General features: G+C 68.8%; 33 protein-coding genes and 4 pseudogenes (2 of these 37 cut by a window edge). 16 read left to right on the top strand and 21 right to left on the bottom strand.

The genetic code is table 11. The annotated features are described in order from the left end of the window. Together PGN37_RS19665 and PGN37_RS19670 are read right to left on the bottom strand one after the other, a co-directional pair. A protein-coding gene (locus tag PGN37_RS19665) for an ABC transporter permease (protein ID WP_335332685.1) crosses the window boundary here: on the bottom strand, window positions 1-922 show its 5' portion. Its footprint begins 611 nt before the window's first position; 922 of the gene's 1,533 nt are visible here — the first part of the coding sequence; its start codon is at window positions 920-922; the stop codon falls past the left edge of the window. Then, window positions 919-1,974, bottom strand: a complete 1,056-nt coding sequence (locus tag PGN37_RS19670) for an iron ABC transporter substrate-binding protein (RefSeq protein WP_335332686.1) — start codon at window positions 1,972-1,974, stop codon at window positions 919-921. Before PGN37_RS19670 ends, PGN37_RS19665 begins: the two co-directional genes overlap by 4 nt. A 292-nt stretch (window positions 1,975-2,266) precedes the next feature. Between PGN37_RS19670 and PGN37_RS19675 the strand changes: the two genes are divergently transcribed. From PGN37_RS19675 to PGN37_RS19705, 7 genes and pseudogenes are all read left to right on the top strand, one after another. Then, the gene (locus PGN37_RS19675; protein WP_335332687.1) at window positions 2,267-3,646 is read left to right on the top strand and encodes a hemolysin family protein; all 1,380 of its coding nucleotides are present in this window, start codon (window positions 2,267-2,269) and stop codon (window positions 3,644-3,646) included. Next, window positions 3,646-4,707: a hemolysin family protein gene (locus PGN37_RS19680; protein WP_335332688.1), complete on the top strand. Its 1,062-nt coding sequence runs from the start codon at window positions 3,646-3,648 to the stop codon at window positions 4,705-4,707. Before PGN37_RS19675 ends, PGN37_RS19680 begins: the two co-directional genes overlap by 1 nt. 5 nt (window positions 4,708-4,712) lie before the next feature. Continuing rightward, window positions 4,713-5,603 (top strand): 3-methyladenine DNA glycosylase, encoded by an 891-nt coding sequence (locus PGN37_RS19685; RefSeq protein ID WP_335332689.1) that lies wholly within the window; start codon window positions 4,713-4,715, stop codon window positions 5,601-5,603. A gap of 68 nt (window positions 5,604-5,671) precedes the next feature. After that, window positions 5,672-7,899, top strand: a pseudogene (locus PGN37_RS19690) (malate synthase G); the annotation flags it as partial. Between the two features lie 8 nt (window positions 7,900-7,907). Beyond that, on the top strand, window positions 7,908-9,830 hold the full coding sequence (locus tag PGN37_RS19695) for a hypothetical protein (RefSeq protein WP_335332691.1): 1,923 nt from the start codon (window positions 7,908-7,910) through the stop codon (window positions 9,828-9,830). A gap of 40 nt (window positions 9,831-9,870) precedes the next feature. Then, a complete protein-coding gene (locus PGN37_RS19700; RefSeq protein ID WP_335332692.1) occupies window positions 9,871-11,466 on the top strand; it encodes a peroxidase family protein in 1,596 nt (531 codons plus the stop codon). Window positions 11,467-11,638: 172 nt separating this feature from the next. Next, entirely contained in the window at window positions 11,639-12,817 is a 1,179-nt protein-coding gene (locus PGN37_RS19705; RefSeq protein ID WP_335332693.1) for an alkane 1-monooxygenase, read from the top strand. On the opposite strand, the gene PGN37_RS19710 is transcribed toward PGN37_RS19705, so the two are convergent. Beyond that, window positions 12,800-13,645, bottom strand: coding sequence for an SDR family NAD(P)-dependent oxidoreductase (locus tag PGN37_RS19710; protein ID WP_335332694.1), 846 nt, complete (start codon window positions 13,643-13,645; stop codon window positions 12,800-12,802). The two genes, PGN37_RS19705 and PGN37_RS19710, sit on opposite strands and share 18 nt — an antisense overlap. A gap of 29 nt (window positions 13,646-13,674) precedes the next feature. Continuing rightward, window positions 13,675-15,063: a PE-PPE domain-containing protein gene (locus PGN37_RS19715; protein ID WP_335332695.1), complete on the bottom strand. Its 1,389-nt coding sequence runs from the start codon at window positions 15,061-15,063 to the stop codon at window positions 13,675-13,677. Window positions 15,064-16,065: 1,002 nt separating this feature from the next. Here PGN37_RS19715 and PGN37_RS19720 point away from each other — a divergent pair. The 5 genes from PGN37_RS19720 to PGN37_RS19740 all read left to right on the top strand — a co-directional run bounded on the left by PGN37_RS19720 (window position 16,066) and on the right by PGN37_RS19740 (window position 21,923). Continuing rightward, on the top strand, window positions 16,066-17,265 hold the full coding sequence (locus tag PGN37_RS19720; RefSeq protein ID WP_335332696.1) for a PE-PPE domain-containing protein: 1,200 nt from the start codon (window positions 16,066-16,068) through the stop codon (window positions 17,263-17,265). 192 nt (window positions 17,266-17,457) lie between these two features. Next, complete coding sequence (locus PGN37_RS19725) at window positions 17,458-18,939, top strand: flavin-containing monooxygenase (protein ID WP_335332697.1); 1,482 nt, start codon at window positions 17,458-17,460, stop codon at window positions 18,937-18,939. A gap of 59 nt (window positions 18,940-18,998) precedes the next feature. Beyond that, on the top strand, window positions 18,999-19,661 hold the full coding sequence (locus PGN37_RS19730; protein WP_335332698.1) for a cutinase family protein: 663 nt from the start codon (window positions 18,999-19,001) through the stop codon (window positions 19,659-19,661). Window positions 19,662-19,922: 261 nt separating this feature from the next. After that, the gene (locus PGN37_RS19735) at window positions 19,923-21,071 is read left to right on the top strand and encodes a PE-PPE domain-containing protein (protein WP_335332699.1); all 1,149 of its coding nucleotides are present in this window, start codon (window positions 19,923-19,925) and stop codon (window positions 21,069-21,071) included. 27 nt (window positions 21,072-21,098) lie between these two features. After that, window positions 21,099-21,923, top strand: coding sequence for a class I SAM-dependent methyltransferase (locus tag PGN37_RS19740; protein ID WP_335332700.1), 825 nt, complete (start codon window positions 21,099-21,101; stop codon window positions 21,921-21,923). Here PGN37_RS19740 and PGN37_RS19745 read toward each other — a convergent pair. The 5 genes from PGN37_RS19745 to PGN37_RS19765 all read right to left on the bottom strand — a co-directional run bounded on the left by PGN37_RS19745 (window position 21,920) and on the right by PGN37_RS19765 (window position 27,553). Then, window positions 21,920-23,290, bottom strand: coding sequence for a cytochrome P450 (locus tag PGN37_RS19745; protein WP_335332701.1), 1,371 nt, complete (start codon window positions 23,288-23,290; stop codon window positions 21,920-21,922). The genes PGN37_RS19740 and PGN37_RS19745 overlap by 4 nt on opposite strands. Window positions 23,291-23,347: 57 nt before the next feature. Continuing rightward, window positions 23,348-24,832: a flavin-containing monooxygenase gene (locus PGN37_RS19750; RefSeq protein ID WP_335332702.1), complete on the bottom strand. Its 1,485-nt coding sequence runs from the start codon at window positions 24,830-24,832 to the stop codon at window positions 23,348-23,350. 33 nt (window positions 24,833-24,865) lie between these two features. Next, window positions 24,866-26,395, bottom strand: coding sequence for a hypothetical protein (locus tag PGN37_RS19755; RefSeq protein WP_335332703.1), 1,530 nt, complete (start codon window positions 26,393-26,395; stop codon window positions 24,866-24,868). A gap of 347 nt (window positions 26,396-26,742) precedes the next feature. Then, entirely contained in the window at window positions 26,743-27,105 is a 363-nt protein-coding gene (locus PGN37_RS19760; protein WP_335332704.1) for a hypothetical protein, read from the bottom strand. Continuing rightward, on the bottom strand, window positions 26,993-27,553 hold the full coding sequence (locus PGN37_RS19765) for an alpha/beta hydrolase (RefSeq protein ID WP_335332705.1): 561 nt from the start codon (window positions 27,551-27,553) through the stop codon (window positions 26,993-26,995). The genes PGN37_RS19760 and PGN37_RS19765 overlap by 113 nt, the downstream gene beginning before the upstream one ends. Before the next feature lie 45 nt (window positions 27,554-27,598). Between PGN37_RS19765 and PGN37_RS19770 the strand changes: the two are divergent. The 3 genes and pseudogenes from PGN37_RS19770 (at window position 27,599) to PGN37_RS19780 (ending at window position 31,104) form a co-directional block, all read left to right on the top strand. After that, window positions 27,599-28,783: pseudogene (locus tag PGN37_RS19770) on the top strand (LLM class flavin-dependent oxidoreductase). Window positions 28,784-29,214: 431 nt separating this feature from the next. Then, the gene (locus PGN37_RS19775) at window positions 29,215-30,414 is read left to right on the top strand and encodes a hypothetical protein (protein WP_335332706.1); all 1,200 of its coding nucleotides are present in this window, start codon (window positions 29,215-29,217) and stop codon (window positions 30,412-30,414) included. 48 nt (window positions 30,415-30,462) lie between these two features. Further along, a complete protein-coding gene (locus PGN37_RS19780; protein WP_335332707.1) occupies window positions 30,463-31,104 on the top strand; it encodes a LysE family translocator in 642 nt (213 codons plus the stop codon). Between the two features lie 20 nt (window positions 31,105-31,124). On the opposite strand, the gene PGN37_RS19785 is transcribed toward PGN37_RS19780, so the two are convergent. The 4 genes and pseudogenes from PGN37_RS19785 to PGN37_RS19800 form a co-directional block, all read right to left on the bottom strand. Beyond that, on the bottom strand, window positions 31,125-31,427 hold the full coding sequence (locus tag PGN37_RS19785) for a hypothetical protein (protein WP_335332708.1): 303 nt from the start codon (window positions 31,425-31,427) through the stop codon (window positions 31,125-31,127). A gap of 2 nt (window positions 31,428-31,429) precedes the next feature. Further along, window positions 31,430-32,141 (bottom strand): annotated as a pseudogene (locus PGN37_RS19790) (nitroreductase family protein). Window positions 32,142-32,143: 2 nt separating this feature from the next. After that, window positions 32,144-32,653, bottom strand: a complete 510-nt coding sequence (locus PGN37_RS19795) for a DUF2505 domain-containing protein (protein WP_335332709.1) — start codon at window positions 32,651-32,653, stop codon at window positions 32,144-32,146. Window positions 32,654-32,655: 2 nt separating this feature from the next. After that, window positions 32,656-33,330, bottom strand: coding sequence for a flavodoxin family protein (locus PGN37_RS19800; RefSeq protein WP_335332710.1), 675 nt, complete (start codon window positions 33,328-33,330; stop codon window positions 32,656-32,658). Between the two features lie 73 nt (window positions 33,331-33,403). Between PGN37_RS19800 and PGN37_RS19805 the strand changes: the two genes are divergently transcribed. Next, the gene (locus PGN37_RS19805) at window positions 33,404-34,228 is read left to right on the top strand and encodes a class I SAM-dependent methyltransferase (protein ID WP_335332711.1); all 825 of its coding nucleotides are present in this window, start codon (window positions 33,404-33,406) and stop codon (window positions 34,226-34,228) included. Here PGN37_RS19805 and PGN37_RS19810 read toward each other — a convergent pair. From PGN37_RS19810 to PGN37_RS19845, 8 genes and pseudogenes are all read right to left on the bottom strand, one after another. Continuing rightward, window positions 34,225-35,481 (bottom strand): phthiocerol/phthiodiolone dimycocerosyl transferase, encoded by a 1,257-nt coding sequence (locus PGN37_RS19810; protein WP_335332712.1) that lies wholly within the window; start codon window positions 35,479-35,481, stop codon window positions 34,225-34,227. The two genes, PGN37_RS19805 and PGN37_RS19810, sit on opposite strands and share 4 nt — an antisense overlap. 29 nt (window positions 35,482-35,510) lie before the next feature. Then, window positions 35,511-36,371, bottom strand: coding sequence for an ABC transporter permease (locus tag PGN37_RS19815; protein ID WP_335332713.1), 861 nt, complete (start codon window positions 36,369-36,371; stop codon window positions 35,511-35,513). Further along, a complete protein-coding gene (locus PGN37_RS19820) occupies window positions 36,371-37,216 on the bottom strand; it encodes an ABC transporter permease (RefSeq protein WP_335332714.1) in 846 nt (281 codons plus the stop codon). Before PGN37_RS19820 ends, PGN37_RS19815 begins: the two co-directional genes overlap by 1 nt. After that, on the bottom strand, window positions 37,213-38,214 hold the full coding sequence (locus PGN37_RS19825; protein ID WP_335332715.1) for an ATP-binding cassette domain-containing protein: 1,002 nt from the start codon (window positions 38,212-38,214) through the stop codon (window positions 37,213-37,215). Before PGN37_RS19825 ends, PGN37_RS19820 begins: the two co-directional genes overlap by 4 nt. Before the next feature lie 27 nt (window positions 38,215-38,241). Beyond that, window positions 38,242-42,675 (bottom strand): type I polyketide synthase, encoded by a 4,434-nt coding sequence (locus tag PGN37_RS19830; protein ID WP_335332716.1) that lies wholly within the window; start codon window positions 42,673-42,675, stop codon window positions 38,242-38,244. After that, window positions 42,672-48,077, bottom strand: a complete 5,406-nt coding sequence (locus PGN37_RS19835; protein WP_335332717.1) for a type I polyketide synthase — start codon at window positions 48,075-48,077, stop codon at window positions 42,672-42,674. Before PGN37_RS19835 ends, PGN37_RS19830 begins: the two co-directional genes overlap by 4 nt. Beyond that, the gene (locus tag PGN37_RS19840) at window positions 48,077-53,494 is read right to left on the bottom strand and encodes a type I polyketide synthase (RefSeq protein ID WP_335332718.1); all 5,418 of its coding nucleotides are present in this window, start codon (window positions 53,492-53,494) and stop codon (window positions 48,077-48,079) included. Before PGN37_RS19840 ends, PGN37_RS19835 begins: the two co-directional genes overlap by 1 nt. Window positions 53,495-53,499: 5 nt before the next feature. Beyond that, window positions 53,500-57,671: pseudogene (locus PGN37_RS19845) on the bottom strand (SDR family NAD(P)-dependent oxidoreductase) (it continues 599 nt past the right edge of the window).

The raw sequence follows: 57,671 nt of genomic DNA on the forward strand, positions 1-57,671 counted from the left end.
ACAGCTCGCCGTCCCAGCGGGCACCCGCGGTCCTGAGCCAGTCCACGAGCTCGGCGCCGGGCACGAGCGCCGCGGCGGCCAGCACCGCGACGGGCATCAGCAGCGCCGGCCCCTGCCACCCCCCGAGCCGGCTGACGGGCGCGGGCCGGGGTGCGCCCGAGCCGACGCGCGAGGCTGCCGCACGCCCGCGGGCGGCGTGCTCGGCGATCACCAGGGCCACCGCGAAGACCAGCAGAACCAGCGACAGCACCGCCGCGCGGGACGGATTGAAGCCCGAGCGGTAGGCGCCGTAGATCACCCAGGTGAACGCTTCGAAGCGCATCGCGGCCACCGCCCCGAAGTCGCTGAGTACATACAGCGCCACCAGCAGTGCCCCCGCGGCGATCGCCGCCCGCGCTTGCCGCAGCGTCACACCGAACAACACCGACCAGCCGCCCCGGCCCAGCGACCGGGCCACCTCTTCCTGTGCCGGATCCACCCGGGCCAGCGCCGCCGTCGTCGTCAGTAGCACCAGCGGGTAGCTCACCAGGGTCAGCACCAGCACCGCACCCCAGAACCCGGCGATCGACGGAAAGACCGACACCCACAGGTACGCCAGCAGATAGCTCGGCATCGCCAGCGGCAGCGTCAACGCGACACTCCAGATCCGCCGGCCAGCGAGGTCGGTGCGGGTGAGCAGGACCGCCAGCGTCACCCCCAGCAGCACGCACGCCGCGGTCACGGTGACGACCAGCAGCACCGATCGGCCGATCAGCGCCGCGGTGCGCGGCTGCACCACCTCGTCGACGACCGCGGCCCAACCCCGCGACAGCGCGCGATCACCTAGGTAGACCAGCGGGATCAGCGTCGCCGCGGCCACCACCGCAGCCGCGGCGAGCAGGAGCGCCGGCGGGCGGGCCGCCCGGACCGATCCTGCCGTCAATTGGTGAGCAGGCCGGTCTTGACCAGGAGTTCCTGCGTGGTCTCGATGTCGTCGAGCTGCGACAGGTTGACCGCGGGCGGCTGCAGCTCGCTCAGCGGCGGCATCTGTGACGACGGCGCGACGCCGGCTGCCAACGGGTACTCCTCGGTCTCCTGGGCGAAGTACTTCTGGGCGGCCTCCCCGACCAGATATGACGCAAACCGTTGTGCGCCTTCCGGATTCGGGGCGGCCTTCAGCACGCCGACACCCGCGACGTTGACCAGGCCGCCGGGATCGCCTGCCGCCATGAACTTGTTCTGCGCCGTCACCGAATCGGCGCCCTTCGCGTCGATCAGCTCATAGAGGTAGTAGTGGTTCACCAGGCCCAGCGGCACCTGACCGGCGTCCACCGCGTCGCGCACGGCGACGTTGTTCTCGTAGGGCTTGGGGTCCTGGGCCTTGAAGGCGCGCAGCCACTGCTCGGCGCCGTCGTCGCCACGCACCACCCGCAGTCCGGTGACGAATGCCTGCCATGACGCGTTGCTCGGCGCGAACGCGATCTTGCCCTTCCACTCGGGGGCCAGGAGTCCGTCGATGGTGTCCGGCGGGGTGGGCACCAGCGTCGGGTTGTAGACCACGACGCGAGCGCGTCCCGAGACGCCGACCCAGGTGCCGTCGGCGGCGGCGTATTGCGCGGGCACCGCCTTCAGGGTCTCGGCATCGACTGGGGCCAGCAGCTCGGCCTTCGACACAGCGCCGAGCGCGCCGGCGTCCTGGGAGAGGAACACGTCGGCCGGGGACTTGTCGCCCTCGGTGATCAGCTGGGCGGCCATCTCCCCCGAACCGGCGTATCGCGCTTCCACCTCGATGCCGGTGTCGTCGGTGAACTGCGCGAGCAGCGGGGCGACAAGCTCCTCGCTACGGCCCGAGTAGACGACCACCTTGTCCGCGTCGTCGGTGGTGGTGGACGACCCGCAGGCGGTCAGCGCCACCAGGGCGGCGACGGTGGCGATCGCGCCCGCCCAGCGGGAGGGTTTCGTGACCGAGTGGGTGAGCGACTGCGTGAGCGACAAAAGGGGGTCCGCCTTTCCTGATCGTTCGCTGTGAACCTACCACTACCTAAGGCGAGCCTAACCAGACCGATCGCCCGGCTCGGGAGGTGCGCACGAGTCGGTTAGCATGGATGGCAATTCGATATCACTGCGCCGAAAGGGATCAGGTGCCGCAGGCACTGGATGGACGTCCATCCGAGCCGGCCATTTTCGCCGAGCGGCCCGACCGGGAGCCGGCAGAGGTCGAACCTTCCCCTAGTCGGCCGGGCCCCGGGCCCGGCTCCACACTCCACGCCGCACCGGGCGGTCGTCGGTGACCGTCGCAACCTCTCTGCTCTCGCTGCTGGCCATCGTGGTGCTCACCGCGGGCACCGCCGTCTTCGTCGCGGCCGAGTTCTCACTGACCGCGCTCGAACGCAGCACCGTCGACGCCAACGCCCGCTCCGGAAACCGTCGCGACCAGTTGGTGCAGCGCGCGCACCGCACGCTCTCGACCCAGCTCTCCGGCGCCCAGGTCGGCATCTCGATCACCACACTGGCCACCGGCTTCCTCGCCGAACCCGTCGTGGCCCGCCTGCTCGAACCCGGCTTGGCGGCCCTGTCGCTGCCCAAGAGCGCCGCCACCACGCTGGCGCTGGTCCTCGCGATCCTGATCGCGACCTCGGTGTCCATGGTGTTCGGCGAGCTAGTTCCCAAGAACCTCGCCGTGGCCCGCGCCGTGGGCACCGCGCGGTGGTCGGCGCCTATGCAGCTGATGTTCTCGTTCCTGTTCACGCCGCTGATCCGGCTGACGAACGGCACCGCGAACTGGATCCTGCGCCGCCTCGGCATCGAGCCCGCCGAGGAATTGCGCTCGGCTCGTTCCCCGCAGGAGCTGGTGTCGCTCGTCCGGTCCTCGGCCGAGAGCGGATCGCTGGACCCGGTGACGGCGGTGCTCGTCGACCGGTCCCTGCAGTTCGGCGATCGGACCGCCGAAGAGCTTATGACGCCCCGGTCCAAGATCGACACCCTCGACGCCGACGACACCGTGGTCGATCTGAGCCAGGCCGCGGTCCGCACCGGGCACTCCCGCTTCCCGGTGATCCGCGGTGACCTCGACGAAACCATCGGCGTCGTCCACGTCAAACAGGTGTTCGCCGTGCCGCACGGCCAGCGGGCCACCACGAAGCTGTCCGACATCGTGCAGTCGGTGGCGCGGGTGCCGTCCACCCTCGACGGTGACGCGGTGATGTCGGAAGTGCGGGCCAACGGGTTGGCCACCGCGCTCGTCGTCGACGAATACGGCGGCACAGCGGGCATGGTGACCGTCGAGGACCTGATCGAGGAGATCGTCGGCGACGTCCGTGACGAACACGACGTCGAGCCGCCCGACGTCGTCCACGCCGGCGGCAACTGGCAGGTCTCCGGGCTGCTGCGCATCGACGAAGTCGCCGAGAACACCGAATTCCGCGCTCCCGAAGGCGATTACGAAACGATCGGCGGCCTCGTCCTCGAGCAGCTCGGCCACATTCCCGCCGAGGGAGAAGCGGTGGAGCTCATCGCCTTCGACCCCGACGGCCCGATCGACGACCCGATCAAGTGGCTGGCCACCGTCGTCAAGATGGACGGCCGGCGCATCGACCAACTGGAGCTCACCAAGCTCGGCCGCACCGGCGACACGGACGACACGACCGACACCGACGAGGACGCCTGATGGGTGACATCTTCGGCGTACTGCTGACCTTCGTGCTGCTGGCTGCCAACGCCTTCTTCGTGGCCTCGGAATTCGCGCTGATCTCGGCGCGCCGGGACAGGCTCGAGGCGCTCGCCGAGCAGGGCAAGAACAGTGCGGTCACCGTGATCCGGGCCGGCGAGAACCTGTCGCTGATGCTGGCAGGCGCACAACTCGGCATCACGGTGTGTTCGATCCTGTTGGGCCGCGTCGCCGAACCGGCAGTGGCGCACCTGCTGGAGAAACCGTTCGATCTGCTGGGCATCCCCACCGCGCTGCTGCACACCGTCTCGTTCCTGGTGGCGCTGTCGATCGTGGTGACATTGCACGTCCTTCTCGGGGAGATGGTGCCCAAGAACATCGCGATCGCCGGCCCGGAATCCACAGCCATGCTGTTGATCCCCATCTACCTGGTGTGGATCCGCGCCGCCCGGCCGTTCATCGCGTTCTACAACTGGTGTGCCAACACGACGCTGAGGGCGTTCGGTGTGGAACCGAAGGACGAGCTGGACGTCACGGTGTCGACCGTCGAGCTCTCGGACATGATTGCCGAATCCCTGTCCGAGGGCCTGCTCGACCCCGAGGAGCACACCCGGCTGACCCGTGCCCTGCAGATCCGCAACCGCGTGGTCGACGACGTCGCGCTGCCGCTGAACCAGATCCGCGCGGTCCCTGCGGCACGCTCCGGGGCGGGGCCGACGATCGGCGCGCTGGAGCAGGCCCTCACGGAGACCGGGTACTCCCGCTTCCCCGTCGCCGACCCCTCCGGCGCATACGCGGGCTACCTGCACATCAAGGACGTGCTGCCGCTGCTCGACGGCCCGAACGACGAATCGATGGTGCTGGAGTCGTCGATGGTGCGCCCGCTGCCCCAGGTGCCGGCCTCGATGCCGCTCCCCGATGCGCTGACGCGGCTGCGCCGCACCAACAGCCACCTCGCCCTGGTCACCGCCGCCGACGGCACGATCACCGCGATGGTCGCCCTGGAAGACCTCGTCGAAGACCTGGTCGGGACGGTCCGCGACGGCACCCACCGTGTGTGACGGGCATGTCTGAACCGCACGACTGGCAGGACCGGGCCGACGCCCACCGGCGGCGGGCCGACGCGTTGCTCGCACCACACGTCGAGCGCAGGCACACCGGGCGGCCGCACCCGGTGTTCGACTTCCTGTTCACCTACTACCGGCTTCGCCCGCGACATCTGCGTATCTGGCATCCCGGCTACGGCGTCGTGCTGACCGGAGCCGGAGCCGAGGCCTATCTGACCCGGTCGGGTTACCGGCGCGACGGTGACGGTGTGACAGTCGGTCATGACCATCTGGTGACGCGTTCTGACACGGTGAGATTCGTCGCGGATCTGCTGACGGCGACGGCGTCGCGGGCCCCGCGGTTCGGCTGTTTCGGTATGCACGAGTGGGCGATGGTCTACCGCACACAGCAGGTGCGCCACGACGCGGTGCCGCTGCGGCTCGGGGCTGCCGGCACGGACGCCGTGGTCGAGTCGATGCCGTTGCGCTGCAGTCACTTCGACGCCTACCGCTTCTTCACCCCTGCGGCCGCACCGCGCAACGTCCGGCCGTTGTCTCGGGGCACGCAGATCGCCGAGGAGCAGCCGGGGTGCGTACACGCCGGCATGGACCTGTACAAGTGGGCGGCCAAACTCGGGCCCTTGATCGAATCCTCCGTGCTGCTGGATTGTTTCGCTTTGGCCGTCGATGCCCGGATCCTGGACATGAGGGCCAGCCCGTACGACCTGCGCGACTACGGTTTCACCCCCATCCCGGTCGAAACACCCGCCGGCCGAGCGCAATACGCCGCGGCGCAGGAGGCGATCAGTGACCGAGCCGCGCCGCTGCGGACCCGCCTCGTCGACGCCTGCATCGCGCTCGCCGACGAGGCCACGCTCACCGGCACGGGTGAGGCGATTACCGGCGGGTAAGCTGGATCGACGGATTTCACGACAGGCAGTGCGCGTTTCGGCGCGCGCATGCCGCCGAGGGAGGAATCATGACCGAACGTGTGACGGTGGGTAACCTGCGCGTCGCCCCGGTGTTGTACGACTTCATCACCAACGAGGCGCTCGCGGGTACCGGGATCGATCCCGACACGTTCTGGTCCGGCGTCGACAAGGTGGTCGCCGACCTCACCCCCAAGAACCAGGAACTGCTGGCCCGCCGCGACGAGCTGCAGGCCCAGATCGACCGGTGGCATCGCGCCCGCATCATCGGCGGGTTCGAACCCGAGGAGTACAAGCAGTTCCTCACCGACATCGGCTATCTGGAGCCCGAGCCCGGTGACTTCACGATCACCACGGCCGGCGTCGACGACGAGATCACCACCACGGCCGGTCCTCAGCTGGTGGTGCCCGTGCTCAACGCACGCTTTGCGCTCAACGCGGCCAACGCCCGGTGGGGCTCGCTGTACGACGCGCTGTACGGCACCGACGTGATCTCCAGCGAGGACGGCGCCGAGCCCGGCGACTCCTACAACAAGATCCGTGGCGACAAGGTCATCGCGTACGCGCGTAAGTTCCTCGACGGCGCCGCGCCGCTGGCGGAGGGCTCGTGGGCCGACATCACCGGACTGGTGGTCGCCGACGGTGCGGTGACCGCCACGCTCGACGACGGCGGATCGGTTGAGCTGGAGGATCCGGCCCAGTTCACCGGCTACCTCGGGGAGCCGGACGCTCCGACCGCGGTGCTGCTGATCAACAACGGCCTGCACATCGAGATCCTCGTCGACGCCGACTCCCCCATCGGGTCGACCGACAAGGCGGGGATCAAGGACGTCGTGCTCGAGTCGGCGATCACCACGATCATGGATTTCGAGGACTCGGTGGCGGCCGTCGACGCCGTCGACAAGGTGCAGGGCTACCGCAACTGGCTCGGCCTGAACCGTGGCGATCTGTCCGAAGAGGTCAGCAAGGGCGGCAAGTCGTTCACCCGCGTGCTCAACGACGACCGCACCTTCACCGGTCCGGACGGCGAGGAGATCACGCTGCCGGGCCGCAGCCTGCTGTTCGTCCGCAACGTTGGCCACCTGATGACCAATGACGCCATCACCGACGCTGACGGTGCCGAGGTGCCCGAGGGTATCCAGGACGCGCTGTTCACCAGCCTCATCGGCATCCACGGTCTGCGCGACGACGACGGGAACGGGCCGCTGCTCAACAGCCGCACCGGCTCGATCTACATCGTGAAGCCCAAGATGCACGGCCCCGACGAGGTCGCCTTCACCTGCGAGCTGTTCAGCCGGGTCGAAGACGTGCTGGGCCTGCCGCAGAACACCATCAAGGTCGGCATCATGGACGAGGAGCGGCGCACCACGCTGAACCTCAAGGCCTGCATCAAGGCCGCCGCCGATCGGGTGGTGTTCATCAACACCGGCTTCCTGGACCGCACCGGCGACGAGATCCACACGTCGATGGAGGCGGGCCCGATGATCCGCAAGGGCGCGATGAAATCGACCGCCTGGATCTCGGCGTACGAGAACCAGAACGTCGACATCGGTCTGGAGACCGGCTTGTCGGGCAAGGCGCAGATCGGCAAGGGCATGTGGGCCATGACCGAGTTGATGGCCGACATGGTCGAGCAGAAGATCGGCCAGCCGAAGGCCGGCGCCACCACCGCCTGGGTGCCGTCCCCGACGGCAGCGACGCTGCACGCCATGCACTACCACGCGGTCGACGTGTTCGCGGTGCAGAAGGAGCTGGAGGGCACGAGGCGCGCGACCGTGGATGAACTGCTCACGATCCCGCTGGCCAAGGAGCTGGCGTGGGCATCCGACGAGATCCGCGAAGAGGTCGACAACAACTGTCAGTCGATCCTCGGGTACGTGGTGCGCTGGATCGATGCCGGCGTCGGTTGCTCCAAGGTGCCCGACATCCACGACGTCGCGCTGATGGAAGACCGTGCGACGCTGCGGATCTCCAGCCAGCTGCTGGCGAACTGGTTGCGCCACGGCGTGATCACCGCCGAGGACGTCAAGGCCAGCCTGCGGCGGATGGCCGCCGTGGTCGACGAGCAGAACGCCAAGGACCCCGACTTCCGGCCGATGGCGCCCGACCCGGAGGGCAGCATCGCGTTCCAGGCGGCCCAGGAGCTGATCCTCGACGGCGGGGCGCAGCCCAACGGCTACACCGAGCCGATCCTGCACCGCCGCCGGCGCGAGTTCAAAGCCGCCGACAGCACACACTGAACGCCACGACCGACCAGGGCAACGACGAGGCAGGTACAGGACCACCTTGGGTAGACACAGCCTTCCCGATCCCGACGACTCCGACTCCACCCGGCGGCAGGGACCCGCGCCCGACGAGTCGCAGACCGAACGCTTCTACGCTGCACAACGCGACACTGCAGAGCGCGACACTGCAGAGCGCGACACTGCACAGCGTCCTGACGGACAGCGCAGCGGCGGATGGGACAACGGCGAGTGGACCGGCAGCCACCGGGCCATCACCCCGGGTCGCAGGAAGATCTCCGTCAGCGTCATCGTCGCTCTGATCAGCGTCGTCGTCATCGTCGGCGCCGTGATCCTGTGGCGGTTCTTCGGCGACGCCCTGTCGAGCCGCTCTGATGCGGCCGCGGCGCGCTGCGTCGAGGGCGAGGTCGCCGTCGCGGTGGTGGCCGATCCCGCGATCGCCGAGCCCGTCACCGCGCTGGCTCAGCGCTACAACGACACCGCCGAGCCCGTCGGCGACAAATGCGTGAAGGTCAACGTCACCTCCGCCGACTCCGAGCAGGTGTTCAACGGCCTGTCCGGCGACTGGCCGGCTGACCTGGGGCAGCGCCCCGCCCTGTGGATCCCCGCCAGCTCCGCGTCGGAGGCCAGGCTGGAGGCCAAGACCGGGCCGCGCACCGTCAGCGACAGCCGCTCCCTGGTCACCTCGCCGGTGGTGGTGGCCATGTCGCCGCAACTGCAGGGCGCCATGAAGGACCAGAACTGGGGCACGGTCCCCCGGCTGCAGAGCGACCCGGCCGGCCTGGACGGGCTGGGGTTGCAGGGCTGGGGCGGCCTGCGGCTGTCGCTGCCCCTGGGCCAGGACAGCGACGCGTCCTACCTGGCCGCCGAGGCGGTCGCCGCCGAAGCGGCACCTGCCGGTTCGCCACCCAGCGCCGGGTTGGGTGCGATCAGCACTCTGATGGCCGCCGCACCCAGGACCGACGACGCGAACGCCGGCACAGCGCTCGACGCGCTCCTCGGCGCCGATGATCCGGCGACCGCGCCGGTGCACGCAGTGGTGACCACCGAGCAGCGGCTCTTCCAGAAAGCTGCGGACACCCCTGACGCCAAGGCCAAGCTGGCCGTGTGGCTGCCGCCGGGCCCCACCGCGGTCGCCGACTTCCCCACCGTGTTGCTCTCCGGCGACTGGCTGGCCCAGGAGCAGATCTCGGCGGCCAGTGAGTTCGCCCGCTTCATGCGCAAGCCCGACCAGCTCGCCGATTTCGCCAACGCCGGATTCCGGGTGGATGGTCAGCAGCCGCCGGCCAGCGACGTCGTGACGTTCGGGCCGATCGGCACACCCATCGACCTCGGCGACAACGCACTGCGGGCTACCATCGCCGACACGTTGTCCAGCCCGGCGCAGAGCCCGACGGTCACCGTGATGCTCAACCAGTCGATGCCGACCGACGAGGGCGGAAAGGCGCGGCTGAGCAACGTCGTCGATGCACTCAAGGCGCGTCTGCAGGTGCTGCCACCCGACTCCGGGGTGGGGCTGTGGACCTTCGACGGGGTCGCCGGACGCTCGGAGGTGACGCTGGGTGCGTTGTCGGACCAGGTGAACGGTCAACCCCGATCGGCTGCGTTGACCTCGGCGCTGGACGAGCAGACACCATCGGGCGGCGGCGCCGTGTCGTTCACGACGCTGCGCCTGGTGTACACCGATGCGTCGGCGAAATACCGCCAGGGACAGAAGAATTCGGTACTCGTGATCACGGCGGGTCCGCACACCGACCAGTCCCTCGGTGACGACGGTCTGCGCCAGTACGTCAGCGGAGCTTTCGACCCGGCCAAACCCGTCGCGATCAACGTGATCGACTTCGGCGACGACCCCGATCGGTCGACCTGGGAGGCCGTCTCCTCGACCACCGGCGGCACGTACCAGAACCTGTCGAACTCGTCGGGTCCGGACCTGGCGTCGGCCATCGCGACCATGCTGGGCTGAGAACGTCCGCCAGCCGCGTACTGGTCGTATCCTGACGTCCGTGACCGGGGGGTTCTGGCGCAAGAACGGCGTCTCACGCGGTGTCCGCATTCTGGCCACCACGCACTTCACGCTGATCTGGCGTGCGCTGCGGGTGACACCCGGAGTCGGCAAGCTCGTCAACCGCTGGCTCATCAATTCGCTGATCTACACGATGCAGACCCGGCCCGGCGCGTTGAGCACCATGGCTGACTGGACCTCCTGGGAGTCGCTGCACGACCGCACCTACAGCCAGCGGCACCTGCCGCCGCTGCCCGCGTACGCCGCCGGCCTGCCCGCTTCGGCGAGCGTGGCCCAGGTGTTCGCTCGCCCGGGGCCGCGATGCCCGGACTCGCAGAAGTCGACGCTGCTGTTCCCGATCTTCGCGCAGTGGTTCGTCGACGGGTTCCTGCGGACGGACCCGGACGACGACACCAGGAACACCTCGACGCACGACATCGACCTGAGCCAGCTCTACGGTCAGGACGAGGTGGTGACGCGGATGCTGCGCGCAGGCAGCGGTGGCCGCCTGAAGAGCCAACGCATCCGCGGCGGGGAGTTCCCGCCCTACCTGTGTGATGCCGACGGCCGCGTGAAGCCGGAGTTCGCCGACCTCGAGACCGTGTTCCAGGGACGCGACCTCAAGGCCGACCGCGGCGGCCCGGTGCCGGATGCTCTGCAGTCGAAGCTCTTCGCCCTCGGCATCCCCCGCGGCAACATCCACTACGGCTTCGTGATGATGAGCACGCTGTTCCTGCGCGAACACAACCGCATCGCCGCGTTGATCAGCGAGAAAAACCCCGCCTGGAGCGACGACCGGGTGTTCGACACCACCCGTAACACGCTGACCGTGGTGCTGCTCAAGATCGTCATCGAGGACTACATCAACCACATCACGCCGATCAAGTTCCCGCTGTCCGTCGAGCCGGGCATCGGCGCGCACGAGAGGTGGTACCGGCAGAACTGGATGTCGGTCGAATTCAACCTGCTGTATCGGTGGCACTCGCTGGTGCCCACCGAGGTCACCGTCGGTGGGCAGCGTCAGCGTTTCGCCGACATGTGGTGGGACACCCGGCCGGTCACCGAACACGGGTTGTCTGCGCTGTTCGACGAGGCGTCGCGACAGCCCTGCAGCACTATCGCCCTCGGCAACACGGATCCGAGCCTGCTCGCGATCGAGGAGAAGTCGATCGCGATCGGCCGGCACACCGCACTGCAGCCCTACAACGCCTACCGGAGCGCGTGTGGCTTCCCGCAGCTGCAGACCATCGACGACCTGACCTCGGATCGCCGGGTGCGTGAGGCGCTGAAGGCCTGCTACGGCGACGACGGGATGGCCCGGGTCGAGCTGTTCGTGGGACTGTTCGCCGAAGACATCCGGCGCGGCAGCACGCTGCCCCCGCTGATGAGTGCAATGGTGGCAGTGGACGCCTTCTCCCAGGCGCTGACCAACCCATTGCTCGACCCTGCCGTGTACGGTGAAGCGACGTTCTCCGAGGTCGGGTGCACGGTGATCGACTCGACATCGACCCTGGCGGACGTCGTGCGACGCAACATTTCCGGGGAGGCGCCCGCGCCGCGGGTCAGCCTGGGCCGGCGCCGGTGGCCATTGCGATAACGGGGACGGCGAGCAACTGCTCGAAAGGGCGTGGCGAGTTGTCCGACACGTATCGCTTCGCTCGTGAGATTGCCCAGTGACGAGCAAGAATGGTATGACGGCGTTACCGGATCGACGTATGGGGATGCGAAGATCAGCTAACAGTACGGCGATGAGGGGGAGCCAGCGCGCGATGCCGACCCGACAGCCCGGCCAGAACGGACCCGCTGCTGCACCCCGCGACTGGCGGGACCGCAAGCGCTATGTCTGGCTGCTCGGAATCGTGATCCCGATCCTGGTGCCCGCCTCGTGGTGCGCTGTCCTGCTGTCCGGTTCCGGGCTGTTCTGGTGGTCCGGTCCGGTGCTGATGCTGGTCATCATCCCGGTGCTGGACTACGTCGTCGGCGCGGATTCGGAGAACCCACCCGACAGCCTGCTGGCCTACCTGGAGCAGGACCGCTACTACCGGTGGGCCACCTATCTGTACCTGCCCGCCCAGTACCTCTCGCTGGTGCTCGCGTGTTGGTTGTGGACCGGCGGCGGCGGGGTGACGATGACGCCGCCGGACAAGGTCGGGTTGATGCTGACCGTCGGAGGCATCGGCGGCATCGCGATCAACACCGCCCACGAACTCGGCCATCAGCGCGCCCGCGCGGAACGTTGGCTCAGCAAGGTCGCGCTCGCCCAGACCGGCTACGGCCACTTCTTCGTCGAACACAACCGCGGCCACCATGCCCGCGTTGCCACCCCGGAGGATCCGGCCAGCGCCCGCCTCGGCGAGAGCGTGTACACCTTCTACTGGCGGTCCATCCTGGGCAGCCTGCGCTCGGCCTGGTCGCTGGAGAGCCGTCGGCTGCGCCGCCACGGACACCGGGTGTGGACGCTGCACAACGACGTACTCAACGCGTGGGTGATGGCCGCCGCGCTGTTCGGCGCGCTGATCGTGGGATTCGGGATCGAGGTCGCGCCCTGGTTGTTCGGTCAGGCGCTGCTGGGCATTCTCCTGCTCGAGACCATCAACTATCTCGAGCACTACGGTCTGCGCCGCCAGCGCCGGCGCGACGGCTGCTACGAACCGGTGCGCCCGTCGCACAGCTGGAACAGCAACTCGGTCATCTCGAATGTCTTCCTCTTCCATCTGCAGCGGCATTCCGATCACCACGCCAACCCGCAGCGCCGTTACCAGGCGCTCTGCCATGCCGACGAGGCACCCCAGCTACCGGCCGGCTACGCGGCGATGGTGGTGCTCGCGCTGTTCCCGCCCCTGTGGCGGTGGGTCATGGACCGCCGCGTGCGGGCTCACTACCGCGGGGACATCAGGCTGGCCGCATTGCGGCCGCGTCACGAGCGACAGCTACTGCAGCGGGGCTGAGGCCACCTCACGGGTGCGCTTGAGCGCCATCGCCGCCGTCTTCATCGACAGCGTGGGCGACAGACGTTCCAGATACCACAGAGCCTTCCACCATCGCGGCACGACGATGATGGCCTGGTTGCGCCGTACGCCGCGCAGGGCCTGGGAGGCGAACTGCTCCGGTTCGATGGGGCGCAGCGCCTCACCGAGCTTGATCAGGTTCTCCCGGCTGACGGTGCGGTTGCGGCCGTATTCGCCTCCGGTGAGGATCGGCGTGCGCACCACCCCCGGGCACAGCACCGACACGTGGACACCGTGTGCCGCTGCCTCCACCCTCAGTGTCTTCGAGAGCGCGACGACGGCGTGCTTGGTGGCTGAGTAACCGGCCTGGGCGGAGGTGGTGATCAGGCCCGCCATCGACGCCGTGTTGACGATGTGGCCACTGCCCTGGGCGATCATCCTCGGGTAGGCGGCCCGCACGCCGTGGACGACGCCGCGCAGGTTGACGTCGATGATGTCCGTCCAGTCGTCGAGCGTGAGCGCGTCGACCTCACCGCCGATGCCGATGCCCGCGTTGTTGAACAGGAAATCGAGGCGGCCACTGGTGCGCACGGTCGCCTCGACGGCGGCCTCGAACGCGGCGGGGTCGCGGACGTCGAGGGCGACCGCGTGGGCGGTGGCCCCGGCGCCGCGTAGGCGCCGCGCCAGGTTCTCGGCCACCTCGACCTGTCGATCGGCGATCCACACGTGGGCACCCTCGGCGGCCAGAGCCTCCGAGAGGGCGGCCCCGATCCCCGACGCACCGCCGGTGATGAATGCGACCTTGCCCGTCAGACCCTGTGATGACACCTTCGGAAGGATAGCGGTCAGCCGCCGCGTCAGTTCCCCGAGTCGGCGCCGCCCCCGGCGGACGAGGACGCCTTGTCCCCCGTGTCGGCCTTCGCGGTCTTCGCGGTCTTGTCGGTCTTCTCGGTCTTGTCGGTCTTCTGGGTCTTGTCTGCTTTATCGCTCTTGTCGGTCTTGTCGGCTTTGTCGCTCGTGTCGCTCTTGTCCGTCGTGGTGTCCGTGGTGTCGGCCTTCTCTCCCGCGAGGGCCTTCAAGAATCCCCGCAGCGGCATGCGGTGCTTGCCCCCCGCTGTGGCGGCGCCGTCGGTACCACCGCTCCCGTCGGCCACCTCGGTCGGCTCCACGTCGGGGCTGGCGTCAGAAGTGGTCTCCGCGCTCGCATCCGGAGCCTGCACCACCGGAGCGTCGCTCGGCTTCGGGTCGGATTCCGCCGCGGCCTGCTCGCCGTCCGGTTCTTTGGTCTCGGTGGTGTCTGTGTCCTCGGCGGCCGCCGCGCGGATGAGCGGGCGAGCCTGGGGTGTCGAGGTGACAGCGGCGGTCGCGCCCGCCGCCAGTTCACCCTGAGTGGGCTTGCCCTCCAACCAGGTTCGGTTGTAGGCACTGTCGACGATCGCGCGCAGCTTCGGCTCGATGTCAGCGACCAGGGAACCCAGCCCCATGTCGTAGAAGCCCTGCAGCAGCGGCAGATGCTCGGTCGGTGCGTAGACGTAGGTCGTCTTGCCTTCTTTCCAGACGATGTTGTCCGGGTTGTCGAGATCGACCTCGTCGTACCGCAAGTGCACGTACACGAATGCGGCGACGCCGTTGGCGACCGCCAGCAGATTGAACGGGTTCGTCGGGAAGTCGGCGATCGGATCGTATTCGGCCGCAACGTCGACGATGTCGTACTGCGTGTTCGTCGGCGTCCGGAGCAGATCACCCCAGAACCAGCCGTTCACCCCGCCGTACTTGCGCCCGCCGTTGCCGAGCAGCACGAACGAGAGTTCGTCGGGGGTCGGCGCGTCCTTGTCACGTGCGTGATCCTTCAGCCACACCGACGCGATGCGGGCGCCACCACTGTAGGCGTACACGATCTTGGGGTCGGTGCCCACGTTGTGAATCGCTCGGTCGAGACGATTGACGTTCTCGGTGACACCGAACTCGATGGGGCCGTAGGGCTGAATCCAGTCGTACTGGACCTCACGGCACACCTTGGGAGCATCACAGAGCACTCCCCCGAGATTGTCCGCCATGTCCCAGGGCGTCGGGCCGTGGTGCAGCACCGTGGCAGGTCCCGGAGGGATCAACGACGAGGCCGTCGACGTGGCTGCTGCGGCAGCTGCTGCCGCAGCGGGCATCGCACCGCCACCGAACGTCAGGGGAAGGGTCGCCGCGATCGGCAATGCCGCTGCAGTCACCACTGCCTTGGTCGCTCGTTTCACGCCACATTCCTTCCGAAGAGACGACCGCGCGGTCGTCAGATGACGGGACAACACAGGTGGAGAGGTACCGAATGGTCGAGCGATGGGAGCGCCGGCGCTGCGTGACCGTTGCCTGAGGGCCACGACGGTGCTTCTGCGCTGACGGTGTGTCAGCGCGCCGACCGACGCGGACGTTACCGTATGCAACTACTTTTTGCGTGGCTACATAGCAAACTCACGGGAAGTGAAATCTGGCTACTTCCTGCATGTTGGGCGATCGTGGCTATTCACTTTCCGCCGGCTGCCCGAGCATGGTGCGGTGACGCACACGTCAACGACCTCTCGTGGCGGAATTCGGGTGCAGATCAAAGACATTGTCCGACAACGTTTTTCGTAGGCGGCTCGAGTCGCCGGGTCGGACGCGGGGGCCGACGGCGGGATGCACGGCAACCCCACGACTCGTTGCTAGGTGGCAGAGCGTGTCATTTGGGTTTGCTCTGGGTACTCGGCTTCTTACTCGGAAGTCAGTTGGTTCGCTCGCCAGAACGTGCAGTGCCACGAAGGACCGCCCTCGGGGCCACGGAATGTTCACTGGTTGGCTACCTCGGCATCCGGGTGTGCTGCAGGTGATGGTACAGACCAAAAATTTTTTTTAGCCACTCAGGTGTCAGCAACATCTCAGCGCCAATCTCTACAAATACAGAGATTCGATGAATAACGTGCGTGTAAGTTTTGCTGCAACAGCGCTGGTCTTGTCAGTATCAGCTCAAAAACAGTGTTTAGCATGCTAAAACATGACCGGCTGTCTCTGATAATTGGTTTTCACTGAAATCGCGGAAGAGAATTCTCTACCAAAGTAGAGAACCTATAAACGAAACATAACGGCAATAGGTACGCACTTTGCTTAGTTTGCGTCAATTAGAAATGTGTTGTTTTTGCTACAAACTTGTTGACGGACGCGCAATATGCTCTTGTCGCGCCGAGAACGGCGAGTCGACAATCAGTTCAATTCGGGGAGATGTCATGAAGAACACCATTCGCAAGGCCGGTGTTGCCTGTGGCACCGCTTTTGCCTCAATCGCGATAGCGCTGACCACCGCCACCGGAGCCAGTGCCGTGAGTACTGCGGTGATCATCGGCGGTATCAAGATCAAGTCCATGGACGACACGTTGATGAAGCCGCTCCTCGAGGGCGCCTTCAAGAACGATGTTCGAACATCGGTGTCGTGGCCGGCGGAGGCCGGGCCGTACTCGGGCAAGGGCGACATGACACTCGGCGCGTCGATTCGCATCGGCATCCCGAACCTCGACGCTGCGATCGACACCGCAGTCGGGAACCTCCAGGGCCCCAACGACAAGGTCACGGTCGTCGGATTGTCGGCCGGCTCGCTCGTCGTCAACGAGGTGATGCGCCAATGGATGGAGGAGGGCACCATGCCCGACCCCTCGAAGGTGACGTTCATCGTGGTCGAGGACTCCAGCCGCCAGGAGCTGATCAAGGACGCCAAGTACAGCTCGAAGTACGACTACACCTACCAGCCGCCGCCCGTCACGCCGTTCAACGTCGTCGTGATCACCGGTGAATACGACGGCATGGCCGACATGCCCGACCGCCCGTGGAACTTCCTGGCGATGGCCAACGCGATGGCCGGCTCGATCGTCGTGCACGTTCCCGTCATGTACACGACCTCGATGGCAGAGCTGGAAGCGCTCAAGGGGACGAAGTACTACTCGGAGACCGTCAACGCCAAGGGCGGTGTCACCGAGCACTACTTGGTGCCGACGGCCACGCTGCCGCTGGTGCAGCTGATGCCGTGGCTCAAGCCCAAGGAGGCCGAACTCAAGGCCAAGATCGACAAGGGCTACAGCCGCTACGATGCCGCTCCCGCAGTCAAGGTCGCTGCGCTGACCGCACCCGAAGTCACGGCCGCCTCGCAGACCTCCGATGCCAGCACGACCGGCGAGGAAGCCTCTGCCGGGCAGGCTCAGCCGGAACCCAAGGTGACGGCACAGGAGCGTCGCGACGCACGGGCCGAGGCTCGGGCAGAGGCCAAGGCCAAGCGGGCCGAGGCGAAGGCGGCACGCGCCGAGGCCAGGGCCACGGCGAAGGCGGAGGCGGCCGCCAAGCGTGAAGCACGAAAGGCAGCCCGCCAGCAGGCTGCTTCGGACGATTCGTCGTCCGACGGACCAGGGTCGTCTGACTCCTCCGGCTCCTCGGAGTAAGCCCTCCCCGGAACTCGAGGCTGCCTGAAGCTTTCAGACACCCGCCCGAAGCCCCGGCCACCTGGTCGGGGCTTCGTGGTGTCAAAAGCACAGTGGTGTCCGAGGAACGGTGTGACGGCCAGCGCTTCGCCGGGTGGGGGCCTAAACTGCTGTGGCCGATGATCTATTTGCTGTGAGGTAGCGTTGATCTCCATGGATTCCCCGCAGTACGACGCGATCGTCGTGGGCGCCGGATTCGGCGGAATGGGTGCCGCGATCCAGCTCAAGAAGATGGGTTACGACGACATCCTGATCGTCGATCGCGAGGACGACCTGGGCGGCACGTGGCACGTCAACCACTACCCCGGGTTGGCCGTCGACATCCCGTCGCCGACCTACTCCTACTGGTTCGAGCCCAATCCGCGGTGGTCGCGGCTCTACGCCCCGGGCTCCGAACTGAAGGAGTACGCCGACCACGTCGCCGACAAGTACGACGTGCGCCGGCACATGCGGTTCAACGCGTCGGTCGACGGCGCGCGGTGGGACGAGGAGAACCAATTCTGGCAGGTCACGCTGTCCGACGGGGAGACACTGACCGGGCGGTTCCTGGTCACCGCGACCGGGTACCTGTCGCAGCCACGCAACCCCGACATCCCGGGTATCGAGGACTACGACGGTCGAATCATCCACAGCATGGACTGGGACGACGACTACTCGCCGGCCGGCGAGCGGATCGGCCTGATCGGTACCGGCGCGACGGCCGTGCAGCTCATCCCCGAGCTGTCGAAGACCGCGGCGGACCTGACGGTGTATCAGCGCACGCCGATCCACGTGGTGCCGAAGATGGACTTCGCCATCCCGCCGTTCCTGCGTCGACTGTTTGCCCGTATCCCGTTGCTGCAGCGCGCGTTCCGCTTCTCCACGGACGCCAATCTCGAAGTGATGATGATCCTGTCGGTGATCAACTACAAGTACTTCCGGCAGCTCAACGTCTTCGCGTCCTACCTGTCTGCGGCGCACCGCTTCTTCTCGATCCGGGACAAGAGCCTGCGGGCGAAGTTGACCCCGGACTACGACTTCGGATGCAAGCGGCCGACCTACTCGAACTCGTACTACCGCACGCTGGCCAAACCGCATGTGCACCTGCAGACCGCCGGCATCGAACGGGTCGTTTCCGACGGCATCGTTGCCTGCGATGGCACGAAAGCGACGATCGACACGCTGGTCCTGTGCACCGGATTCGACATCTGGGAAGCCAACATCCCGGCCATCGAACTGATCGGCCGCGACGCCCGTAATCTCGGGAAGTGGTGGCGCGACAACGGGTTCCAGTCCTATCAGGGTGTCACGGTGCCCGCGTTCCCCAACCTTTTCATGCTGGCCGGGCCGTATGCCTCCAGTGGTCTGTCGTACTTCAACACCATGGAGTACCAGATGCGACACATGGACCGGCTCTTCGGTGAACTGCAACGGCGTGGCGCAGGCGTCTTCGAGGTGACCGAGCAAGCGAATGCGGAGTTCCGGGAACGGATGTCGGCGAAGCTGGGCAAGACCGTGTTCCGGCAGGGCGACTGCGCGCGGTCACGGTCGTACTACTTCAGTCCCAGTGGGGAGACGCTGGTGCGTCCCGCGTCGACGAACGAAACCAACCGGGAGAACGAGAGTTTCCCGCTGAGTCACTACGCCTTCAACTGACGCCGCAGGTCAGCACCACTTTCCCCGGTTCCTGTGAACCTGTTGGCTAGCATGGCTACATGAATGTGCGGCGAGCCAAGAGTGTTCTCGGAGCGGTGATTCTGGCGCCGTTGGGGCTGCTGACCGGGCTCACCGGCGCCCCGGCGGCGCAGGCGCAACCCTGCCCGGACATCGAAGTCATCTTCGCGCGGGGCACCGGCGCCGACCCGGGCCTCGGGTTCGTCGGCGACGCGTTCGTCGACTCGCTGCGGTCGAAGGTCGGCGGTCGGTCCGTGGGCGCCTATGCCGTCAACTATCCGGCGGGCTTCGACTTCGACGAATCGGCCCCCGCTGGTGCCAGGGATGCCACCGCCCGCGTGCAGTGGATGGCTGACAACTGCCCATCGACCCGGCTGGTGCTCGGCGGCATGTCCCAGGGCGCCGGCGTCATCGATCTCATCACCGTGGACCCGCAACCGCTGGGCCACTACACACCGACGCCCCTGCCCGCGCATCTCTCCGATCACATCGCCGCCATCGCCGTCTTCGGCAATCCGCTGCGTGACGTCAAGGGCGGCGGTCCGCTGCCGGCGATGAGCCGCACCTACGGCCCGCGAAGCATCGACATGTGCGCGCTCGACGATCTCTTCTGCTCCAAAGGGTTGAGCCTGCCGGCGCACTTCGCCTACGTGGACAACGGGATGGTCGCGCAGGCGGCGGACTTCGTCGCCGGCAAAGTCTGAGTCGCGAGCAAACTCGTTACCCACCTCGGAGCATTCCCAAACTCGATTGGTCCGGCAATCTACTATTGATCGTGTCGCCCCGACCGATCTATTCCTTAAACTCACAGCTGAAGATCCCTGTTACCTGCGCATCAGCGCGTAGTGTGTGTGCTACGCAGCAAATTGCAGCGCCGGGGAGGGCACATGCGTTTCAGCAAGAAGTCAGCTAAGCGTTCAGCACACCGGTGGGTCGCGGTGGTCGCAGCTGCTGCAGTGCTCCCCGTGACGGTCAGCGCGCCCAGCCTGATGGTGGCACCCGAGGCCTCCGCCGCCCTGCCGGACCAACTCAAGGTGGTGACCCTGGCGTTGTATCCAGGGCACAACAGCGACGACCACGGCGGCATCATGTGCACCGGCACACGCACGTGCACGCCCGTCGCCTATCCGTACCTCGACCGCTACACCGGTGCAGACGACCTGCAGGCGGCCATCGCTGCCACCGACTTCACCCAGCCCATGGTGGTCTTCGGGTACAGCCAGGGCGCGCGGGTGATCGGGCAGTGGCTCGAAGACCGCGCCGGGACCGAGGGGGTGCCGACCCCAGAACAGCTCAGCTTCGTCCTCATCGGCAATCCGGACCGCAAGTACGGCGGGACGCACAGGCGGCTCGGCTCGATCACGCCGGCCACCGACTACGACGTCATTGACGTGACGCGGCAGTACGACAGGGCCTCCGACTGGCCGGACAACCCGATGAACCTGCTGGCCTTCCTCAACGCCAACGCCGGGCTGACCAACACGCACGTCGACTACGACGACATCGACATCTACGACCCCGCGAACTACGTCTGGAAAGAGGGCAACACGATCTACGTCTTCGTTCCGACGGAGAACATCCCGCTGCTGGAGCCGCTGCGCAAGATGGGCCTCGACAAGCTCGCCGACGAACTCAACGGTCCGCTGAAAGCGAAGATCGAGAAGGGCTACGACAGGTCCTACCTGCCGGACTCCCCCGGCTGGCCACCGGACCTGCTGCCCCCGGTCGTGCCACCGCCGGCCCCGCAGCCCGGTCCTGAGCCGCAGACCCGCACAGCGACTCCGTTGGCGACAGCGCTGACCACCGCGCACGACGCGCGGAAAGCGCGCGCGGCCTCGGCGGCGGAGGTGACCCCCACCGAGGACGAGGCGCCCGTCACCGAAGACGAACCGACGGTTGCCGACATCGACGCCGGGGATGTCGACGCCGGGGATGTCGACGCAGAGACCACGCCCGACACAGACACCGCGGAGGAGTCGGCCACGACGAGCACCGCGGATCGCGCGCCCGCGCGCAAACGGCCTTTCGCCCGCCTCTTCGAGCGACACACCCGCTCGTCGACCGCATCGGAAAGCACTGCAACGGGCGGGGACAACGCATCCGGACAGCAGTGACGGCACCGGCTGTGCTTGGCTGATGTCATGGACGTCAGCCATCTCGCACCGCTCGAACAGACTGCCCTGCTGACCGAGTACTGCCGCGCTCTCGATCAGCGCGCGGCCCGGCCGATCCTCGGCGATCGGTGGGCGGCCGAGACCGTCGGCGCCATCGACTACGACTTCACCACTCTGGCCGCCACGCCGAGCGTGGTACCGCTGGTGGCCCTGCGTGCCAAGATGATCGACGAGATCATCAACGCGTTCCTGTCCGAGCACCCCGATGCGGTCGTGGTCGACCTGGGGGCCGGCCTGTCCGCGGCTGTGCACCGGGTGAACCCCGCGCCCGGCGTCGACTGGTACAGCGTCGACCGGCCCGCCGTGCTGACGCTGCGTGCCGCCGTCCTTCCGGCCCACCCGGCCGACCATCCCGTGCCCGCTGATCTGACCGCCAGGGGCTGGGCCGATCAGATCCCGGCCGACCGGCCCGCCATGGTGTTCGCCGACGGGTTGATCGCGTTCCTCGACGAGCCCACTGCGAAGGCGCTGTTCTCAGATGTGGCAACACATTTCGGTGCCGGTGTGCTGGCGTTCAACGACTACGGGCCGGTGAGCCGGGCCAACCGGTTGCTGGGCCGACTGGCCACCTCGCGCAAGACCAACTCGCCCCACAACCAATGGAACTTCCCCGGCTTCGCCGATGCCCGCCGCCCGGAATCCTGGGCCGCCCTGACCCTGAGTCGGGAACAGAGCGTCATGCAGCGACCAGAAGCCGCCGCATTCCCCCGCGGACTTCGCGTGGCGGCGCGGCTCTCTCACCGCATCCCGTCAATCGCCCGCAAGGCGCGAGTGCTGTCCTACCGGTTCTAGCGTGCCTCGCCGTTGCCCGCCGAGACCGAATCGGCGGCGCGCGGCCCGGCCGGTGTACGGCGGCGCACGACGACGCGGCCGCCCTGGGCCGGTGTGACCGTGACGCCCCGGCTGTGGGGCTTCTCGTCGGGTGCGCTGGTCGGCTCGATACGGAACTCACGCAAGATGGTGCGCAGCGTGACCTCCATCTCCATCGTCGCGAACGAGGCCCCGATGCAGCGCATCATGCCGCCGCCGAAGGGAATCCATGCGAACGGGTTGGGCGGCTTGCCGACGAAACGATCGGGGTCGAAGCGCTCGGCATCGGTGAAGCTGCTCTCGGCTGCCATCGCGAGCTGTGTGCTCGCCAGGATGGTGGCACCCTCGGGAACGACCCACTCCCCCAACTGAATTCGCGTGCGGGCACGGCGCAGCGCGGCGGTCAGCACCGGACGTGTGCGCTGCGATTCCGCGATGGTGGCCAGCAGCAGGTCGTTGCCGCCCGCGTCGACTTCCTCGGTCAACCGGACCAGCAGGTCAGGATGGCGACGGATGCGCTCGATGGTCCACGCCAACTGCGTCGAGGTGGTCTCGTGCCCGGCCACCAGCATGGTGAGCAGCTCGTCGACGATGTAATTGTCCGGTATCGGTGAACCGTCGTCGTAGCGGGCCTGCAGCAGCAGCGACAGCACGTCGCCGCGGTCGGTGAAGTCCGGATCCGAACGCGCCTTGTCCATCAGGGATTTCAGCAGCTCGTCCATCCGGCGCCGATACCCGGCGAACTTCCCGCCCGGGCTCCACGGACCCACGTCCTTGCGCACGATCGACGGCATCAGCGCGATCTTCGACCCGAACTCGACGGCTCTGGGCATCAGGTCGCGCATCTCGTCGAGCTCGGCACCCTCGGCGCCGAACACCGCACGCAGGATCGTGTTCAGCGTGATGCGCATCATCGGATCGACCGTCGGGAACTCGACACCCTCGGACCACGAGCCGATCTCGCGCAGCACTTCCTGCTCGGTGATGCTCTCGTAGGCGCGCATGTTCTTGCCGTTGAACGGAGGCAGGAGCAGCTTGCGGCGCGCGAGCAGCGCGTCACCTTCGAGGTTGAAGATGGACCCGGGGCCCAGCACGTCGCCACCCAGGTTGTTCTGCGGCCGCCCGATCAATTCGCGGCTGCTGCTGAACAATTCCTTGACCAGTGCGGGATCGCTGATCACCACAGTGGTGCCGAACACCGGCACCTTGAGCGTGAACGTGGAGCCGTAGCGGCGGCCCAGCGCCGCGATCGAGCCGTAGCGGGCCGCGAGCACGGCGGCGCCCTGCACGAGCTTCGGCAGGGGCGGGCCGGGTGGCAGCTTCACCGGATCTGTGGTGGCCGCTGTCATGGTGTCACCTCGTCGCTTTTCGGAGACGTCGCTTCTCGGAGACGTCGCTTGGGGGCGTCAGGCTATCTGGTAATCGTCGAGCGGGAAGTGCTCCTGCTCCTTGACGGCCTGACGGATGGACGTGGGCCGGAACAGCGGCGCCTCGCCCGACTTGTTGAACCAGTATGACCGCGAGTTGGTGCAGTCGCCGAGTCGGAACACCGAATCGTCGAGGAGTGTCAGCATGCGGTCGAGGAACCGGTCGTTGGCTTCCTCGGTGACCTCGAACGCCCGGCCACCGCTGCGCTGCAGCTCACCGAACAGTCGCTTCATGTGCCGCATCTGGTACTCGACGGTGTCGAACCACGACATGCCCACCCAGGCGTACGGGCTGGCTTGGTTGATCATGTTGGGGAACAGGGGCACCGTCATGCCCTCGTAGGCCTGGAACCCGTTCTCGCGCCACCACTTTCCGAGATCGCGGCCCTGCCGGCCGATCACCGGGATCGCAGGCAGGTTGGATTCCCACACGTCGAAACCGGTGGCGAGAACCAGGGTGTCGACAGTGCGCTTGACCCCGTCGCTGGTGACGATGCCGTCGGGGTCGATGCGCTCGATGCCGGTGGTCTCGAGGTGCACGTGCGACTTGTTCAGCGCGCGGTAGTACACGTTCGACAGCGTCGGACGCTTGCAGCCGAAGTCGTAGTTCGGGGTGAGCTTGCGCCGCAATTCCCTGTCTCGGATCGACAGGAAGCGGTGAAGGGCGCCGATGGCCGCTGCTGCGCTGTTCACCGGCCGGAACTGCCGGAACTTCCACATCGCGATGGTGACCATCAGATCCATGAACAGATCGCTGGACATTCGCAGAACCCGTTGTGCTGCAGGGAATCTCGCGAAAACTCGTTGCGCGGTGGGGCCGAAGGTGAGATCGAACTTCGGCATCACCCAGATCGGGGTGCGCTGGTACACGGTCAGCTCGGCGACGTCCTCGGCGAGCTTGGGGATCAACTGGACGCCGGTCGACCCGGTCCCGATGATCGCCGCCTTCTTCCCGCGCAGCGAGTAGTCGTCGTTCCACTCCTGGGCATGCAGCACGGTGCCGGCGAAGTCCTCGATGCCGGGGATCTCGGGCTTCTTCGGCTGGCTCAGATAGCCGGTGGCCAGGATGAGGAACTGTGCACGCAGCGTCTCCCCACCCTGGAGCGACACCTGCCAGGTCTGAGACTCCTCGTCCCAGCGGGCACCGTCGACCGTGGTGTTGAAGCGCATGTAGCGCCGCAGGTCGTACTTCTCGGCGACGTGGTCGGCGTAGGTCTTGAGCTCAGCGCCGGGGGCGTAGAGACGTGACCAGTACGGGTTGGGTTCGAACCAGTACGAGTACGTGGTGGACGGGACGTCGACCGTCAGGCCCGGATACCGGTTCACATGCCAGGTACCGCCGAGATCGTCCTCCCTGTCGAGGATGACGATCCGGCGGTACCCCAGCCTGTTGAGCTGGATCGCGGCGCCCATTCCGCCGAATCCCGCGCCGACGATGACAGCGTCGTATTGCTCGGTACTCACGTGGCGATACTACGGGTTTCCGCAGTCCCGCTCCTACTTGCTGTCACCGCCATCGGACTTGTCCGCACCGGCCTTGGCACCCGAACCGTCGCCACCGGCGTCACGCTTGCCGAACTTCGGCGCCTTCTTGGCAGGCTTTGCGTCGGCCGACGAATTGGCCCCTGCCGCATCGGCTTTGGACGTATCGGCGCTTGCATCGGTGTCGGCCTTGCGGTCCTTGCCGAACGACCACTTCTTGGCGGGCTTGGCCGAGTCGTCCGACGTCTTGCCGTCGTCGGTCTTGTCGACGACCGGGGTGACCTCGGGAGCGGGGGTCGTGGCAGCACCCTGGTCCGTGCCCTTGTCGTCACCCTTGTCGCCGGCCTCGCTCTTGTCGGCGTCGGCAACCTTGCCCTGGTTGAACTTGTCGGTCAGGTTCTGGATGGCGTTGGCCAGGAAGTCGTTCTTCTTGGCCGGCTTGACCGCGTCAGCGGAGGTGTCCTTGGTGGGCTCCTCCACGTCGGCCGTGACCTCGGGCGTGGTCTTGGCGGCCAGCAGCGTGGTCGCCGTCGAGGTCTCCTCGCCGGGCTTGGGCCCGATCCAGTGGCCGTCCTCGTCGTAGTTCTTCTTGTACTTCGGCGGCACGTAGCTGTTCGGCGGGATGTCGTCGCCGGGGTTCCAGTCCGTCGGCATGAACGGGTCTGCCTTGTTGCAATCCGGGCAGAGCACCTTCGCGAACGGACGCAGGACGTAGGCCGACAGCGACATCTGCGGGTTCCACAGCGTGCTCTGCGGCACGAAGGGGTACCAGCTCTTCCACAGCGCCGACGTCAGGCGGACCGTGGTGTCCCAGATCTCCTTACCGGAGGGGAAGTCGACCGGGTCGGGAGCATTCAGCAGGTAGTCCCACGTCGCGTTCCAGCCGGCGTTGGGATCGAGTTTGACAGTCGTGCCTGACCAGTTGGTGGGATCGCCCGTCTCGCCGAGCTCCTGGCCCCAGTACGTCTCGTTGGCGCTGACCGGGTTGATCACCTGGGGGAACGTGTAGCCGTCGCCGGTGTAGAACTCCCACGGCGCCACGGTGAACATGTGGCTGAGGATGCTCTCCGGGTGCGGGCACGGCGGCAGGCCCGAGCAGCCCGCGTCCATGGGGAAGTTCGCGGCGAACCAGTAGAACGTGGCGATGCCCGCCTGCTCCGAGAAAGGCTTGAACGGCAGGAGCATGTCCACGAAGCCCTTGGTCATCTCCTCGTTCGGCGGATCCCACCCGAGGACGTTGACGTCGCTGTAGACCCACCAGCTCTTGCTCTCCTCCATCGCGGCGGAGAACCGGTTGATGCCATCGATCTCGGCCTGCGGGATGCTCAGCACCGCGTTGAAGAGATTAGGAATGATGTTGGCGTAGGACTGGCCGGGCTTCAGGCCGGTGCTCGCCGCAACCAGGTCGACGTCCATCGAAGAGATGGTCCGTTCCTGGGCAGCGCTCACTGCGGCCTCGACCGGCAGTACCGACCCCGCCGCGATCAACGACGCCCCGACAAGCGCAACGCCTGTCGTGACGTACGGCCGCAACGCTGATTGCATCTGTGCATCCCTCTCGTCGGACGTGCTCGGAGGTCTCGCGTAACGGGTCACGACGAGATCACGATGACAGTACAGAAGTGTGATGCAGGTGTCCAGCTAATGAGAAATTGCTACGCCGTCACATGTGTCCACGTCGATATACGCGTTCCGCCTGCCTGGCGCACTCGGCGGGCGTTTTGTCATACGGGTGCCCCGTCGCCGAAATGTCATGCCTGACCAGGCTTTGCGAATGTCGGAGGCGTCAATATGCCGAGCCGTCAGATCCTCGTCAGCAATGTGAAAGCGCAAACAAGCGGTCGCGGCGTCGGACTGGGGATCCTTTGCCGGAGGCCGTTTCGCGCCAGCGTCTACAGCCCCTCGGCGGCCAACCAGGTGGCGATGCGGGCGGCCACCGCCTCCCACCCCGGCTCGAGCATCATGTTGTGCCCCATCCGCGGGAAGAATTCGGGCTCGGTGCGGTAGGCCCGCGCGGTGGCCTCCACCTCGGCACGGATCACGGCGCCGTCGTCGGCGGCGCCCAGCACCAGCATCCGCGTGTGGATCCGGTCCGGGTGCGGCCGGTTGACGATCCCGTCGGTGCCCGACCGGGCGCTCTCCTCACCCAGCCGTTGGGCGTACCGCAGTACCAGCTCCTCGGGGGTGTGCGGCGAGAAGAATCGCTCCCGTGCCAGCTCGGGAGTACTGACGTAGGGCAGCGTCCGACGCGTCACCGACATCTTCGCGAAGTGCCAGGGGTGCCGCCGCAACCAGCGCAGACCCGAACGCAGGTAGCCCTGCGGGGGGCATCGACGCCATCAGTACCGCCGCCGGCGCGTCGTGGGTTTCCAGGTATTTCTGCACCACGAAACCGCCCATGGAGTGCCCGATCAGCACCGGCGGCGTCCCGAGGTCGCCGGCAACAGCCGCGACATCGGCCTCGAAGTCGTCGAACGTGCAGTCGTTGAGGGGTTTGTCGGTGCCGCTCGCGCCGTGGCCACGCAGGCTCAGTGCCAGCGCTCGATAGCCGCGGTCGGCGAACCAGCCCAGGAAGTGCTCGTCCCAGCACCATGCGGCGTGCCAGGCGCCGTGGACGAACAGCAGCGGGGTGGGGATGGTCGGCGCTCGCCTGCCCCCGGTCGACAACCTCGAGCAATGGTCTCCTCGGTTTTCGCAGCGCATCGGGCGGGCGGGGTGGGCAGCGTCCCTGATAGTACGGTTTCCCCTATGAGGTCGAGCGCCCGACGAGGCGGAACATCCACCGGCGGGCTGCGATTCGGCCTGCTCGACGGGATCGTCAACACCCGGTTCTCGCCGACCGCCGCCACCCGGTTCGCCGGCGCCACGGTGGCTCTCAACAGGGGGCGACTCGCTGTGGGTGGGTGATCACTTGAACTCGCTGATCCCCCGCTCTCTGGCCACCCCCGAGCACCTCGGCATCGGCACCAAGCTGGTGCCGAAGGTCGACGCGATCCTCGAACCCTGGACGATGCTGGGCCACCTCGCGGCGCGCAACCGGTTCACCCGGCTGCGGCTCGGTGTCTGCGTCACCGACGCCAGCCGGCGCAACCCCGCGGTCACCGCGCAGGCCGCGGCGACACTGCATCTGCTGACCAAGGGCCGGGCCATGCTCGGTATCGGGGTCGGCGAACGCGAGGGCAACGAGCCCTACGGCGTGCCCTGGGAACGGCCTGTGGCGCGCTTCGAGGAGGCTGTGGCGACGATCCGCGCGCTGTGGAACTCCGGCGGCGAGCCGATCACGCGGGATTCGGAGTTCTTCCCGCTGCACAACGCGGTGTTCGACCTGCCGCCCTACCGCGGTTCCTGGCCCGAGATGTGGGTGGCCGCCCAAGGGCCGCGCATGCTGCGCATCACCGGTCGGCACGCCGACGGCTGGGTGCCGTTCACGATCTCCCGCCCGGTCGACTACGCCCGCTCACTCGACGTCGTGCGTCAGGTGGCCTCCGACGCGGGCCGAGATCCGGAGACGATCGTCCCGGCGCTGAACCGCGCCGTCGTGGTGGGCCGTACCCGCGACGACGTGGACGAGGCCCTCGACGGGGGTCATCCTGAAGTCGTCGGCGCTGGCGGCGCCGGCCGAGGTGTGGGCCCGCCACGGCGCCGTGCACCCGCTGGGCGCGGACTTCTCCGGGGGTGCAGGACCTGGTCCCCCAGACCATCGACTACGAGAGCGCGCTGGCCTACACCAAGGCGGTACCGCCGTCGTTGATGCGGGAGATCACGTTCAGTGGCACGGCCGACGATGTGCTCGGCCAGATCGCCGAGTGGCGCGATCACGGGCTGCGGTACCTGCTGGTGCTCAACGCGAGCCAACTCAACCCGCGGCTGCGCAAGGCGGTCGCGGCGAGCGGGCCGTTCGGGACCGTGTTGCGCGGGCTCAAGAAGCTCTGAGCCGAGGCGGCTTCGCGTTGGTGAGTTAGCTGACTTCGCCAGAGCGTCAGTTTTCGTTACATTGCTGCACGCAGTCAGCGTGACGTGGGCAGGACCGGCGCACCCGCCACTTATTTGCTGACGGGTCAATTTTGCCACCGCTGCTGTCGAGGTCAGGCGCGTCTGACGCGGGCGAGCGATGGCGCCGAACTCGCCGGGGAGCTTTTCGCAGTCTTTGCACACGGAGGTACCGTGACCGTCTATCGTTACTTTGCTACGGTCACGTACGTCCGCCGCACGCGGGGAGCGGGTGTGCACGCGACCGTCATGTCCGACCACAGAAGGATTCCCGATGCATACAGCTTTGCGTCCGTACGCCACCGCGGGCGTGGCGCTGGTGGGGGGCCAGCCTCATCGCCGTCAGTCCCGTCGCCCCGACTCCGCACACGACCATGGTCCGCGACGCCGATGTCGCGCTGACCGGGTCCGTGGCCAACATCCCGGCCAACGCGTTCATGGCTGCGCTCAACACCCCGGCCAACCTCGTGTTCGGCATCCAGCGGTTCGCGGACGCGATGGCGGCCAGCGGCAGCTGGGAAGTCTCGCAGCCCAACAACGTGTGGGGCTGGGATCCGGCGAACCCCGAGATGCTCGAGGGTTTCGTCGACATGCTGGTGCCGTTCCCGGCGCTGTCGCGGCCGCTCGGTGAGCACCTGAACTGGTGGGCAGCGGCCAACCTCCCGATGTACGCGGGCTGCGCCTTCGAGTGCCCGGACCCGATCGGCATGCTGAAGTCGATGTTCACGGTGCCGATGTGGAAGTTCTACTCCCCCGAGGGCTACACCTTCCCCGTCGTCATCAACCCGGTCGACGGCCAGCCCACAGAGTGGTCCGAGAAGACGATCAAGCTCGACCGGTTCGAGGTCATCAAGTCCGTCGCCGATTACTTCACCGGTGAGCCCGAGGCCTTCCGGCCCGTCACGATGTACGACTTCGTCACCGCCAGTGCCAATCTCGCGGCCGCACTGCAGGTCACCGGACAGTTGCCGGACTTTCTCGCTGTGCGCCAGATCGAGACGTTCGTCAAGCTCTTCATTCCCAAGCCCGAGAACCCCGCTGTCGAGGACAAGGACTACCCGGACAACCCGACGGGCTGGCCCGGTGGCGCTCCCGAGACCCAGACCGAGACGAACCGTCTGGTCAGCCTCGACACCGTGACGGCGCCGCCGGCGGCGCCGGAGGTGCAGGCCCCGACGCGCACCGTCACCGGGTTGTTCGGCAAGAAGGCCGCCGAGGCGACCAACGTCGCACCGGCGACCGAGACGACCGAGGACACCAGCGACGCCGAGACGGCCGACCAGGACGATGCCGCGACGTCCACGGCAGAGTCTGCCGACACATCCACCGAAAAGCCCTCTGCGACAAAGGGTCGCACTGGGTCGTTCAGCGTGAGCGCGACGGTGGAGAACCTGCAGAAGAAGTTCGCCAGCGTCACAGAGAAGGCCACCGAGAAGGCCACCGAGAAGGCTTCTGACAAGGCCACCGACAAGGCGTCCTCGCGCACGGCTGACCGCGCGGAAAAGTCCAGCGATTCGTCATCCGGCTCGGGCTCGGCGAAGACGTCGAAGAAGGACTCCGGCGGCACGGAGTAAGTGCAAAAGTCGGTGGAGATGGCGACCGTCGGCGGTTAACCTACGGCGATGCCATCCTGGGAAGCGCTCGCGGCGTTCGCCGTGACGTCGGTCATCATCATCGCCATTCCCGGACCGAGCGTGCTGTTCGTGATCGGCCGGTCCCTCTCGTCGGGTCGGCGTGCCGGACTGCTGAGTGTGGTGGGCAACGAGCTCGGGGCCCTTCCGCTGGTCGCCGCCGTCGCCCTCGGCGTGGGAACCGTGGTGGCACAGTCGATCCTGCTGTTCACGGCGATCAAGCTCGCCGGTGCTGCGTACCTGGTGTACCTCGGTGTCCAGGCCATCCGGCATCGACGGGACCACGCCATGGTCGCGACCTCCGGTCAGCCACCGGCATCGTCATGGCAGAGCCTGCGTCAGGGCTTCATCGTGGGCGTGACCAATCCGAAGACCATCGTGTTCTTCGTCGCAGCGCTGCCGCAGTTCGTCGATATCCACGCCGGCGCCGTGGCCACCCAGATGATGATCCTCGGGCTCACTTTCACTCTCATCGCCTGGGCGTGCGACAGCGTGTGGGCGCTGGCGGCGGGAACCGCACGCGCGTGGTTCGCGACCTCCGGTGAACGCCTGTCGGCGCTGCGCGCGGCCGGCGGCACCATGATGATCGGTCTCGCCGGCGCACTCGCGCTGACGAGCAACAAGGCCGCCTGACGTCGCACAGCCGAACGGCCTCAACCGGATTCGCGACCCGACGCTGCGTCACCGTCGACGTGGATCAGGTCGTAGACGTAGGACCGATCACCTTTGTAGCTCACCCAGACGCCCTCGGGTGGCAGGTCACCCCGGCCCGCATCACCGAAGGGGCGACTCGACACTGAAGCGGCCTCGTCGCACACCGCCCAGCCGAAGTCGGGAAGTCGCCGGCACCACAGGTCGGTGCCGGCTCGTCGAAAAGAGGGGTAGCCGCAGGCCTGCCCGTCGCGGACGAAGTCGTAGGTCACGCCGTCCACGCGCCGGACGAATCGCACGGCCACCGTCACCTCGAGCGCGGGCCGAACCACGCACGGTTGCCGTACCGGTCGAGGTGCACCACCTCGTCCACCGGCCGGCGCGTGGTCGGGCCGTAGCGGCCCTTGGGCCAGCCCAGCGGCACCACCGCGCACGGGGGTGACATCCATCGGCAGCCCGAGGATGCGCCGCGCGGACGTGAGGTTCCACAGCGGGAGCGTGATCAGCGAGGCACCCAGCCCCATCGAGCGGGCCGCCAGCAGCAGGTTCTGGATGCTGGGATAGATCGAGCCGAAGAACGACGACGCCGCCGAATGGGGCATCGGCACGAACGGGACCTTGCCGTCGCGGGCGCCCAGCTTCAGACATGCGATGACCAGTACCGGAATCTCGGTGAAATGCTCCAGCTGCCATTCGATGGCCTTGACGCTCTTGGCCATCTCCTCGTCGTAGGACGCGATGTCGCGAATAGACGTGAGGTGAAAAGCGCGCCACGCCAACCGGTATCGACGCTGCAGCTTCTTCTTGACGCGCCGGTCCTTGACGACGACGAACTCCCAGTTCTGCCCGTTGGCACCCGTCGGGGCCCGCAGGGCGAGTTCGATGCATTTGAGCACGATCGCGTCGTCGACCGGATCGGGGCGCACCCGCCGGATCGCCCGCTGGGTCATCATCGCCTCGACCAGCGGCATGTCCAGCCGGGCCAGCGCGTCCTCGGCGCTCGGGATGGGTTCGGGCATCGTCACGCCTTCCCGGCGATCCAGGACGCGGTGAACTGCTGCATCTGCGGGACGTCGCGCGCGATCAGATCGGCGACATAGCGTTCGATGCGGCCTCCCATGAACGGGATCTTCACCTCGACCGTGCCGCGCACCCGCAACCGCGATCCCGACGGAATCGCCTGCAACACCATGGTTCCCGACCCGGAGCTGGGCACTCCGCGGGCGGTGATGCCGAACTCGCCGTGCACCTCCGATGCGTCGACACTGGGGCGCCAGGATTCCCTGCGGGTGATCGAGGTGTCACCGGGCAGCATGCGCCCGATCTGGCCGGGCAGCATGTCCTGACGCAGATCCTGGGTGGTCTGCACGACGATGGCGCCGTCGGGCTCCACGGTCAGCGAATCCAACGTCATCGAATCGCCACCGTAGGCGGCCAGCCGGGCCAGCCAGTAGTCCCGCGTGCCGAAGGCGGCGAGCACGTCGGAGACCTCGGCGTTCGCCTCGGCACTCACGTCGAACGGACGCGCCACGGTTACGGACGCTCCGACGATGCGCGGCCGAAGACCTTGTCGGCCACCCGGCCGGCGAACCGTCGCGCCTCTTCGAGGTGTTCGTCGTTGATGTTGGTCGGGGGCAGCTTGATGCCCAGGTAGCGCTCCTTGTACTCCCCCGAACCCAGGTAGCTGGTCAGTGACAGCATGGACGGCAGCTCCCCACCCGGATAGGTGAAGTGGATGCCGTCGACGTAGCGCCCGCCCTTCTTCTCGGCCAGCTTGCGGACCCCCGCGAGGTTCTTGCGCCACTTGCGCCGGCACACCACGAACACCGCAAAACGCTTGCCGTCCAACACCGGCCGCGCCTCGTGCGACATCAAGAACGTGCGCAGCGGCATCGACACCGTGTCCCACCACGTCGGCGAACCGATGCAGATCAGATCGTAGGAGCCGGTGCGTACCGCATCGGGCGTGCGGATGTCGCCGGTGCGCTTGCGTGTCTGTGCAGGCAGCATGCCGAGGAACTCCGGCCAGACCCGCTGCATCGGGAAGCGGGAGAACCGCTCGGCGTAGCGGGGATCGGTGAACTCGATCGGCGCCTCGGTCACGTCGTAGCCGCGGGCACGGAACACCTCGGCCGCGGCGTCGAGCACCCTCTTGGCCTGTCCGGTGTAGCTGTAGTAGAGCAGCAGCACCTTCGGTGAATCAGCCAACTCCGGCACATCCTTTCCTGGCCTGGGGAACCCGGCGTGCCACGCCGGGCTTCGAGCGCATAGCCTCACACACGTGAACGACAAAGTTGCGGTCAATCTGAGCGGCCCCGCGAAGACGATGCTGTCCACGTTGTACCTGAAGGCGCTCGACGCCGATTTCGACCAGCCGATCCTCGGCGACCGGTTCGCCAAGGCCGCGATCGGCAAGCTCGATTTCGACTGGAGCGAGCTGGAGATCACCCCGAAGTGGGCGCCGCTGTTCACCGTTCGCACCGCGCAGTACGACATCTGGGTGCGGCAGTTCATCGCCGCGCACCCCGAGTGCACCGTGGTGCACCTGGGTTGTGGGTTGGACTGCCGCGTCTTCCGCGTCGACCCCGGGCCCGGCGTGCGTTGGTACGACGTCGATTTCCCGCAGGTGATCGCGCTGCGCGAACAGATCTACCCCACCCGGGACAACTACGAGCTGATCGCGACGCCCGCCACCGAACCGCAGTGGCTCGAGCAGATTCCGGCCGACCGTCCGACATTGCTGATCGCCGAGGGCATCAGCATGTACCTGACCGAGGACGAGGGCATCGCGCTGCTGCGCCGGTTCGTCGACCGCTTCGGCACCGGCGAGCTTCAGATCGACTTCTTCAACTGGCTGGCCATCAAATCCCAGAAGAGCCAATCGCTGGTGCGCACCTCCGGCTCGGTGCTGTACTGGGCGGTGAACACCCCCCAGCAGATCCTGGACAAGCTGCCCGACATCCGGTTGCTCTCGGCGACAACGTTTTTCGACGCCAGCACCTATGCCCGCACCAGTCGCGGCATGCACGCGCTCAAACGTCTGGTCGCGGCTGCGCCGCCGCTGCGGACCTCGTTGCAATACCATCGCTTCGCGTTCGGCGCCTAGGCGTCCGTGGTCGCGGCCTGCTTGGCCGCGATGGTGCGCAGCTGCGCCTCGATCGCGGCGATCGACTTGTCGCGATCGGGGCCGTGGCTGTGGTATTCGATCATCAACTGCCCGCTGAAGATCTTCGACGTGTAGATCTCGATCCCCGCGCCGACCGCGAAGTAGAACTCGCCGTGGCTCGCGGCGACCTCCATGTCCGGCGGAGTGCGCAGCGGCGGCACGATGCCGTTGTCGGTGAACATCACCACATCGGGCAGGCCGGGCGGATTGCCGACGTACTGCGGGCTGAAGTGCAGGAAGCTCTGCTGGATGACGCCTTCGGCGATGTCCTTCTTGTACGTGTCGTTGATGTCGCGGGCCAGTGCGGCCACATCGGTACCCGGATGGATCTCGGCCAGATACGTCGCGATCCCCACCGGGTTCGTGCTCTCGGTCGCCGACACCGGCGGCGTCAGCAGATAGCGCAGGTCGACCGGATACACGTAGGGCACCGGGATGTTGGGGGTGTTGCGCACCTCCCACTCGGCCATCAGCACGGCCGCCGACAGCAGGCTGTTCAGCCCGAGCTTGTTGGCCCGGCAGAACGCGATGATCTTCTCGGTGTCCTGCTCCGAGAGCGTGCAGTACTCCATCGGAACCAGTTGCGGCAGCACCGGATTGGTCTCTGAAGGTGCGCGGCGCGACGGCGGTAGCTCGTAGGCGAACATCGCCGCCAGCAGCCGCTCCAGCCCCGAGCGCGGCCTCTTCTCCACCCCGCGACTGGCCAGGATGACCTCCAGCGGCTCCGGTGCGGCATGCACCTTCACCGGCCGTGTGGTGCCCGTGGTCACCAGATCGGTGTAGGTGGAGAACAGCTCCTCGACGAGGCTGAACTGGTGGTGGCCGTCGGCCAGGCTGTGGTGGATGTAGAGCGTCGGCTGGGCCACGCCGTCACGGACCGTCAGGCGCAGATGAACCAGCGACTGGGTCTGGTCGAAGATCAGCGGCGGCGCCGGCTCGTCACCGGTCAGCTCGACCACGTCGATTCCCGGGTGCATCAGATCGTCGAGCACGATCTCCCACTTGCCGTCGGGCAGCTGCTCGAGATGCCCGCCGAGCACCGGATGCGCCTCCAGTAGCGCGTCGAACGCGTCCGACAGCGCATCGGCGTCCATCGGTCCCTTGACGTGCGCCGCCAACCCGATGAAGTTGTGCGTCTCGGCGAACATCTCCTCGCTTCGGGCGAGCTTGCGAATCCCCGAGGACGGAAACATCGGTATCAGACTCCCTGTCTAGAGCGGGATCACCCGCGTCGGCTGGCCTTGCGATAGCCGATGGCCAGCGGCACCGCGCACACGGCGAGGATGCCGAAGGACCACAGAGCGGCGAACATCATCGGTCGGGCGATCGGACCCTCGATGGAGAGTCCACGCATGGCCTCGATCGTATAGCTGACCGGCTGGTGCTCCACGAAGGGCTGCAGCCACTCCGGATACTGGTCGAGCGGCACGAAACCGATCGAGAAGAACATCAGAACCGCGACCACGATGTCGGTGGCCTGCGGGACCAGCGTGCTCGACGAGTACAGCGCGAGCGTCAACACGGCCGCCGACAACGCCACGCCGAACATGGCGGGCATGAACACCCACGCGATCGCTGCCGGCAAGCCCTGCTCGAAGCGGAAGCCCAGCGCGAGCCCGACGCCCATGACCACCAGCGTGATCACCACGATGCGCACCCATTCGGCCAGCATCCGGGACAGCAGTCCGGCGGCGCGATGCGTCGGCACCACCCAGAATCGTGACAGCAGGCCGACGTCGCGCTCCCGCATCACGCTGATCGCGCCGATGATCGCGCCGGTCATGCCGCCGACGAGGGCGACGAGAGGAACCTGGCCGTACAGCCCGCTCTGCCCGCTCACCTGCTTGATCACGTCACCGAAGACGACGTCGAGGGCGGCGAGGAACCCGGCGGGCATCACGAACGACTGCACCAGCGTCGCGGGATCGCGGCTCCAGCGCCGCAAGATCCGGTAGGTGAGCAGCAGCACCTGCGGCACCAGGCGCCGCGGCGAGTTCTCCCACACCCGGGCGTCGCGGTGCCGTCCACCGGGGCGGTAGGGCGCTTTGGTGACGGGCTCCTGCGCAGCCGACGAACGCGCCATCACCGCCTCCTCCTGCTGACGATGCGGTGCAGGACGACCGCGAGGGCGCCGGCGCCGAGTGCCCACGCCAAGCTCGGCGTGAGGACCGCCCAGGTGACCTCCGGCGCAGCGTCGGTGGTGTCGCCCGCGAGTGCCTGCAGGCCGTACACCCACTGCGAGAGCGGCTGATTGCGCACGAAACCCTGGATCCAGTCGGGGAACTGCTCGACCGGCTGCAGACCCACCGACGCCAAGCCCAGCGTCAGCTGCGGCACCAGCATCATCGGTGCGGTGGCCTCCGGGTTCTGGGTCGCGATGCCGATCAGGTCACCGATGACGGCCAGGGTGGCGCCGATGAGCAGAACCAGGCCGGCGAACCCGAGGGTGTGCCACACGCTGCCGTGGAACCGGAATCCGATGACGTGCCCACACGCCACCGACACGACGAGCGCGATGACGCAGCGGTACATACTCGCGGTCAGGCGGGAGGCCAGCGGCATGATCGCCGGGATCGGCATCGCACGGAACCGCCGGTTGATGCCCTGCACCGAATCGGTGGCCGACCGGAACGCCGCCGACACCGCGGCGAACCAGATCGCCTGCAGGATGATCAGCGGTGTCAGGTACTGCGCGTAGCTGGACAGCGGCTGGACCGCGCCCATCATCTGCTTGAGCGGCAGGTAGTAGCCGATCGTGAACACGATCGACCCGATCACTTGCGTGGCCAGTTCGCCGTTGCGCAGCGTCGGGATGATCATCCGGACCGTGAGCACCCACCACTGCTGCAGCGCGCTCACCGGCGGCCGCGTGGCGTCGGGGACCGTCGATCCGCCCGCCGTGCGGGCGGTCGTGACAGCGCCGCTCACGCGTAGGCGCCCGCCGCCGGGACCTCGGTGGGCTCTGAGATGTCCCGCGCGTGGTCGCCGGTCAGCGCCAGGAAAACCTCGTCGAGCGACGGGCGACGCAACGCGATGTCCATCAACTCGATGTCGGCCTCGTTGAGCTTGGTCAGCGCGGCCATCAGCGTGCGCGGACCTTCCGGCGCCGGCATCGAGATGCGGTCCGAGGTCTCGGTCAGCGCGGCGCGGTTGGCCTGCGGCAGCAGCGGGCCGAGGACCCGCACCACCTCGGGCAGGTCCTTGATGTGGCGGGGCACGATCTCGCAGTAGGTGCCGCCGGTGCGTTCCTTGAGTTGGTCGGCGGTGCCCTCGGCGATCACCGTGCCCTTGTCGATCACGATGATCCGGTCGCTGAGCAGATCGGCCTCTTCGAGGTACTGCGTGGTCAGCAGCGTGGCGATGCCCGCTTCCTTGAAGTCGGTCACCAGCTCCCAGATCGCCTGGCGGCTGCGCGGATCGAGGCCCGTCGTGGGCTCGTCGAGGAACACCACCTCGGGGCGCACCACGAGGCCACAGGCGATGTCGATGCGCCGCTTCATGCCGCCGGAGTAGGTGCTGACCGGGCGATCGCTGGCCTCCACCAGATCGAACTGCTCGAGCAGCTCGATCGCGCGCTCCTTGGCGACCTTCTTCTTCAGGCCCTGCAGCCGGCCGAACATCAGCAGGTTCTCGCGGCCGGTCAGCATGTCGTCGAGCGCGGCGTACTGCCCCGTCAGCATCAGCGACCGCCGCACGCCGGCGGGGTCGGCGACCACGTCGTGGCCGGCGATCAGCGCGCGCCCGCTGTCGGGGGTGATCAGCGTCGACAGGATGTTGACCGTCGTCGTCTTGCCGGCGCCGTTGGGTCCGAGGAGGCCCAGCACCTCGCCGCGGCCGACTTCGAAGCTGACGTCGCGCAGCGCCACCACCGAGCCGAACGACTTGCGGATGCCGGCGACGACGACCGCCTTGTCAGAGCGGGACATGAGCTCCTCCTGCCCTGTTGAGCCGTGTCACGAGAGATCGACGAGCGCCAGCTCGTCACCGGCCGCATCGGCGTCCTCGGCGGCCAGTGCTTCTCGCGTGATCTCCAGCAGTGCGGTCGAGTAGTGCCGGGCAAAGGATTCCACATCGGTGGGGCCCAGCCGCCGGCTGTCGTACCACCAGTCGGTGTAGAGCACCCCGGCCGAGCGGTAGACCCGCAGCTCCAGCGCATGCCCCAACCCGGGGAGCGCGTCCCGGATCGGCATCGCGGTGTCGGTGTCGAACCGGACCGCCGCGTCCTCGGGCTGTTCGCCGGGCACGTCGGGAATGGTGCCGACGTGGGTGAACAGGATGTCCGCCGAGCGCGTGTCCGACAGCGCCCGTGCAGTCGGCGCGTACAGGTAGCGCAGCAGCCCGTAGCCGATGCCGTAGTGCGGCACCGCCTTGAGCGTCTCCCGCACGTCGTCGAGCAGCGCCGACGCGGCGCTCTGCTGTGCTGCAGGCAGCGCGACGGGGTGCAGCGTGGAGAACCAGCCGACCGTGCGCTGTAGGTCGACATCGGGCTTGAGCACCGAGCGGCCGCGCCCCCCGAGGTCGACGGCCACGGTGCCCTCGCCGACCGTGGCGGCCACGGTCCGGCCCAGGGCGGCCAGCAGGATCTCCTCGACGGGCAGCCGCAGCCGCCGCCGGGTGTCGTCGATCTCGCCGGTCTCGGCGGGCGACAGCGAGGTCGACAGACGGACCAGGTCGTCGGCCCCGGGCCGCTCCGCCGGTTCCGGCGCCGCCACGGTGACCGTGGCCGCGCGGGCGACCTGCAGCCAGTAGTCGCGGCTGTCCAGCACTGCCGGATGGGTGGCAAGCCCGGCGCAGCGCTGCGACCACTCCCGCCACGACGTGGAGACCGGGGCGAGGGTGATCTCCTCCCCCGCCATCCGCTGCGAGAACGCGGTGACCAGATCGGTGAGCAGCACGTCGCGGGAGGTGCCGTCGTCGCCGGGTCCGCTGGCCACCCCGTGCAGGGTCAGCGCCAGCGACGACCGGCCACCGTGCGCGCCCCGCAGGAACGTCGCGGTCAGCGGTGCGGTGAGCAGCTGATGCTCGCGTACCTGCTCGTCCAGCGCCGCCTGCACGGCCTCGCGTTCCTGCGGGCTGCCCGCGGCCGCGCCGTCGGGCAGTGCCTTGACGATCAGCTCGGTGAACTCGCCGGGGTCGGCGATGTGCTGCTCCCACGTGCCGGCCCGCTCCACGAGGTGCACCCGCAGCGCGTCGTGAGCGGCGGTGACAGCGCTCAGCACCGCGCGTACGTCGTCCTCGCCGATGTCGGCGCGCAGGCCCAGCACCACCGGGGTGCGCCAGCGGCCGACGTCACGCAGACCGTGCTCGAGGAAGTACGCCACGTTCGGCGGCACCGGCGGGGTGACGACGTCGTCGAGCGACTGCCGGGCCAGACCGCCCTCCGCGTAACGGGCGGTCAGCACCTTCGCCAGCGACGACACCGTCTGGTTCTCGTAGAGATCCTGCGGGGTGAGGTCCAGCCCGCGGTGCCCCGCCGTCATCGCCACGCTGATCGCGATCAGCGAGTCGCCGCCGATCTCGAAGAAGTTGGCGTTGCGGTCGATGTCAGGCAGGCCGAGGCACTGTGCCCACACCTGCGCCAGCACCGTCTCGACCGACGAGGTACCGCCCGCGGCCGCCGGGGCGACCGCAGGGGCCGCGGCGTCGAGGGTGACCCCGGCGGGTGCGCCGTTCAGCCACGCGGCGTTGGCGTTGTGCTCGACCCAGTGCCGCTGCTTGGCGAACGGATATCCGGGCAGCGTGACCAGCTGCGGCTCGGCGTCTTCGCTGGACCCTTGGGTCCATCCCGGCGTCCAGTCGACGTCCACACCGGCGGCCCACAGCTGGCCCAGCCCGAGCAGGAACGTGTCGCCGTCACTGCGGTTCTGCGCCTGATGACGCATCAGCCGCACCGCGCGGTGTCGTTCCGACCAGCGCGGGTGCCTGCCGGCCGACGAGGTCAGCGTGCCGCCGGGACCGACCTCGACGAGCACCCGGTCCGGGGCGGACAGCAGCAGGTCGAGTTCGTCGGCGAACCGCACCGTGGCCCGGATCTGACGCGCCCACGTGTTCGGGTTGGTGGCCTCGGCCGCCGACATCGTCGTGCCGGTGATGTTGGACAGCAACGGGATTCGCGGCTCATTCAGCGTCACACCGGAGAGGAAGGAGCTGAACTCGGCCACCACCGGGTCCATCAGCCGCGAGTGGAACGCGTGCGAGGTGCGCACCCGCCGCGCGGCGACGCCCTTCTCGGCCAGCGCGGCCTGGAACGTGCGGATCGCCTCGTCGCTGCCGGCCACCACGCAGCTGCCCGGGTCGTTGATGGTCGCGACGTCGACGTCACCGGTCAGGTACTCGGCGACGGCCTGCGGGCTCAACGGGACCGCGACCATGACGCCGCGCGGGGCGGCATGCATCAGCTGCGCACGCTTGGCGACGACCTTGATCGCGGTGTCGAGGTCGAACACCCCGGCGATGGTCGCGGCCGCGTACTCGCCGATGCTGTGGCCCGCCATGATCGCGGGCTCCACACCGTGGGACTGGACCAGCCTGGCCAGCGCGTACTCGACGGTGAACAGCGCCGGCTGCGCGCGGTCGGTGTGCTCGAGGTTGCGGCCCACGCCGTCGAAGATCTCGGCGCGCAGGTCGTACCCCATGAGCTCGTTGAACCCGGCCACGCACTCGTCGAAGTGGCGGGCGAACACCGGCTCGGTGTCGTAGAGACCGCGGGCCATCCCGATGTGCTGAGCGCCCTGGCCCGGGAACAGGAACGCCACCCGGTCGCCGGACTCCTCGGCATCGGTGACCCCTTGGCCCTCGAAGACGTTGTCCGTCTCGGCCGCCGACAGCACGGTCGCGGCGTTGGCCTGGTCGTGCACCACCGCGGCCAGCCGGAACGGATCCTTGCGGCGCCGGGTCAGCGTGTAGGCGGCGTCGGGCAGGCTGACCTCGTCGCTGGCGGCCAGTTCGGTGGCCAATGCCGCGCGGGCCTGCGCCAGCGCCTCCTGCGTGCGGGCCGAGAGCACCAGCACCTGCGGCTTCGCGCTGGGCGTCGGAGCGGCTGTGTACGGCGCCTCCTCGAGCACGATGTGGGCGTTGGTGCCGCCCACGCCGAACGAGCTGACGCCGGCGCGGCGGATCCCGTCGGATTCCCACGGGCCGTCGGTGGTGCGGATCCGGAACGGCCCGCGGTCGATGTGCAGCTCGGGGTTGGGGCTGGTGTAGTGCAGCGTCGCCGGGATCGCCTTGTGCTCCAGGCACAGGATCGCCTTGATCAGGCCCGCGATACCGGCCGCGGTCTCCAGGTGGCCGATGTTGGACTTGACCGAGCCCAGATAGCAGGGCGCGCTGCGGGTCTCCTCGGCCAGCTCGAACGCCTGACGCAGGCCCTCCACCTCGATCGGATCCCCGAGCGGGGTGCCGGTGCCGTGCGTCTCGACGTAGGTGATCGACGAGGCGTCCACCCCGGCGATCGCGTGGGCCTCGGCGATGACCTCGGCCTGGCCCAGCGCATTCGGGGCCGCGTAGGTCATCTTCGTGGCGCCGTCGTTGTTCAGCGCCGACCCGCGGATCACCGCGTGGATGTGGTCCCCGTCGTCGATCGCGTCGGCCAGCGCCTTGAGCACCACCACGCCGACACCGCTGGCGAAGATCGTGCCGTCCGACCGCACGTCGAACGGCCGGCACTGCCCCGTCGGGGACACCATCGCGCCCTGCTCGTACCAGTAGCCGACGTGGTGTGGGATGCGCAGCGACGAGCCGCCGGCCAGCGCGATGTCGCACTCGCCGTTGAGGATCGACTGGCACGCCAGGTGGACCGCCACCAGCGACGACGAGCACGCCGTGGCCACCGACAACGCCGGGCCGCGGAAGTCGAACTGGTGCGCCACCCGGGTGGCCAGGTGGTCCTTGTCGTTCTGCAGGCTCAGGTTCACCATCTCGAAGCTGGCGCCCTGCCCGATCACCATCATCGGGTCGAAGTTCGACATCAGGTTGTGCAGCAGGTAACCGCTGGAGCTGCTGGTGCCGAACACACCGACCGTGGACTCCAGACCCTGGGGGTCGTAGCCGGCGTCCTCGAGCGCGTGGAACACCGCCTGCAGGAACAGCCGGTGCTGCGGATCGAGCATCCGCGCCGCGTACGGCGTGAACCCGAAGAAGTCCGCGTCGAACTCCTCGATGCCTGGCATCAGCCCGGCCCGGCGGACGTACCCGCGGTTGCCGAGCGCGCGTTCGGTCACGCCGTTGGCGAGCAGATCGCCCTCCGACAGGTCGACGATCGACTCCACCCCGGCGCGCAGATTGCGCCAGAACGCCGACACCGACTCCGCGCCGGGGAACTTCCCGGCCATGCCGATGACGGCGATCGCGTTGTCCGGGAGCTCCTCGCCGGCGGTACTGCTCGTCACGATCGTGGTCCTACCTTTCGCCGCGATGCGGCACGTTGACGCGCGGCGGCGCGCTGCTGGGCGCGCTCACGCAGGGCGTTGGGACGCTCGGCGGACTCCTGCTCCTCCAGGCCGAGCTGACGGATCAGATCCACCGCGAGGTCGGTCAGCGACGCGCCCTGCAGCAGCAGCGCGACGGGCGGCTCCACGCCGAAGTCACCGCGGATCGTGTTGCGCATCCGCACCGCCATCAGCGAGTCGAGCCCCAGCTCGGTCAGCGGCTGCGCGACGTCGACCGCGCTGTCGTCGGAATACCCCATGATGGCCGAGATCCGCCGGCGCAACCGGGCCACGACGACGCGGTGCACCTCGGCGGCGTCCATCGTCTTGAGCGCCTCGGCGCCGCCCCAGTCCTCGTCGATGTCGTCGGTCTGCAGCTCGCCCACCATGTCGGTGAAGAAACCGATCTGGTGGATCTCCGGGAACGCCGCCGCCGCACGGTCCAGCCGCAGCCGGGCGATGCCCACCCGCGCCAAGCCCGCCGCCATCACACCGCCGAGCGCGTCGACGCCCTCGGCCGGGCTGATCGGATCGAGCACCGAGAAGCGCAGCGTGCTGGCCAGACCCACGTCGGCCCACTGACCCCAGTTGACCGCGATGGCCGGCAACCCGGCCGCCTGCCGCGCCGACACCAGGCCGTCGAGCCAGGCGTTGGCGGCGGCGTAGGCCGCCTGCCCGGGCGAACCGAGCAGCGACACGATCGAGCTGAAGCCGACCCACCAGTCCAGGTCCTTGCCGACGGTGGCCTCGTGCAGACGCAGCGCACCGGTGGCCTTCGGCGCCCAGATGGTGTCGAGGCTCTCGCGGGTCATGCCGACGAAGATCTCGTCCTCGAGGACCGCGGCCGAGTGGATGAGCCCGCGCATCGGCTTGCCCGTCTCCTCGGCGGCCGCGACCAGGCGCTCGGCCGTTCCCGAGTCGGCGATGTCGCCGGTGACGACCGCGATCTCGCAGCGCTGCGACAGCGTGTCGAGTTCGGCGGCCACCTCCTCGGACGGGCCCTTGCGGCCGTTGAGCACGAGCCGGCCCGCGCCGTGGCCGACCAGCCAGCGGACCACGGCCATGCCGACGCCGCCGAGTGCGCCGGTGACGACGTAGCTGCCGTCGTGACGGACGGTGAGTTGCCCCGGCGTGGCCGGCAGCGCCGCGCGGGCGAGCCGCTCGACCAGGCGGGTGCCGCCGCGCCACGCGACGACGTCGTCAGCCGAGCCGCTCTCGATCTCGGTGCTCAACGCGCCGGCCGGATCGTCGGCCCCGGTGTCGAGCAGCGTGGTCTTCAGGTCGGGATGCTCGTAGGCCAGCACCCGGACCAGCCCCTTGAGGCTGTTGGCGGCCGGGTTTCCGGGGCCGTCGGAGTTTTTCGAGGGTGCGGTCACCAGACCGCCGCGGGTCACCAGCCACAAGCGGGGTGCCTTGCCGTGCCAGCTGCCGACGATCGCCCGCACCGTGCCCGCCACGCCCCAGATCACGTCGCGGGCGTGCGCCAGACCGGCGGCCAAATCGGTGCTGTCGGAACCGAAGTCGCAGAACACGATCACGCCGGCCGGCGGCAGATCGGGGTCGGCGGTCGCGGTCGCGAACGCCTCCCGCACCGCGGACTCGTCGCCGAGGTCCGCGATGACGACCCGTCGGGTCGCGCCGCCGAACCGCTCGGCGAACTCCTGCGCGGCAATCTGGCCCGCCGCGCCGTCGGCCAACGCGAGCCAGCTCCCCGCGACCGCCTGGGCGGCCGGGGCGGCGGACTCGACCCAGCGGGAGTCGAAGATCTTCTGCGACAACGGAAGCGGCACCGTGCGGCGCTGGATGCGCTTGAGGTGCACGTCGTCGACCCGGGCCAGCACGGAACCCGTGTCGTCGGTCAGCGTGACCCGGCCCGTCGCGTCACCGCTGTCGGCGACACTGACCAGTTCGGCGCGGCAGTGCGCCCGCCGGCCCACCTCGGCGAACACCCGGATCGTGCCGAAGCCGACCGGCAGATAGGTGTCCTCACCGGAGTCCGCCAGCGTCGCATCGCTCATCGCGGCGGCCAGGCCCTGCAGTGCCGCGTCGAGCAGCACCGGGTGCAGGGTGATTCCGCGCTGCGGGGTCACCGACTCCGGCAGCTCGATCTCGGTGTCGGCGGCGTCGGCGGAGCGGGCGATGCGGGTCAGCGCCTGGAACGCCGGGCCGTGGTGCGCGCCGGTGCGGCGCAGTGCGGTGTAGAAATCCGACGGCGACACCGGCGTGCCACCCGCGGCAGGCAGCACCTTGGCCGGCGTCTCGGGGTCGGCCGCGGAGACGGTGCCGACCGCGTGCCGGGTCCAGCCGCCCGCCTCCGAGCGGGAGTGGATCTCGACCAGCGACACCCCGTCCTCGCCGGTGCTCACCTGGGTGGTGAGCTTCGTCTGCGGATCGAGGGGCAGCATCGCCTCGACCTCGACCGAGACGGCCACGCCGGTGGCGGGCCGGCCGAGGGCCTCCTGGGCGGCGGCGAACGCGATCTCGGCGAAGCCCGCGCCCGGCATGACGGGCAGGCCGTGCACGACGTGGTCGGCCAGCCACGGATGCGCGTCGGTGCCGGCGTCGGACTGCCAGACGTGACCGTTGCCCGACGGCAGCTCGACGTGCACACCGAGCAACGGATGCGCGCCGGCGTACTGCGGAGCCCCGGCACGGTCGCTGAGCCAGAACGGCACGTGCTGCCACGCCGTCGGCGGGACGTCGACGAGCCGGCCCGCCGCACCCTCGGCGCTGACCGCAGGCGGACGGACCGCCCCGAGCTGCGCATGGAAGGCCAGCGTCTCGGGGGTGTCCCGGTTGACCGTGGACCCGACGTGGAAGCGCTTGCTGACCGACTGCGCGGCCAGCGTGTCGCTGATCGCGTGGGACAGCAGCGGATGGGGGCTGATCTCGATGAACGCGCTGTTCTCGGCGCTGGCCTCGTGTACGGCCTGGCTGAACCGGACCGGGTTGCGCAGGTTGGCCGCCCAGTAGTCCGCGGTGTACATGGGCGCATCGCCGGTGTAGGCCACCGTGGAGATCAGCGGGATCTTCGGGGCGGCCGGCTTCAACGACGCCAATGCCTCCCGCAGCTCCGGCAGCACCGGGTCGATGGTCGGGTGGTGCGATGCGACGTCCACCTCGACGCGGCGGGCCAGCCGGCCCTGCCCGTCGACCGTGGCGACGAGCTCGTCGACCTGCTCAGGCGGGCCGGCGATGACGACCTGCTTCGGCGAGGCGTACACCGCGATCGTCACGTCCGGCTTGTCGGCGATCAGCTTCTCCGCCGCGGCGGGGTCGAGCTCCAGCAGCGCCATCGCCCCCTGCCCGGACAACCGCTTCATCAACCGGGTGCGGGTGGCGATGATGTCGAAACCCTCGGCAGGAGTGAGTACTCCGGCGACGACGGCGGCGGTGGCCTCCCCCATCGAGTGGCCGATCACCGCATCGGGTTCCACGCCGTAGGAGCGCCACAGCTCGGTCAGCGCCAGCTGCATGCCCACCAGCACCGGCTGGATGCGGTCGATGCCGACGACCGGCTCCCCGGCCTCCAGGGTCTGGCGCAGCGAGAAGCCGACCTTGTCGACGAACGCGGGTTCCAGCTCGTCGACGGCCTTCGCGAACGCGGGCTCCTCGGCCAGCAGAGTCTTGCCCATCCCGGCCCACTGAGCGCCCTGCCCGGAGTACAGGAAGACGGTGCCCTTCCCGAGGCGGGCGTCATGGGCGGCGATCACACCGGGCGCGGGCTGACCGGCGGCCAGCGCGCGCAGACCGGTGACGGCCTCGTCGTGGGTGCGGGCGCACACCGTGGCGATGGTCGAGTAGCGGCTGCGGTGATGGTTGACGGTGTAGGCCACGTCGGTCAGCGGCACCGAGGCGCCGTCGCCGGCCAGCCAGTCGGCCAGTGACTGCGCCGAGGCCGCCAGCCGCGCGGGGGTCTTTCCCGACACCACGAGCGTCGTGACCGCCGGGGACGGGGCGACGGCTGCGGGTGCCGTTTCCGGGCCCTGCTCCAGCACGATGTGGGCGTTGGTGCCGCTGAAGCCGAACGACGACACCGCGGCGCGGCGCGGGTGGTCGCTGGCCGGCCACGCCGTCGCCTCGGTCGGCACGTAGAGGCGTGTCGGCTTCGGGTCGATCTGCGGGTTCCACTTCTCGAAGTTCAGGTTTGGCGCGATCGTGCCGTGCGCCAGCGTCAGCACGGTCTTGATGAACCCGGCCACTCCGGCGGCCGCCTCGAGGTGGCCCATGTTGGTCTTCACGGTGCCCAGCGCGCAGGGCACGTCGCCCTTGCCGTAGATCGCGGCCAGCGCGTCGAACTCGATCGGATCGCCCAGAGCCGTTCCGGTGCCATGGCATTCGACGTAGTCGACGGTGCCCGCGGCGACGTCGGCGGACTTCAGTGCCCGGGTGAGCACGTCGCGCTGAGCCGGGGCATTGGGTGCGGTAAGCCCGTTGGACCGGCCGTCCTGGTTGACCGCCGAGCCGCGGACCACGCCGAGCACCCGGTCGCCGTCGCGCACCGCATCGGTGAGGCGCTTGAGCACCACGACCCCGGCGCCCTCGCCGCGCACGAACCCGTCGGCGCGTGAATCGAAGGCATAGCAGTGCCCGTGCGGGGAGAGCATGCCCCACTTGGCAAGGGCCAGTTGAGTTTCCGGGCGAAGATTCAGGTTGACGCCACCGGCGAGCGCGAGGTCGCTTTCGCGCATCCGCAGGCTCTGGCAGGCCAGGTGGATCGACACCAGCGACGACGAGCACGCGGTGTCGACGGCCACCGCCGGACCTTTGAGGCCCAGCAGATAGGCGATGCGGCCCACGGTGACGCTGTGGGCGTTGCCGGTCGCCGAGTAGGCGTCGATCGCGTCGGCGTTCTCCGGCGAGGCGTTGTGGTACTCGCTGTAGTAGACGCCGAGCATCACTGCGGCACGGGTCTCACCCAGCTGATCGGGGGCGTAACCGGCGTGCTCCAGCGCTTCCCAGGCCACCTCGAGGGCGACCCGCTGCTGCGGATCCATCGACATCGCCTCGCGTGGGGTGATGCCGAAGAAGTCGGCGTCGAAGCCGGTGATGTCGTTCAGGTAGGCGCCCCATTTGGTGGGCATCCGGCCCGGCACGCTCATGTCGGTGTCGTAGAACGCCTCGGCGTCCCAGCGGTCGGCGGGCACCACGGAGACCGCGTCGGTGCCGCTCTCCAGCAGCTTCCAGAAGCTGTCGGGTCCGGTGACCCCGCCGGGGAGCCGGCACCCGATGCCGACGACGGCGATCGGCTCGGCCCCGGTGACCCGCGAGGCTTTCTCGAACTGCTCGGCCAGCTTGTCCCGCTGCTCGGCGGACATTCCCGAGATGCGGTCGAAAGTCGTTTTCGGTTTAGGGGTCGTCATCAGATGGTGCCCTCACTGCCGGCGTTGGCCGACTCGACGGAAGATTCGATGCTGTCGAAGAGGTCATCGAGGCTGAACTCGTCGGAGTCGTCGCCCGCATCGGGCTCCTCCTCGGGTTCGGCGGCGGCAGCATTCTGCATCGGCGCGAGCAGCTCGGCCACGAACTCCGACAGCTGCGCGATCGACGGATGGTTCCACAGCATGGTCGCGGACAGGTCGATCCGGACCAGTGCTTTCGCGTCGCGCAGCAGGTTCATCGCCATCATCGAGTCCAGGCCCAGCTCCGGGAACGCCGACTCGACGTCGACCGCCGTCTCGGGCATGCCGAGCTCGCGGGCCAGGATGGCGCGCAGACGCACCCGCAGTGCCTCCACCGTCTCCTTGCCCGACATCGTCGACCAATCGATGAATTCGGTTGCAGCGGTTGCGGTGTCGCTGGTCGCCGGAGCGGGTGCCGACTCCACCGGCGCGAACGTCAATCCGCGCACGTCGACCCAGACGGTGCCGTCGGGGCCGGTGACCAGTGCGTCGACGACCAGAGCTGCCCCGTCGCCGCCGCGCCGGAACACCTCGATCACGGCGGTGCCTGCCACCGCGTTGTCCGACTCGGCCAGGCTCTCGGCACCGGCGGGCAGCAGCAGTGCGGCGTCGTCGGCGTCGGCGAGGCGCGCGACATGCACCGCGGCGTCGAGCAACGCTGCCGCCGGCGACTCGGTGGCGGGCACCTCGACGGTGCCGCGCGCGCCGGCGGTGGTCGCCGTGGCGTCGGCGACGGTCCAGGTGAACGGCCGGCCCTCCACACCCCACGCGCGCTGCATCTCTTCGATCGCCGCACCGTCGAACACGGTACCGACCGGGGTCTGGTCGCCCTGGGGCGTTCCCTGAGGCGCGGTGGTCAGCGTGGCTCCGGCGTGCCGGGTCCAGCGCTGCGGCGCGGTATCGGGGGCGGGGCTGGACCAGATGGTCAGCGTGTCCCCGTCGGCGACGGCGTGGATCACCGTCGGGGTGTCGGCGAGGATCGGATACTCGAACCGGACGTCGCCGGGGACCTTCGCAGTTTCGGAGCCGCCGCCGACGCTCTCGGCCACGGCCGACAGTGTCTGCAGCACCACCGACACGGGTACCACCTCGACGCCGCGCACCCGGTGCGCGTTCGACCAGGTGCGCTCCCCGGGCAGCAGCCGCGCCCGCCACAGGTGCTCGTGATCGGACGACTCGACCGGCTCGCCGAGCACCGTGCCCCACTGGGCAGCGGCGAGAGCCGACAGATCGGCGTCCTCGGCCGGCCCGGCGATCAGGCGGTCGAGCACCTTGACCGCGGCGCGCATGCGGTAGGCCTCGGCCAGCCGCGGCCAGTCGGCGCCGGCGAGCACGATCTGCGTGCCGGCCTGCGGGCTCAGCACCGCCGGCAGCATGCGGATCGCGACGTCGTTGGGCATGGGTTCCAGCCCGGCGGCCTTCATCTGCGGCTGGGCGTCCGACCACGACTTCCACAGACCCCAGTCGACGACCGTGGCCGGCAGGCCCAGCGCGCGCCGCGCATAGGCGAACGCGTCGGCGAACGCGTTGGCCGCCGTGTAGTGCGCGACCGCGCGGGAGCCGAGCAGCCCGGTGATCGACGAGAACAGCACGAAGCGCCGCACCGGCGTGGTCAGCGACAGCTTGTGCAGCACCGCGGCCGCATCGACCTTGGCCCGGAACATCGGCCGCAGGTCGTCGTCGGTCATGTCGGTCAGCAGCGCCTCACCGCCGGCCAAAGAGGCCAGGTAGACGCCGTCCAGCGGCGGAAGATCGCGGCCGAAGCGCTCGAACACCGCGGCCATCGACGCGTCGTCACCGGCGTCGGCGGCCACCTCGACCAGCGTGGTGCCCGAGGCGGCGAGCTCGGCGGTCAGCTCGGCGAGCCCGGTGCCGCGCCGCGACACCGCGACCACGGTCGCCGCACCCATGTCGGCGAGCTGGCGGATCAGGTACGGACCGACGTTGCCGGTGGCGCCGACGACGAGGTGGCTGGTGTTGGCTTCCAACCGGTTCACCGCGACGGCGGGCAGTGCGCGCGGCGCCAGGCGCGGCACCCGCCGCTCCCCTGCCCGGTAGACCACCTGGTCGTCGCGGTCGGTGCCGGTGACGGAAGCTTCGGCGCGCAGGTAGGCGCCCAGCAGCTCGGGGGGCAGCGTCTCGTCGACGTCGATGAGCCCGCCCCAGAACTCGGCGTGCTCCAGCGCCAGCGTGCGTCCCATCCCCCACAGCACCGCGTGCGCCGGGTTGGCCCGATCCCCCTCGGTGACCGGCTGGGCATTGCGGGTGACCACGAAAAGCCGTGGCGCTGAACCCATTCCGGCGAGCGCGACGACGATGCGGCGCAGCTCGTCGAACATCTGATACGCCGCAGCCGCGTCGAAACGCTGCGCCGGAACCGCGGGTGCGTAGACCACGACCTCGGCGGAGCCGACCCCGTCGACCTCGTCGAGCCGGAGTGCTCGCGCACCCAGCGCCGCCGCGAGCTCGGTGTCCTCGGACACGACAGCGATGGTGGCGTCGGAACGCTCGCTGCCCAGATCGCGCACCGGCCAGGTCAGCTCGTGCAGCCACTCGTGGTGGCCGCCCTCGGCGCGGGCAGCCGGGGCCTCTGCTGGCCCACTGGCGGCCGCCCGCATCGCCTGCGTCTGGATCCAGTGGTGCGCGTGGTGCCACGGCGTGGTCGGGATCTGCACGCGCGAACCGGCACGCGACGGCGTCTTCGGCGGCCGCGTCGTGTGGGTGGCGTTCAAGTTGGTGCGGAAGGTCAGCGTGTCATTGGCGTCGCGCTGCAGCGTGGCGATGCTGTGGTGATGCTGGCCAGCAAGCGTGTCCTTGATCGCGTACCCCAGCAGCGGATGCGGGCTCACCTCGACGAACACCGAGTGATCGGCGCCGGCGGTGGCGACGGCGCGGGCGAACCGTACCGGGTTGCGCAGGTTGGCGACCCAGTGGTCGGCGTCGAAGACGTTCGTCCCGTCGGTCGGCCTGCCGTCGGTGGTGACGAGCACCGGGATGGTCGGCGTCCGGGGCGTCAGCGTGGCCAGCTCGGTCCGCAGCTCGCCGAGGATCGGATCGATGATCGGGTGGTGCGAGGCCACGTCGACCTCGACGCGACGGGCCAGCTTGTCCTGCGCATCGACGACCGCGACGGCGGCGTCGACCTGGTCCGGCGGGCCGGCGATCACGGTCTGATTCGGTGAGGCGTACACCGCGACCGTCAGCCCGTCGTACCCGGCGATCAGTTCCTCGGCGGCCGCGGCGTCGAGCTCGAGCAGCGCCATCGCGCCCTGCCCGGACAGCCGCTTCATCAGCCGCGACCGGGTCGAGATCACTTTCAGTCCGTCGGCCGGGCTCAGCGCCCCCGCGACGACGGCGGCGGTCACCTCACCCATCGAGTGCCCGATCACCGCGTCGGGGACGACGCCGTAGGAGCGCCACAGCGCGGTCAGCGCCAGCTGCACACCCACCAGCACCGGCTGGATGCGGTCGATCCCGACGACGGTCTCCCCCGATTCCAGCGTCTGGCGCAGCGAGAAGCCGGCCTGAGCCACGAAATCGGGTTCCAGCTCGTCGACCGCCGCGGCGAACGCGGGCTCCTCGGTCAGCAGGCGGCGACCCATGCCGGCCCACTGCGAGCCCTGCCCGGAGTAGAGGAACACCGTGCCGGGCTTGGCGCCGGAACCGCACGCGCCCTCGTGGACGGGCACCACACCGGGTGCGGGATAGCCCTCGGCGAGGGCGCGCAGCCCAGCGACGGCCTGGGCGCGATCGGTCGCGGCGACCGTGGCGAAGCGAGGGTGCTGGGCGCGGCGGTGGTTCAGCGTCTCGGCGACGTCGGCCAGGCTGACCTGCTCGGCAGCCGGGCTACCCAGCCAGTCGGCGAGCGCGCCGGCCAGCGACGCCACCCGAGCCGGCGTCTTGCCGGTGACGACCAGGGTGCTGACGGGCGGTTCCGGTTGAGGCGCAACCGATTCGGTCTCGGGGGCCTGCTCCAGCACGATGTGGGCGTTGGTGCCGCTGACCCCGAACGAGGACACCGCGGCGCGACGCGGCCCATCGTGGACCGGCCACGGCGTCGGCTCGGCGGCGATGTGGAATTTCTTCGCGCCCTCGCCGGCCTGCGGGGTCAGCGCCGAGAAATGCAGCATCTTCGGAATGAACCCGTGCTGCAGGCTCAGCACGGTCTTGATGAACCCGGTGACGCCGGCCGCGGACTCCAGGTGGCCGAGGTTGGTCTTCACCGAGCCCAGCACCAGCGGCGCCGCGTCCTTGCGGTCGCCGTAGACGGCCGAGAGCGCGTCGAGTTCGATCGGGTCACCCAGCCCGGTGCCGGTGCCGTGCGCCTCGACGTAGTCGACAGCGGACGGGTCCAGCCGCGCGGAGCGCAGCGCGGTACGCATCAGCTCTTGCTGGGCGGGCCCGTTGGGCACGGTCTGGCCGCTGCTGGCGCCGTCCTGGTTGACCGCTGACCCGCGCACGATCGCGAGCACGCGGTCGCCGTCACGCTGGGCGTCGGAGAGGCGCTTGAGCACCACGACACCGCAGCCCTCGCTGCGTACGTAGCCGTCGGCGTCGGCGTCGAACGTCGCGCACCGGCCGGTCGGCGACAGCATGCCCCAGCGGGAGCACGCGATGTTGTTCTCGGGGCTCAGGATCAGGTTCACCCCGGCAGCCAGGGCGTGGTCGCTCTCGCCGCGGCGCAGGCTCTGGCAGGCCAGGTGGATCGACACCAGCGACGACGAGCATGCGGTGTCGCTGACCACGGCCGGACCGCGCACGCCGAGGAAGTACGAGAGCCGGCCGGCCGCGAAGTTCGGCGCGTTGCCGAACGGGATGTAGGGGTCGATCTCCTCGGGCTCCAGCTTGCCGATCACCGAGCGGAAGTAGTCGTTGGCGGTCAGGCCGACGAACACGCCGGTCGACGAGCCGCGCAGGCTGCGGGGGCTGATGTTGGCGTTCTCCAACGCCTCGACCGCGACCTCCATCAGCAGCCGCTGCTGAGGATCCATGCCCGCGGCTTCGCGCGGGGAGATCGAGAAGAACTCCGCGTCGAACTCGTCGGGCTTCCAGGTGGTGAGGAAGCCGCCCTCGCGGTTGCAGATCGTGCCGGGCACGCTGTGGTCCGGCGAGTAGTACTGGTCGGCGTCCCAGCGGTCGGCCGGCACCCGGATCACGCCGTTGCCGCCGTCGAGCAGGAACTGCCAGAACTGATCGGCGTCGGCGACGCCGCCCGGCAAGCGCGCGCCGATACCGACGACGGCGATCGGCTCGGTCTCGGCCTTCTCGGCCGCGGCCAGCTTCGCGGTCAGATCGTCGATCTTGCGCAGCGCCTCGGTGATGATGGCCCGACGGTCCGGCGCGGCACCCGAACCGGGCGATCCTGAGCTTGCGGTCATCACACTCAATTCAATCGTTCCGAGAGCCTGGCCAGCAGTTCGTCTTCGGCCAGGTCGTCGTAGGCGTCGTCCTCAGGGTCCCCGATGACGTCAGCACCGGGGCTGCCGGCGACCTCGTCGTCGTTACCGGCGGTCCCGATTATCTCAGGCAACACCGACGCCAGATAATCGGTGAGCGCCTCGATGGTCGGATAGTCGAAGACGACCGACGCGGGCAGGACCTCCCCCAGGCTTTCGCTCAGCGAGCGCTGCAACGTTACGCTCATCAGCGAATCCATGCCGAATTGGAAGAACCCGACCGTGGGGTCCAGCGTGTGGGCCGAGGCCAGGCCCATCGCCGCGGCCACCTGGGCCACGACGTGATCGGCCAGCAAATCCCTGCGGTGTTCAGCGGGCGCGTCGCGCAACGCGGTTCGAAACGCCGTGTCACCGGTCGAGGCCGTCGCCGTGGGATCGTCGGCCAGCAGATCGTCGAGGATGTGCAGCTGCGCCCGGGTGTGGTACGCGGCGGCCAGGCGCGGCCAGTCAGCAGCGACCACCGTCGCCCGCGCGGGTGCGCCGGGCCCGGTGACCAGCCGCAGAGCCGAGATCGCGATGTCGTCGGGCATCGGCTCGAGACCGGACTCCGCGGTGGCCTGCTTCTCGAAGCCGGTCTGCACGTCGGCCAGTGACTTCCACAGCCCCCAGTTGATCGCGCAGGCCGGCAGCCCCGCGGCGCGGCGGGCGAACGCGAACGTGTCCAGGAAGGTCGTCGTCGCGGCGTAGTGGGCCAGCCAGCGGGAGCCCAGCACACCCGAGATCGACGAGAACAGCACGAACTGGTCGACGGGCTGATCCAGCGACAGTGCGTGCAGCAGCGCGACCGCGTCCATCTTCGAGCGGAACATCGCGACGACGTCGTCGCGGGTCATGTCCGCCAGCGTCACCGGCCCACCGCTCATCGCGGCGAGATAGACCCCACCCAGCGGGGGCAGGTCGGCACCGAACCGGTCGAACACCGCGCGCAGGGCCGTCTCGTCGGCGGCATCGGCGGCCGCGGTGACGACCGTCGTCCCCGTCGCCGCCAGCCGTGCAATCAGCTCGTCGAGCCGACCCCCCGGGTTACGCGACACGGCGACAACGGTTTTCGCGCCCATCGCAGCGAGCTCTTCGATCAGGCGGGGTCCGATGTTGCCGGTCGCGCCGATCACCAGGTGCGCCTTGTCGGGATCCAGCCTGGTGGCTTCCGGTGCGGTCGGCAGCTGGCGCACCAGCCGTGCCACCCGGCGCGCACCTGCTCGGTAGACCACCTGGTCCTCGCCGTCGCCGGCGTGCGCCTCGGCGAGCACCCAGCGGGCGGTCACCGGAGCGGGCACCGACGCGTCGACGTCGATCAGGCCGCCCCAGATCTCGGGGTGCTCGAGGGCCAGCGTGCGGCCGAGCCCCCACAGCACGGCCTGCGCCGGGTTGGCGCGGTCCCCCTCGTCGACCGGCTGGGCATTGCGGGTCAGCAGGTAGACCGCGGGCGGGGTCGGACTGCCCGCAGCGGCCGCGGCGATCGCGCGGCCCGTCTCGAACAGGTCGTAGCCGAGGTCATCGGAGTCGCTCGGGGCGTAGAGCACATGGGTCGCGGCGGCCACCGCGGCGGCCAGACCGTCGTCACCGGCGGCGCGGGTGCTCACCGGAGCGCCCAGCAGACGGGCCATCTGGTCGCCGACGCGGGCGTCGCCCACCACCAGCCATCGACCGTTTCGGCTCGAATCAGATTGCGTGACAAGTGGTTTCACCGGCCACGTCAGTGCGTAGAACCACTCCGCGGGCACGGTGGCGTCGGCGGGCAGCGTGCCAGGCCGGGCCTCGGCGGCGCGACGCAGCGGCCGCACATCCACCCAGTGCCGGGTGTGCTGCCACGGGGTGGCGGGCAACACGACGTGCGGCTCGCCGTGATGCGGCGTCTGCGGCGGCCGCGTGGTGTGGGTGGCGTTGAGGTTCGCGTGGAACGTGACGGTGTCGTCCGCGTCTCGGGCGAGGGTGCCCAGCGACAGGATGCCGGCCTCCTCGGCCAGGGTCGCGGCCATCGGTTGACCCATCGTGGCGTGCGGGCTGATCTCGACGAAGGTGCCGTGGTCGGCGGCCGCGGCGACGACGGCCCGGCTGAACCGCACCGGCTGGCGCACGTTGGCGACCCAGTAGTCGGCGTCGAGAGTGGGCGCCTGTGCGGGATCCACGACCGTCGACAGGAACTGCAGCGTGGGTGCGGCGGGCGTGATGTCCGAGAGTGCGGCACCGATGTCGGCCAGCACCGGGTCCATCAGCGCGGTGTGGGACGCGACGACCATGTTGACGCGGCGGGCGAACGCGTTCTGTGCGCTGACCGCGGCGATCACCGCGTCGACCTCGTCGGGTAGACCCGCGACGACGGTCTGGCGCGGGGACGGGTAGCCGGCGATCTCGACGCTGGGGTACGTCGCGATGTGCTCGGCGGCGGTGTGCTCGTCGACCGCGAGCAGCGCGACGGCGCCCTGACCGGCGAGCCGCGACATGATCGAGGAGCGGGCCGCAATCACCGTCAGACCATCAGCCAGGCTCAACGCCCCCGCGACCACCGCCGCGGTCACCTCACCCATCGAATGCCCGATCACCGCATCCGGATGCACCCCGTAGGAGCGCCACAACTCGGTCAACGCCAACTGCAGACCCATCAGCACCGGCTGCACCTCGGCATCACCGCTGACCGGACGACCCTCGGCGATCACCTGCTGCAGCGAGAAGCCCACCTTCTCCACGAACACCGGCTCGATCTCGGCCAACGCCGCCGCGAACGCCGGCTCATCGGCCAGCAACTGCCGACCCATGCCCGCCCACTGCGACCCCTGCCCCGAATACACGAAGACCGTGCCCGGCTTCGGAACGGTGGCGCCCGCCGGGACCACACCGGCGGCGGACTGGCCTGCGGCCAGCGCCTGCAGACCGGCGAGCGCATCGGTGCGGGTGCGCGCGACGACTGTCGCGAACGTGGGGTGCTGCGAGCGGTGATGGTTCAGCGCGTGCGCGACGTCGGTCAGCGACGCCTCCGCGCCAGCGCCGGCCAACCACTGCGCCAGCATCCCCGCCTGCGCGGCGACCCGCTGCGGCGTGCGGCCCGAGACCACCAGAGTGGTGACCACGGCGTCGTCCGGTACGTCGGCAGGCACCGCCACCGGCGGCTGCTCGATGACGACGTGGGCGTTGGTGCCACCGAACCCGAACGACGAGATCCCGGCCCGGCGCGGCCGACCGGCCGGCGCCCAGTCGGTGTGCTCGGCGACCACGGCCAGCCGCAGCTTGTCGAACGGGATGTGCGGGTTCGGGGTCTCGTATCCGCGGTTGGCGGGAATCATGTTGTGCTGCAACGCCAGAACGGCCTTGGCGAATCCGGCGATGCCGGCCGCGGCCTCCAGGTGCCCCAGATTGGACTTCACCGCGCCGACCAACAGCGGCCGGTCCGCTGGCCGCCCCTTGCCCAGCACCGTGCCCAGCGCCCGGGCCTCGATCGGATCACCCAGCAGGGTGCCGGTGCCGTGCGCCTCCACGTAGTCGACCTCGCGCGGGTCCACTCCGGCGGTCGCGTAGGCCGCGCGCAGCACGGCCATCTGCGCCGATGGGTTCGGCGCCATCAACCCGTTGGACCGACCGTCCTGGTTGACCGCCGACCCGCGGATCACCGCCAGCACCCGGTCACCATCGCGCTGCGCGTCGGACAGGCGCTTGAGCACCGCGACCCCCGCAGCCCTCGCCACGGACGAACCCGTCCGCGGCGGCGTCGAATGCGTGGCACTGCCCGGTCTTCGACATCGCCTCGGCCTGGTCCAGGCTGCGCGTACCCGCGGGTGACAGCAGCAGGTTCACTCCGGCCGCCAACGCGACGTCCGAATCGCCGGTCCGCAGGCTCTGGCACGCCAGGTGAATCGCCACCAGCGACGACGAACACGCCGTGTCGACCGTGACCGACGGGCCGCGGAAATCGAAGAAGTAGGAGATGCGGTTGGCGATGATGCTGATCGATCCGCCCGTGCTGTACCAGGCGTCGATCGCGCTCAGGTCCGCGGCGCCCAGCTGCGCGTAGTCCGCAGCGCTCGCCCCCGCGAACACCCCGGTGCGGGTCTCGGCGAGGGTGTCGGCCGGAATGCCTGCGTTCTCCAGCGCCTCGTGGGTGACC

This window comes from Mycobacterium kyogaense, assembly GCF_036946525.1.
Lineage (GTDB): Bacteria > Actinomycetota > Actinomycetes > Mycobacteriales > Mycobacteriaceae > Mycobacterium > Mycobacterium kyogaense_A.

Excerpts from the sequence above, each read along its gene's own strand:
- PGN37_RS19680 (WP_335332688.1), top strand. The coding sequence starts at position 3,646 with ATGGGTGACATCTTCGGCGTACTGCTGACCTTCGTGCTGCTGGCTGCC.
- PGN37_RS19685 (WP_335332689.1), top strand. The coding sequence starts at position 4,713 with ATGTCTGAACCGCACGACTGGCAGGACCGGGCCGACGCCCACCGGCGG.
- PGN37_RS19705 (WP_335332693.1), top strand. The coding sequence starts at position 11,639 with ATGCCGACCCGACAGCCCGGCCAGAACGGACCCGCTGCTGCACCCCGC.
- PGN37_RS19720 (WP_335332696.1), top strand. The coding sequence starts at position 16,066 with ATGAAGAACACCATTCGCAAGGCCGGTGTTGCCTGTGGCACCGCTTTT.
- PGN37_RS19725 (WP_335332697.1), top strand. The coding sequence starts at position 17,458 with ATGGATTCCCCGCAGTACGACGCGATCGTCGTGGGCGCCGGATTCGGC.
- PGN37_RS19730 (WP_335332698.1), top strand. The coding sequence starts at position 18,999 with ATGAATGTGCGGCGAGCCAAGAGTGTTCTCGGAGCGGTGATTCTGGCG.
- PGN37_RS19740 (WP_335332700.1), top strand. The coding sequence starts at position 21,099 with ATGGACGTCAGCCATCTCGCACCGCTCGAACAGACTGCCCTGCTGACC.
- PGN37_RS19745 (WP_335332701.1), bottom strand. The coding sequence starts at position 23,290 with ATGACAGCGGCCACCACAGATCCGGTGAAGCTGCCACCCGGCCCGCCC.
- PGN37_RS19755 (WP_335332703.1), bottom strand. The coding sequence starts at position 26,395 with ATGCAATCAGCGTTGCGGCCGTACGTCACGACAGGCGTTGCGCTTGTC.
- PGN37_RS19765 (WP_335332705.1), bottom strand. The coding sequence starts at position 27,553 with ATGCGCTGCGAAAACCGAGGAGACCATTGCTCGAGGTTGTCGACCGGG.
- PGN37_RS19775 (WP_335332706.1), top strand. The coding sequence starts at position 29,215 with ATGGTCCGCGACGCCGATGTCGCGCTGACCGGGTCCGTGGCCAACATC.
- PGN37_RS19780 (WP_335332707.1), top strand. The coding sequence starts at position 30,463 with ATGCCATCCTGGGAAGCGCTCGCGGCGTTCGCCGTGACGTCGGTCATC.
- PGN37_RS19810 (WP_335332712.1), bottom strand. The coding sequence starts at position 35,481 with ATGTTTCCGTCCTCGGGGATTCGCAAGCTCGCCCGAAGCGAGGAGATG.
- PGN37_RS19815 (WP_335332713.1), bottom strand. The coding sequence starts at position 36,371 with ATGGCGCGTTCGTCGGCTGCGCAGGAGCCCGTCACCAAAGCGCCCTAC.
- PGN37_RS19825 (WP_335332715.1), bottom strand. The coding sequence starts at position 38,214 with ATGTCCCGCTCTGACAAGGCGGTCGTCGTCGCCGGCATCCGCAAGTCG.
- PGN37_RS19835 (WP_335332717.1), bottom strand. The coding sequence starts at position 48,077 with ATGACGACCCCTAAACCGAAAACGACTTTCGACCGCATCTCGGGAATG.
- PGN37_RS19840 (WP_335332718.1), bottom strand. The coding sequence starts at position 53,494 with ATGACCGCAAGCTCAGGATCGCCCGGTTCGGGTGCCGCGCCGGACCGT.